General features: G+C 56.9%; 51 protein-coding genes and 1 riboswitch (2 of these 52 cut by a window edge). Of the genes, 36 read left to right on the top strand and 15 right to left on the bottom strand.

Translation table 11 applies throughout. The features are described 5' to 3' along the window. The 7 genes from addA to MCG44_RS07510 form a co-directional block, all read left to right on the top strand. Positions 1-2,497, top strand: the 3' portion of a protein-coding gene (addA, locus tag MCG44_RS07480; RefSeq protein ID WP_240287546.1) for a helicase-exonuclease AddAB subunit AddA. It extends 1,127 nt beyond the left edge of the window; only the last 2,497 of its 3,624 coding nucleotides appear in the window; its start codon lies beyond the left edge, outside the window; its stop codon occupies positions 2,495-2,497. Positions 2,498-2,671: 174 nt separating this feature from the next. Further along, positions 2,672-3,577 carry a replication initiator protein A gene (locus tag MCG44_RS07485; RefSeq protein WP_240287548.1) on the top strand — a complete coding sequence of 302 codons (906 nt, stop codon included), beginning with the start codon at positions 2,672-2,674 and terminating at the stop codon, positions 3,575-3,577. After that, positions 3,574-3,882: a plasmid mobilization protein gene (locus tag MCG44_RS07490; protein ID WP_240287549.1), complete on the top strand. Its 309-nt coding sequence runs from the start codon at positions 3,574-3,576 to the stop codon at positions 3,880-3,882. Before MCG44_RS07485 ends, MCG44_RS07490 begins: the two co-directional genes overlap by 4 nt. Before the next feature lie 398 nt (positions 3,883-4,280). Further along, the gene (locus tag MCG44_RS07495; protein ID WP_412531137.1) at positions 4,281-4,880 is read left to right on the top strand and encodes a recombinase family protein; all 600 of its coding nucleotides are present in this window, start codon (positions 4,281-4,283) and stop codon (positions 4,878-4,880) included. A gap of 220 nt (positions 4,881-5,100) precedes the next feature. Beyond that, positions 5,101-9,096, top strand: a complete 3,996-nt coding sequence (locus MCG44_RS07500) for a Cna B-type domain-containing protein (protein ID WP_240287551.1) — start codon at positions 5,101-5,103, stop codon at positions 9,094-9,096. Further along, positions 9,096-9,698, top strand: coding sequence for a sortase (locus MCG44_RS07505; RefSeq protein ID WP_240287553.1), 603 nt, complete (start codon positions 9,096-9,098; stop codon positions 9,696-9,698). The genes MCG44_RS07500 and MCG44_RS07505 overlap by 1 nt, the downstream gene beginning before the upstream one ends. Positions 9,699-10,331: 633 nt before the next feature. Continuing rightward, on the top strand, positions 10,332-11,978 hold the full coding sequence (locus tag MCG44_RS07510) for a recombinase family protein (protein WP_240288895.1): 1,647 nt from the start codon (positions 10,332-10,334) through the stop codon (positions 11,976-11,978). Positions 11,979-12,098: 120 nt separating this feature from the next. Here the strand turns inward: MCG44_RS07510 and MCG44_RS07515 are convergent, their stop codons facing one another. From MCG44_RS07515 to MCG44_RS07530, 4 genes are all read right to left on the bottom strand, one after another. Next, complete coding sequence (locus MCG44_RS07515) at positions 12,099-12,362, bottom strand: YlmC/YmxH family sporulation protein (protein ID WP_147571938.1); 264 nt, start codon at positions 12,360-12,362, stop codon at positions 12,099-12,101. A 110-nt stretch (positions 12,363-12,472) separates the two neighbouring features. Beyond that, positions 12,473-14,005, bottom strand: a complete 1,533-nt coding sequence (locus MCG44_RS07520) for a glycine betaine ABC transporter substrate-binding protein (protein WP_186853273.1) — start codon at positions 14,003-14,005, stop codon at positions 12,473-12,475. Beyond that, the gene (locus tag MCG44_RS07525) at positions 14,002-14,634 is read right to left on the bottom strand and encodes an ABC transporter permease (protein ID WP_147571936.1); all 633 of its coding nucleotides are present in this window, start codon (positions 14,632-14,634) and stop codon (positions 14,002-14,004) included. The genes MCG44_RS07520 and MCG44_RS07525 overlap by 4 nt, the downstream gene beginning before the upstream one ends. A gap of 6 nt (positions 14,635-14,640) precedes the next feature. Continuing rightward, on the bottom strand, positions 14,641-15,753 hold the full coding sequence (locus tag MCG44_RS07530; protein WP_186853274.1) for an ABC transporter ATP-binding protein: 1,113 nt from the start codon (positions 15,751-15,753) through the stop codon (positions 14,641-14,643). A gap of 357 nt (positions 15,754-16,110) precedes the next feature. Between MCG44_RS07530 and MCG44_RS07535 the strand changes: the two genes are divergently transcribed. Then, positions 16,111-17,358, top strand: coding sequence for a glycosyltransferase family 2 protein (locus MCG44_RS07535; RefSeq protein WP_240287555.1), 1,248 nt, complete (start codon positions 16,111-16,113; stop codon positions 17,356-17,358). 39 nt (positions 17,359-17,397) lie between these two features. On the opposite strand, the gene MCG44_RS07540 is transcribed toward MCG44_RS07535, so the two are convergent. Both MCG44_RS07540 and MCG44_RS07545 read right to left on the bottom strand, forming a co-directional pair. Further along, positions 17,398-17,517 (bottom strand): rubredoxin, encoded by a 120-nt coding sequence (locus tag MCG44_RS07540; protein WP_374740223.1) that lies wholly within the window; start codon positions 17,515-17,517, stop codon positions 17,398-17,400. 102 nt (positions 17,518-17,619) lie between these two features. Beyond that, positions 17,620-18,972, bottom strand: a complete 1,353-nt coding sequence (locus MCG44_RS07545) for an MBL fold metallo-hydrolase (protein ID WP_147571932.1) — start codon at positions 18,970-18,972, stop codon at positions 17,620-17,622. A 186-nt stretch (positions 18,973-19,158) separates the two neighbouring features. On the opposite strand from MCG44_RS07545, the gene trmD reads away from it, so the two are divergent. The 5 genes from trmD to MCG44_RS07570 all read left to right on the top strand — a co-directional run bounded on the left by trmD (position 19,159) and on the right by MCG44_RS07570 (position 23,076). Continuing rightward, complete coding sequence (trmD, locus tag MCG44_RS07550; protein WP_240287557.1) at positions 19,159-19,938, top strand: tRNA (guanosine(37)-N1)-methyltransferase TrmD; 780 nt, start codon at positions 19,159-19,161, stop codon at positions 19,936-19,938. Positions 19,939-20,019: 81 nt separating this feature from the next. After that, on the top strand, positions 20,020-20,856 hold the full coding sequence (locus MCG44_RS07555) for a DegV family protein (protein ID WP_147571930.1): 837 nt from the start codon (positions 20,020-20,022) through the stop codon (positions 20,854-20,856). An 81-nt stretch (positions 20,857-20,937) separates the two neighbouring features. After that, complete coding sequence (locus MCG44_RS07560; protein WP_207721983.1) at positions 20,938-21,528, top strand: hydrolase; 591 nt, start codon at positions 20,938-20,940, stop codon at positions 21,526-21,528. A gap of 246 nt (positions 21,529-21,774) precedes the next feature. Further along, complete coding sequence (locus MCG44_RS07565) at positions 21,775-22,926, top strand: sodium ion-translocating decarboxylase subunit beta (RefSeq protein WP_186853278.1); 1,152 nt, start codon at positions 21,775-21,777, stop codon at positions 22,924-22,926. 24 nt (positions 22,927-22,950) lie between these two features. After that, positions 22,951-23,076, top strand: coding sequence for a sodium pump decarboxylase gamma subunit (locus tag MCG44_RS07570; RefSeq protein ID WP_147571927.1), 126 nt, complete (start codon positions 22,951-22,953; stop codon positions 23,074-23,076). Positions 23,077-23,114: 38 nt separating this feature from the next. Here the strand turns inward: MCG44_RS07570 and MCG44_RS07575 are convergent, their stop codons facing one another. From MCG44_RS07575 to MCG44_RS07585, 3 genes are all read right to left on the bottom strand, one after another. Further along, the gene (locus tag MCG44_RS07575; RefSeq protein ID WP_240287559.1) at positions 23,115-23,375 is read right to left on the bottom strand and encodes a DUF6514 family protein; all 261 of its coding nucleotides are present in this window, start codon (positions 23,373-23,375) and stop codon (positions 23,115-23,117) included. 224 nt (positions 23,376-23,599) lie between these two features. Then, a complete protein-coding gene (locus MCG44_RS07580; protein WP_240287560.1) occupies positions 23,600-25,375 on the bottom strand; it encodes an NFACT family protein in 1,776 nt (591 codons plus the stop codon). 41 nt (positions 25,376-25,416) lie between these two features. Then, positions 25,417-25,821: a Mini-ribonuclease 3 gene (locus tag MCG44_RS07585; protein WP_147571924.1), complete on the bottom strand. Its 405-nt coding sequence runs from the start codon at positions 25,819-25,821 to the stop codon at positions 25,417-25,419. A gap of 207 nt (positions 25,822-26,028) precedes the next feature. Between MCG44_RS07585 and MCG44_RS07590 the strand changes: the two genes are divergently transcribed. The 7 genes from MCG44_RS07590 to MCG44_RS07620 all read left to right on the top strand — a co-directional run bounded on the left by MCG44_RS07590 (position 26,029) and on the right by MCG44_RS07620 (position 36,777). Next, positions 26,029-26,325 (top strand): hypothetical protein, encoded by a 297-nt coding sequence (locus MCG44_RS07590; protein WP_240287563.1) that lies wholly within the window; start codon positions 26,029-26,031, stop codon positions 26,323-26,325. Positions 26,326-26,327: 2 nt separating this feature from the next. Then, positions 26,328-26,519 carry a helix-turn-helix transcriptional regulator gene (locus MCG44_RS07595; RefSeq protein WP_147571923.1) on the top strand — a complete coding sequence of 64 codons (192 nt, stop codon included), beginning with the start codon at positions 26,328-26,330 and terminating at the stop codon, positions 26,517-26,519. A 313-nt stretch (positions 26,520-26,832) separates the two neighbouring features. Further along, on the top strand, positions 26,833-31,737 hold the full coding sequence (locus MCG44_RS07600) for a M20/M25/M40 family metallo-hydrolase (RefSeq protein WP_240287565.1): 4,905 nt from the start codon (positions 26,833-26,835) through the stop codon (positions 31,735-31,737). Between the two features lie 171 nt (positions 31,738-31,908). Next, positions 31,909-32,038: riboswitch (THF riboswitch) on the top strand. Between the two features lie 76 nt (positions 32,039-32,114). Continuing rightward, on the top strand, positions 32,115-32,738 hold the full coding sequence (locus MCG44_RS07605; RefSeq protein WP_147571921.1) for a folate family ECF transporter S component: 624 nt from the start codon (positions 32,115-32,117) through the stop codon (positions 32,736-32,738). Positions 32,739-32,774: 36 nt separating this feature from the next. Further along, positions 32,775-35,093 carry a DNA internalization-related competence protein ComEC/Rec2 gene (locus tag MCG44_RS07610; RefSeq protein ID WP_240287569.1) on the top strand — a complete coding sequence of 773 codons (2,319 nt, stop codon included), beginning with the start codon at positions 32,775-32,777 and terminating at the stop codon, positions 35,091-35,093. Between the two features lie 28 nt (positions 35,094-35,121). Continuing rightward, on the top strand, positions 35,122-36,159 hold the full coding sequence (holA, locus tag MCG44_RS07615; RefSeq protein ID WP_240287571.1) for a DNA polymerase III subunit delta: 1,038 nt from the start codon (positions 35,122-35,124) through the stop codon (positions 36,157-36,159). A gap of 21 nt (positions 36,160-36,180) precedes the next feature. Beyond that, the gene (locus tag MCG44_RS07620) at positions 36,181-36,777 is read left to right on the top strand and encodes a toprim domain-containing protein (protein ID WP_240287573.1); all 597 of its coding nucleotides are present in this window, start codon (positions 36,181-36,183) and stop codon (positions 36,775-36,777) included. 40 nt (positions 36,778-36,817) lie between these two features. Here the strand turns inward: MCG44_RS07620 and MCG44_RS07625 are convergent, their stop codons facing one another. From MCG44_RS07625 to MCG44_RS07645, 5 genes are all read right to left on the bottom strand, one after another. Beyond that, positions 36,818-38,071: a DUF2812 domain-containing protein gene (locus MCG44_RS07625; protein WP_147571917.1), complete on the bottom strand. Its 1,254-nt coding sequence runs from the start codon at positions 38,069-38,071 to the stop codon at positions 36,818-36,820. 41 nt (positions 38,072-38,112) lie between these two features. Further along, a complete protein-coding gene (locus MCG44_RS07630; RefSeq protein WP_240287575.1) occupies positions 38,113-39,327 on the bottom strand; it encodes a DUF2812 domain-containing protein in 1,215 nt (404 codons plus the stop codon). Between the two features lie 24 nt (positions 39,328-39,351). Next, complete coding sequence (locus tag MCG44_RS07635) at positions 39,352-40,593, bottom strand: DUF2812 domain-containing protein (RefSeq protein WP_240287577.1); 1,242 nt, start codon at positions 40,591-40,593, stop codon at positions 39,352-39,354. A gap of 27 nt (positions 40,594-40,620) precedes the next feature. Continuing rightward, positions 40,621-41,763, bottom strand: coding sequence for a DUF2812 domain-containing protein (locus MCG44_RS07640; RefSeq protein ID WP_240287579.1), 1,143 nt, complete (start codon positions 41,761-41,763; stop codon positions 40,621-40,623). Positions 41,764-41,902: 139 nt separating this feature from the next. Then, positions 41,903-42,214: a PadR family transcriptional regulator gene (locus tag MCG44_RS07645; RefSeq protein ID WP_412531138.1), complete on the bottom strand. Its 312-nt coding sequence runs from the start codon at positions 42,212-42,214 to the stop codon at positions 41,903-41,905. Positions 42,215-42,425: 211 nt separating this feature from the next. Between MCG44_RS07645 and MCG44_RS07650 the strand changes: the two genes are divergently transcribed. From MCG44_RS07650 to MCG44_RS07705, 12 genes are all read left to right on the top strand, one after another. After that, a complete protein-coding gene (locus tag MCG44_RS07650) occupies positions 42,426-43,307 on the top strand; it encodes a sigma-E processing peptidase SpoIIGA (protein WP_240287581.1) in 882 nt (293 codons plus the stop codon). Further along, positions 43,304-44,032 (top strand): RNA polymerase sporulation sigma factor SigE, encoded by a 729-nt coding sequence (gene sigE / locus MCG44_RS07655; RefSeq protein WP_207721928.1) that lies wholly within the window; start codon positions 43,304-43,306, stop codon positions 44,030-44,032. The genes MCG44_RS07650 and sigE overlap by 4 nt, the downstream gene beginning before the upstream one ends. Positions 44,033-44,233: 201 nt before the next feature. After that, positions 44,234-45,688, top strand: a complete 1,455-nt coding sequence (locus MCG44_RS07660) for an alanine/glycine:cation symporter family protein (RefSeq protein ID WP_147571912.1) — start codon at positions 44,234-44,236, stop codon at positions 45,686-45,688. Positions 45,689-45,859: 171 nt separating this feature from the next. Continuing rightward, entirely contained in the window at positions 45,860-46,528 is a 669-nt protein-coding gene (locus MCG44_RS07665) for a redox-sensing transcriptional repressor Rex (RefSeq protein WP_147571911.1), read from the top strand. Further along, positions 46,525-47,631, top strand: coding sequence for an S-layer homology domain-containing protein (locus tag MCG44_RS07670; RefSeq protein WP_186852630.1), 1,107 nt, complete (start codon positions 46,525-46,527; stop codon positions 47,629-47,631). Before MCG44_RS07665 ends, MCG44_RS07670 begins: the two co-directional genes overlap by 4 nt. Positions 47,632-47,723: 92 nt before the next feature. Continuing rightward, positions 47,724-47,879 carry a hypothetical protein gene (locus MCG44_RS07675; protein WP_186852629.1) on the top strand — a complete coding sequence of 52 codons (156 nt, stop codon included), beginning with the start codon at positions 47,724-47,726 and terminating at the stop codon, positions 47,877-47,879. A gap of 440 nt (positions 47,880-48,319) precedes the next feature. Next, entirely contained in the window at positions 48,320-49,630 is a 1,311-nt protein-coding gene (gene rsxC / locus MCG44_RS07680) for an electron transport complex subunit RsxC (RefSeq protein WP_147571909.1), read from the top strand. Then, positions 49,630-50,574: an RnfABCDGE type electron transport complex subunit D gene (locus MCG44_RS07685; RefSeq protein WP_147571908.1), complete on the top strand. Its 945-nt coding sequence runs from the start codon at positions 49,630-49,632 to the stop codon at positions 50,572-50,574. The genes rsxC and MCG44_RS07685 overlap by 1 nt, the downstream gene beginning before the upstream one ends. Further along, complete coding sequence (locus tag MCG44_RS07690) at positions 50,571-51,104, top strand: FMN-binding protein (protein ID WP_186852628.1); 534 nt, start codon at positions 50,571-50,573, stop codon at positions 51,102-51,104. The genes MCG44_RS07685 and MCG44_RS07690 overlap by 4 nt, the downstream gene beginning before the upstream one ends. 16 nt (positions 51,105-51,120) lie before the next feature. Further along, a complete protein-coding gene (gene rsxE / locus MCG44_RS07695) occupies positions 51,121-51,807 on the top strand; it encodes an electron transport complex subunit RsxE (RefSeq protein ID WP_147571906.1) in 687 nt (228 codons plus the stop codon). A 5-nt stretch (positions 51,808-51,812) separates the two neighbouring features. Beyond that, positions 51,813-52,421 carry an electron transport complex protein RnfA gene (locus MCG44_RS07700; RefSeq protein WP_147571905.1) on the top strand — a complete coding sequence of 203 codons (609 nt, stop codon included), beginning with the start codon at positions 51,813-51,815 and terminating at the stop codon, positions 52,419-52,421. 18 nt (positions 52,422-52,439) lie between these two features. Then, positions 52,440-53,240 (top strand): RnfABCDGE type electron transport complex subunit B, encoded by an 801-nt coding sequence (locus MCG44_RS07705; protein ID WP_147571904.1) that lies wholly within the window; start codon positions 52,440-52,442, stop codon positions 53,238-53,240. 38 nt (positions 53,241-53,278) lie between these two features. On the opposite strand, the gene MCG44_RS07710 is transcribed toward MCG44_RS07705, so the two are convergent. Next, positions 53,279-54,418, bottom strand: a complete 1,140-nt coding sequence (locus MCG44_RS07710) for an FtsW/RodA/SpoVE family cell cycle protein (protein ID WP_186852662.1) — start codon at positions 54,416-54,418, stop codon at positions 53,279-53,281. 175 nt (positions 54,419-54,593) lie between these two features. Between MCG44_RS07710 and tsaE the strand changes: the two genes are divergently transcribed. From tsaE to MCG44_RS07730, 4 genes are all read left to right on the top strand, one after another. Then, complete coding sequence (gene tsaE, locus MCG44_RS07715; protein ID WP_240287583.1) at positions 54,594-55,025, top strand: tRNA (adenosine(37)-N6)-threonylcarbamoyltransferase complex ATPase subunit type 1 TsaE; 432 nt, start codon at positions 54,594-54,596, stop codon at positions 55,023-55,025. Then, positions 55,022-55,735, top strand: coding sequence for a tRNA (adenosine(37)-N6)-threonylcarbamoyltransferase complex dimerization subunit type 1 TsaB (gene tsaB, locus MCG44_RS07720; protein ID WP_147571901.1), 714 nt, complete (start codon positions 55,022-55,024; stop codon positions 55,733-55,735). The genes tsaE and tsaB overlap by 4 nt, the downstream gene beginning before the upstream one ends. 19 nt (positions 55,736-55,754) lie before the next feature. Next, a complete protein-coding gene (upp, locus tag MCG44_RS07725; RefSeq protein ID WP_147571900.1) occupies positions 55,755-56,390 on the top strand; it encodes a uracil phosphoribosyltransferase in 636 nt (211 codons plus the stop codon). Between the two features lie 322 nt (positions 56,391-56,712). Continuing rightward, a protein-coding gene (locus tag MCG44_RS07730; protein WP_147571899.1) for a D-alanine--D-alanine ligase crosses the window boundary here: on the top strand, positions 56,713-57,671 show its 5' portion. The gene runs 94 nt beyond the window's last position; 959 of the gene's 1,053 nt are visible here — the first part of the coding sequence; its start codon is at positions 56,713-56,715; its stop codon lies off the right edge, out of view.

Here is a 57,671-nt window from a genome sequence, read left to right on the forward strand (position 1 = left end):
GGTGAAGCTGCTTGCCGATGGTGCCGGGGAGCCGACGGAGCTGGCCCGCTATTGGAGCACCCGTTTTGATGAGATATTGGTGGATGAGTATCAGGACACCAACCAGGTCCAGAACGCCATTTTCTATGCCCTCTCCAACGGGGGACGAAAGCTGTTCCAGGTGGGGGATGTAAAGCAGTCCATCTACCGTTTCCGGCTGGCCGACCCCACGATCTTCCTGAATAAGTATGAGCGATTCGCCCAGGGGGACGAGGCGGAGGAGGGACAGCCCCGCAAGCGGGTGATGAGCCGGAATTTCCGCTCTCGGCCCCAGGTCCTGGAGGGGTGTAACGACCTTTTTCGAGCCATTATGTCCGTGGAATTCGGTGAGTTGGACTACACGGAGGACCAGGCCCTGGTGCCTGGAGGGACGTTTTCGGAGCCAGAGGAGCAGACAGATGAGACTGGACCTTACGCTCTGGAGCTGGATGGGCTGGACCTGTCCTTCTTGGGGGACCAGGAGGGAGAGAAGGCAAATAAGGACCTGCTGGAGGCCCGGTTTGCCGCCCAGCGTATCAGAGAACTGTTGTCCAGGCCTCTTATGGTGACGGAGGGAGAGAAGATACGCCCACTGAGACCCTCGGATGTGATGCTTCTGCTTCGTAGTCCGGGGGCGGTGCTGCACCACTACATACAAGCGCTTGGGGAGGAGGGGATCCCCTGGTCCGCCGACGGCGGACAGGACTTTTTCCAAACCACCGAGGTCAACGTGGCGCTGTCCATCCTCCAGATCGTGGATAACCCCCGGCAGGATGTGGCCCTGCTGGCCGCCCTTCGCTCCCCGGTCTATGGATTTTCCAGCGACCGGCTGGCTCAACTGAGGTCCAGATCCAGGGGGGACTTCTACACCGCGTTGTCCCAAGGGGCGCTGGAGGGAGAGGAGGACTGCCGGGAATTTCTGGATCAGCTGTCCCAACTCCGATTTGGGGCGGGAGATAAGACCTGCCGGCAGCTGATCTGGCACATCTATGAGCAGACCAATATCCTGGGCCTGTTCGGTACCATGGAGCGGGGGGAGGAGCGGCGGAGCAATCTGCTGGCCCTGTATAATCTGGCCGGTCAGCTAGAGAACAGCGGCTGCCGCACTCTGTTCCAATTTTTACTTCGGCTGGAGCGGTTAAGAGAGTCTGGCGGGAAGCTCGCTTCTACGGCTCACGGTCATGAGGGGGAGGGCGTGTCCATCCTGTCGATCCACCGGTCCAAAGGCTTGGAAAGGCCTGTGGTGTTCGTATGTGGCCTGACCAGGCGGCTGAACAGGGACGACCTGATGCGTCCGGTGCTGTTCCACCCTGTCCTGGGCGTAGGGCCCAAGGGACTGGAGCGAGAGCGCATGGTGGAGTATCCCACTGTGGCCCGTCTGGCGGTAGCCCGGCAGTTGGAGCGGGAGATGATGTCGGAGGAGCTCCGGCTGCTCTATGTGGCCATGACCAGGGCAAAGGAGAAATTGATCCTGACCCTGGCGCTCACCGAGGGGGCCAGAGCTCTGGAGCGGCTGGGGGAGGATCTGTCCGTTCCTATTTCCCCTCTAGCTCTGGAGCGGCAGCAGAACGTAGGACAGTGGGTGCTGCTCCACGCCCTGACCCGCCCGGAGGCAGGGGGGGTGAGGGAACTGGCTGGTCTGCCCGATATCAGGGCGGAGGGGCTGGGACCAGCCTGGAACATCCGCTGGATTGATGGAGCCCCCCTGGCAGAGGACCGTAAAACGGAAGGACGTTACACTGACCTGCCGCAGTTGGTACAGAAAGATATGCCGGAGCTGGCGGCTCAACTAAGATGGACCTACCCGCAAATGGTTTGCGCCAATGTGCCTTCTAAGCTGACAGCGACCCAGATCAAGGGTCGTCCCCAGGATCAGGAGGCGGCGGAGGAGGCCGGGGAGCTGGTCGAGACTGTTGGGAGAGAGCGCGGAGTCATTTACCGCCCCCGGTTTATGACAGAAGAAAAGGGCCTGACTCCAGCCCAGCGGGGTACGGCCATCCACCAGGCGGTCCAATATATTCCCTTGGAGGGGGACCACAGCCAGGAGAGAATCGGTCAGTTGTTGGACCAACTGGAGGACAGGGGCTTTCTGACAGCCCTCCAGCGTGAAGCTGTATCCGCCCAGCGGTTGGCGGCTTTTTTCCAGAGCCCACTGGGAAAGGCCATGGCCCAGGCAAGAGAGTGCCGTAGAGAATTCAAATTTTCCATCTTGGTGCCGGCGGAGGAGTATTATCCCCGGACGGAGGGAGAGCATATCCTGCTCCAGGGCGTCATTGACGCCTGGTTTGAGGACGGGCAGGGGATCACAGTTCTGGACTTTAAGAGCGACAGGATAGTTCCGGGGGAGGAACTGGCCCGCGCTGAACAGTACCGGGCCCAGTTGGATGCCTACGCGCGGGCACTCTCCACCATACTGGACAGACCCGTGGCAAGAAAGGCGCTATGGTTTTTTGCCACGGATACCGCTGTGGAGCTGTAAGAGAACAGGTAAAAAGGCCGCCCTAAGCCGATGCCGGATAAAGACCAAGAACAAAAATGACAAAAACACAGGAAGTCACCGCAAAAAGCGGCCTCATTGACAAGAAAATGTAAGAAGAAAAGACCAGTTCAAAATTGAACTGGTCTTTTCTTATGCTCAGAAGGAGGAGCGAATATGACTAACAATACTCATTTTGACTATTTCCGAGGCGAGGAGAGCACACAGTATCAATTCTATTCCATGCCTAAAGCCCTGATGAAAGACCCCCGCTTCAAGGGCCTGTCCAATGACGCCAAGCTGCTCTATACCCTCATGCTGGACCGCATGAGCCTGTCCGCCCGGAACGGCTGGTACGACCAGGGCCGGGTGTTCATCTATTTCACCCTGAATGAGGTCCAGGAGACGCTGAACTGCGGGAGCGAAAAGGGTATGAAGCTGCTGGCCGAACTGGATACCACCAGGGGCGTAGGCCTGATCGAGCGTGTCAAGCAGGGCCAGGGTAAGCCCACAAAGATATTCGTCAAGCGGTTTATCTCCCAGGAAACTCCCGAGCCAGACCACAACAGTTCAGAACTGGACAAAGCCCCTGACACCGGCTCTGTCCGGAGTGAGCAAGTCCACTATTCCGCCCCGGGACTAACGGAATATGCCGGTACAGACTGCGGAAAACCGAATTGTAATAAGACTGATAGAAATAAAACTGATTTTATCCAGACTTATCAATCCATCTATCAATCCTGTCAGAGACCAGAGAAACAGAGGGCAGACAGGAACACACCGTCATCTTCCGAACAACCACCCTCCGCAAAGGTGGAGCCGCGCACAGTTCCACGAGCTATCCACCCAACGCCCAAACCAGAGGCAGATAAAAATAAATCGCACCGTGCGATATATTTTCTTGACAAACAGGACCAGAAAACAGTCCTCCACCCAGGCAGCGGCGCATCTTGCGCCGCTGCTTCTGCAAGTATGTCATTTGTTACACAAACGACCCTTGTTGGTGGCAAAGCCCCCAACCCCCCGAAATGCGTCCCATGGGACGCATTTTCCACGGCGCACAGGACGGAGGCCCGTCCATGAAGAGCCGCCCGTATTATGTCAGCTTTTGGCTGGATGAACAGGAGCACGACCATCTGCTCCAGTTGTGCGCCGACACTGGATTGACTGCCAGCGCCCTGCTCCGGCACCTGATAGCTGGAACAGAGGTGCGCCCAAAGCCGCCCCAGGAATACGCCGCCCTGCTCCGGGAGCTGTCCGCCATTGGCCGGAATGTCAACCAGATCGCCCGGTGGGCCAATACCCAGGAGGCCATTTCCGAAGAGGAACTGTCCCGTGTTCTCGACCTGGTCGGCCAGGCATGGCGGCTGGTCAAGGATACCCTTTAACCGGGGCCAGGGCATCCCCCCCCTTTGCGGGAGAGAGGATACGCCGCCAGCCCCCACCCGTCAAGGCCGGACGATTGCTGACGCAATCGCCGCGAGCCGCCCCGGTGGGGCGGGCCTTGACCGCCGGGGCCCGGCGGTGTTTTCAGTATCCAAGGGGGGATATGCCCCAAAAGCCGCCCAAGGGCGGCTTTTGCCGTTTCCGGGGCCGGGATGGTTTTACCCGCCCTGAAATTCGTCCCACGGTGCGATCCATTTTTCGACAGGAAATTCGTCCCACCGTGGGATTTATTTCGACCCTTTCCGCGCAGGGAGCGAACATGAAAAAGCAGCGGTCCCGCCGCTGTTATAAACTGAAAGATCGGAGTATTGCCTATGGACCAAATATGGAGGATTTAACATTGACGAGTTACGGATATGTCCGGGTCAGCACCAAAGACCAGAACGAGGACCGCCAGCTTCTTGCCCTGCGGGAGCTGAACATCCCGGAGAAGAATATCTTTACCGATAAACAGTCCGGTAAGGACTTTGAGCGCCCCCAGTACAAGAAGCTGGTACGGCGCATGAAGCGGGACGATCTGCTGTATATCAAAAGCATCGACCGCCTGGGCCGCAACTACAAGGAGATTTTGGAGCAATGGCGGCTGCTCACCAAGGACAGGGGCGTGGACATCGTGGTGCTGGATATGCCCCTGCTGGATACCCGCCGGGGCAAGGACCTGATGGGCACATTCCTCAGCGATATTGTGTTGCAAGTGCTCTCTTTTGTGGCGGAAAATGAACGCACAAACATCCGCCAGCGGCAAGCCGAGGGGATCGCCGCCGCCAAGGCCCGGGGCGTGAAGTTCGGCAGGCCGCCCCGGCCTCTGCCCGAAAACTTCCACGAGGTGCACAGAGAGTGGAGAAACAAGCGGCTGACCTTGAAGCAAGCGGCAAATGCCTGTGAAATGCCAGTAGGCACCTTCTACGCCAAGGCGGTCAAATTTGAAAAGTCCGACTAAAATAAACTGGCCTAAAATTTGAAAAAGTGTACCTTTGCAAATCACTGCAAAACCATCCGATTTGTCAAGGTGTACCTTTACAAATTTTCAGACAGCTTACCGCTTACTTGTATGGTACACGAAAAACACTGCTTTTTCAATGCTTTTTTGCACACAAACTTTAAAAATGTTCCAATTTGCAAAGGTACAATTTTTCAAAACAGGAGAGGTGCATCATTTTATGAAAAAACGAATATTGGCTGGAGTGCTGGCGTTGTGCCTTTTAGCGGGGCTGCCTTCGGTCGCTTTTGCTGATGGTAATACAGAGGGCGGACAGAGTGCGGACTATACGCAGCGGGACCAGCAGCCCGATGGCAACAGGAACACGGACAACAACATGAACGAACCCGGTGAACCGGATGACCCGGACAATCCGAAGAATACGGACGAGCCGGAGGACACGCCTGACAACAGCGGTACGCCGGAATGGGATGCTGATACGGTTGCGGTCATTGGGTCAGAACAGTATAAAACGCTGGAAGCGGCCGTCGAAGGGGTTGGGCAGAACCAAGAGGGTGCGACCACGATTCAGATCGTGCGCGACACGACGATCACAGAGCAGATCAACATCGAGCGCAAGAACGTTATTCTGACGGCGGACGAGGAATGCACAATCACTTTTTCCGACCTTGCTGAAACATCGAATTGCTTTCGGGTCGGAAACTGGAGCGACAGCGCAGCCTCGCTGACCATATCAGGCCAACTGACCATCACAACCACAAACGAGTCCCTGCGGTCCATCGTAAATGTTGTTAAAAGTGGTTCTCTTTCTTTGCAGGGCGGCACATTGACCTCTGGAGATGCCAATTTATCAAAAGCCATCATCTGCGTTGACAACGGTGGAAGCATGACCATGACCGACGGCACGATTGAAGGCAACCAAGAGCAAAACAGCTGCGGCGTGATGCTGCAGGACACGAGCGATCCCTCTGTACCGATGTCGTTTACCATGACCGGCGGGATGATTACCAACTGCTCCTCAACGGGACGCGGCGGTGGTGTCTGGATAATCGGCGCTGCTGAGTTTACCATGAGCAATGGCACAATTTCTAACTGCTCAGGGCAGGACGGCGGTGGTGTGGCGGTCACCGGAACAGGAAAATTCACCATGACCGGCGGGACGATTATCGACTGCTTCGCAACAGGCCGCGGCGGCGGTGTGGCGATTTTTGACACCGCAGCTTTTATCATGAATGACGGAACGATAAAAAGCTGTTCTTCGGGAAGCGGCAATTATGTATATCAGAACCAAGATGCTACCTTTGATAAGAATGGAGGCACCGTCGAAGACATTGATAGAGAAGTTGTGGCAAAGATTGACGAGGTCGAATACGGTTCTCTCCAGGAGGCCATCAATGCGGTTAACCAAAATCAGGAAGAGACCACCAAGGTCCAGATTGTGAATGACATAACAATCACAGAGCAGATCACGATAGACAAGCGAAACGTTGAACTGACCGCCGATGGAAAGCATACAATCACATTTTCGCTGAAAGCAGGTGGGAATTGTTTCCGGCTATCCGGAGCCGGTTCCCTGACCATCGCTTCCAACGATCTGACGGTGACCACGTCGGCCGACGTCCGAACCCTTGTAAGTGTCCCCGCGAACTGTCTGTTCTCTCTCAAGGGCGGCACCTTGTCCTCCGGAAACGCCGATTTATCGCACGCCATCGTTTGCGTGGACAACGGCGGCAGCATGACCATGTCTGGCGGTACGATTCAGGGCAATCCAGAGCACAACAGCCGGGGCGTGCTGCTGCAAAGCACGGACAGCCAGCCAATGTCCTTTGAAATGACCGGCGGCATGATCCAAAATTGCTTTGCGGACGAAAATCATCATTACGGCGATGGGGCCGGCGTCTACGTAGGCGGTTCCGCCCAATTTATCATGAGCGGCGAGAGCGAGATCAGGAATTGCACCGCAGAGAAATTCGGCGGCGGCGTCTATCTGCATAAGACGACGGATGAGACCGGAACCCCCGCTTTTTACATGAGGGGCGGCACCATCTTCAACTGTACTGCGGAGAAATCCGGCGGCGGCGGGATTTATACAGAGAAGGACAACACCTTCGAGATGAGCGGCGGCACTGTCACCGGGAACACCGCCCACGCGGGCGGCGCTGGTATCTTTATCCGAACAACACACGCAGTAATCTCTGGCGGCAGTATTACGGATAATACATCGGAGTGTAATGTCAGCTTCGGCGGCGGAATTTATGTGGAAAAGGATGCGACCCTCCAGCTCTACAACACTGTCATTACAGACAATTCCGCCGATGTCCTAGGCGGCGGCCTGTGGACCTGCAGCACAGGGGATATTAAGATTTATGTCACAGATGGCGGCGCTGTCTATGATAACCATGCCCAAGCCGCTGATGGAATACGGGACAGTAATCAGGCCGGAGACGATATTTCAAACTTTATGGGCGAGAATACCCTGACGTTGTACGCCCACATGCTGGGCGGCGGACTGAACCAATATTATCGGGACGGCGGCGTAACTTTGTATTTACAAAATCCTAAGCCTGACTGCGACGCAGACCGAAGCTTTGGCACGGGCGCGCCTGCAACGAGATCCATGCGGTATGGGGAGACTTTCCAGAAACTTTACACAGACACCGTTGACCAGAGCGCATCCGTTGCCCTGAAAAATGTAGTGTCCGCTGACGACGCAGCGGCGGCGATGGCGATTGCGGAGAAGGAAGGCGTCGTCATCACCGGCAACCACGCCTCCCGGGGCGGCGGTATCGGCACTAACGGCAACCTGATCATCGGCACGCCGGCGGAAAAGGCCTACTCTGTCACCGTGGAGAAAAAGTGGGAAAATACGCCGGAGGATGAACAGGTCGAAGTCAGCGTTTATCTGCTCATCAACGGCGAAGAGCTTGGCCCGGTGAAACTGAACAAAACAAATGACTGGACGGCCACCTTCTCCGGCCTGACGGATGACCCCAGCACAACGGAATACTCCGTCCGGGAGGAGGCCGTTCCCGGGTTTACGACGTCAATCAGCAAATCGGAAATGGTCGGGAATACCATTCGTTTCACCATCACGAACACCTATGACCCCGACGAGCCGCCGGTGGAACCGAACAAAACCGGCGGGCTGACTGTATCGAAGACGGTCACCGGCGCCGGCGGCGAGCAGGACAAAGCGTTTACCTTTACCGTAACCCTGATTTCCGATGAGCCTATCAACGGCACATACGGCGACATGACGTTTACAAATGGCGTTACCACCTTTACCCTAAAGCACGGGGAGAGCAAAACAGCCACTGGTCTTCCCGTGGGAATTACCTATACCGTCACAGAAGCGGAAGCGAACCAGGACGGCTATACGACCACGGTGCCGGGCAATGCACAGGGCACGATCACGACGGATGAAACGCTGTCCGTCACCTTTAACAACCATAAGGACGGCGGCAACCCCGGCACCGACACCACCAGCGTAACGGTGAAAAAGGTCTGGAAGCTGGACGATGACGGCATAGCTCCAAAATCCGTTACCGTCGCCCTGCTGAAAGACGGCGTGCAGCAGGAGACTATCCAACTGAGTGACAGCAACGGATGGACGTACACCTGGACCGGCCTCCCGGACGGTCACCGATGGACAGTCCAGGAGGTAGATGTGCCGGATGGCTTCACTGTAACTGTGGAGCAGAACGGAACCGAGTTCACCATCACAAATACTGCTAAACCCGATGACCCGGACGAACCGGAGGACCCGGACGAGCCGGACGAACCCGACGAGCCCGACGAACCGGAGGACCCGGACGAGCCCGACGAGCCGGACAAACCCGACGAACCGGACAAACCCGACGAACCGGACAAACCCGACGAACCGGACGGACCCGACGAACCGGACGGACCCGACGAACCCGACGGACCGGAGGACCCTGACGAGCCGGACGGACCCGACGAACCGGAGGACCCTGACGAGCCGGACGGACCCGACGAACCCGACGAACCGGATGACCCTGACGAGCCGGACGAACCCGATGAACCCGACGAGCCGGGAACCCCTGACGAGCCAAAAGAGACCAGTGAACCGGGCCTGCCCCAGACCGGACAGCCTTGGGCGTTGGTGCTGGCGCTGCTTCTGGCCGGTATGGGGCTGGTAATTGGCGGGATCAGCCTCAACCCGCCTTATCAGGGCAAGCGCAAAGCACGGAAGTGATGGCGCGAAGGATTTTGATTCTTGGGGGGCTGCTGCTGATCGCGGCAGCCCTCTGCCTTACCGCCTACAACCTTTGGGACGACCAGCGGGCCGGGCGGGCCGCCCAGCAGACCCTGGAACAGATGGCTCGGGCTCCGGAGCCCGACGCCGAGCCGGCTGTATCGGCCCCTCAGCCAGAGCTGCCAGGCTATATCCTGGACCCGGAGATGGAGATGCCCACCGTGGACATCAACGGAACAGCGTATATCGGCACGCTGGAGATACCGGCCCTAGAGCTGACGCTGCCCGTCGTCAGCCAATGGAGCGACCAGGCCCTGAAGCTGGCACCCTGCCGGTACACCGGTTCCGCCTATCTGGATGACTTGATTATCGCAGGGCACAACTACAAGCGGCATTTCGCCCGCCTGGGTGAACTGAATGTGGGGGACAAAGTCCTGTTCACGGACGCAGATAGCAATCTGTTCTCCTACCAGGTGTCCAAACTGGAACAGCTTGCCGGAACCGCTGTGGAGGAGATGGAGGCCGGAGACTGGGACCTGACCTTGTTCACCTGTACCATCGGCGGCAAGGCCAGGGTCACAGTGCGGTGTGAGCGAGTATAGAAATTGAGGAAAAAGGACACCCTCTACCCCGTCTGAGCAAAAAGTACAGGAAATAAATCTCACGGTGGGACGCATTTCGCCTTATTTTGTAGCGGTGCTGTTGTAAACTGATAAGGGAGGATATACCGTACTCCTGCTTGACGGAGTACCGTCTCCTTACATACGGACAAGCGAATACAGGCAGCAGGTACGAGAACTGTCTGCGGAGCCGGGCGGCGGGTGCGCCAGGACAGGAGCGAACAACACCAGCGCCGTAAAGCGGGCGGGCCGGCCCGCAGGCCAGGAGGCAGACAGCGGGCCAATGATACTTGCGTCGGCTATGCGTCACAGCGTAGGACGCCCCGCCCATGGGAATGGGGGGAGGCACGGAAACCCTATGGAGCGGCCCGGCCAGCCGCCGCCTGCTCCGCCTTTGAAAAATCAGCGTGAATAGCATAAGACCGCGCCGGGCAGTCCGGCGCGGTTTTTGTCTGACAGCGGCGAAATAAATCGCACCGTGCGATTTATTTTACAAAAGAGGCGGTGATTGCTTGACAAGACCCAGCGCCGCAAAATTTGACGCCGTTCCCCATTTCAAGTACGATAAAAGGGTCAAATGAGACCCATGCGGCGACTGCCGGAATGGAGGAAATGATGAACAGGCGGTCCAACAACAGAAAAGAGACCTGGGCGGCGCTCTATGTCCGCCTCTCCCGGGATGATGACAACGCCGGGGACAGCGACAGCATCACCCATCAGATCGAACTGCTCACCAAATACGCCGGAGAGCACGGTATGACCCAGTATAAAATTTACAAAGATGATGGTTATACCGGGACGAATTTCAACCGCCCGGGCTTCCAGGAAATGCTGGCCGACATCGAGGCCGGTATGGTCGACACCGTGATCGTCAAGGATATGTCCCGATTTGGTCGGAACTATCTGGAGGTGGGGCTTTATACGGAAATGCGCTTTCCCGAACTGGGTGTGCGCTTCATCGCCATCAGCAACGGCATTGACAGCGCCAACCAGCAGGACAATGACTTCACCCCGTTCCTCAATATCATCAACGAATGGTATTGCCGAGACACCAGCAAGAAGATACGCGCCGTGTTCCGCACCAAAGGACTATCCGGCAAGCGGCTGTCTACCAACGCCCCCTACGGCTATATCCGGGACCAGGACGGCACTTTGCTCGTGGATGAGGAAACGGCCCCGGTGGTGGAGCTGATCTATCAGCTCTGCCAGGAAGGTAACGGCCCCGGCAAAATCGCCCGTATGTTGAAAGAGCGGGATATCCCCACACCGGGGACGATAGAATTTCGGCGGACAGGCCGCACCCGGAATTACCACCCGGAGGACCCCTGCCGCTGGACCTCTGATACAGTGGCAAACATCCTTGACCAGGACGCCTACCTGGGCAGGACCACCAACTTCAAAACAACCAGGCTGTCCTACAAGCTGAAAAAAACGGTCTGCAATCCCCCGGAGAAGTGGGCGGTATTCGAGAACACCCACGAGGCTATCATAGACCATGAGAGCTGGGAGCGGGTGCGGAAGATACGCGCCCAGCGCCGCCGCCCCACGAAGATGGGAGAAATGGGTATGTTCTCCGGGCTGGCCTACTGCGCCGACTGCGGAGCAAAACTCTACCATTGCCGTACCGGTTCATGGACCTATGAACAGGAGTGCTACACCTGTTCCAGCTACCGCACCAGGAAACAGTGCAGCGCCCACTACATACGGGCGGTGGTCCTGGAGCAGCTTGTGCTCCAGAATATCCAGCGGGTGCTTGCCTATGTCCAGGAGGACGAGGAAACATTTGTGAGGCAGGCCACGGAGAACAGCGAGAGGGCCAGAAAATCGGAATGGGAAAAGACAAGGCGTGAGCTGGAGAAGAAGCAGAAGCGCATCCAGGAGTTGGACGGCATCATCCAAAGGCTGTATGAGGACAAGGTGATGGGACGGCTCACAGAGGCCCGGTTTGACAAGCTGGCCTGCGCCTATGAAGAGGAGCAGGCGGGGCTTGCGGAGGCCGTGGCGGGCCTCCAGAAGGCTTTGGAGGCCACGGAGGAGCAGGCGGCCAACATGGAGAACTTCCTGAAGGTGGTACGGAAATACACCCAGCCTATGGAGCTGACCCCGGCTTTACTTCGGGAGTTTGTGGACAAAGTGGTAGTACACGCTCCAGACAAGTCCAGCGGACATAGGGTGCAGAGAATTGATGTTCACTATAATTTCATCGGGGAGATCAGCTTTTCTCCGGAATATGATAAGCGCACCAAAAGGACAACGGCGTAACGCCGAAGCGTTACGCCATTGTCCGGGGGATTAGACAATACTTCTTTATCGGGATTGCCCCTAGTGGGCGGCCTTTTCTGTGGATACGACGCATTTGTGCCATGGGAGGCGGATGAGCGTTCAACCACGCCTGGGCGTTCTCCGGCTTCCGTGGTCTTCCACCAGAATAATATCCTCTCCAAAGCGCCGAACGGCGCTCCAGGGGATGTATTTATCCTCCTCTCGGCCGAGCAGCCCAAAGAAGCGGCGGCGGCCGGGGACGACCAGGGCTCGTACCTGCCCAGTGTCCATATCTACTTCCATATCTCCTACGTAACCAAATCGGCTGCCATCCTCAACGCTGATGACTTCCTTATAGCGCAGTTCTGCGATACGAGTTTCCATCCTCATTCCTCCCGAATTCTGTGTTGATACAGGGTATGAGGGGAGAGATTGTCCCTATACATAAAATGGGAAAGGCCCCCTCGGACTATTCTGAGGGGGCCGGATCATATTTACTGTGCCAGCAGGTCCTTGCTTACTAGAAACTCTCGGGCGACTTCCTGTACGGAACGACCGTCGACATCCACGGCATAGGTCAACTCCACCATATCCTCACTGGATACCTGGTTGGTAAGCAACTCCAAAACCTGCTCCAGATTGGGCGCGGCCTCATAAAAATCATCAAACAGGTCGTTGCGTACCAGAAATGCCCCATAGTACTCCGGGAAGAAGCCCTGGTCGTCCTCCAGAATGGTCAGGCCGGCACGCTTGTTCAGGCCGTCAGTGGCGTAGACCACCATGACGTCAAAGGCGCCCTCTTCTACGGCGTTGTACTTCAGAACCACGTCCACCGGCTTGGCGGACTGGAATGTGAGTCCATAGTAATCTACAAAGGGCTGATACTTCATGCTGCCCTCTTCGGTATAGAACTCATGCTCCGCGCCGAAGCGAAGCTCACCCGCGATGGGGATAAGATCAGAGATCTTGGAGACACCATAGCGGTCAATGATGTTTTGGGTCACGCCGATGGCATAGGTGTTATTCAGACCGACCTTGCCCAACATATGCAGGCCTTCTAGTTCACTCACTGTCTGGTTGACGAAGTCATAGAGCGTCATTCCCTCTGGAATGTCGGTGGTGTCCATCCCAAGGAAGGTGGTGAGGATGGTCCCGTCATAGCTGAACATCAAGTCACAGCTTGGATTGCTGCCCTTTAATTCATTGTGGTTGTTCACCTGAGTCATCTGGTCCAGGATCACCACTTCCAAATCGGTCTTATCCTCCACCAATTGCTCCACCATGGAATGCATCAGCTTCACCTCAGAGTAGTCCCCATCATAGAGGGTGAGCTGGCCTCCCGTATCAGCGGGGAGAAACATAGATACCACCAGAGCAACACCGGCTACGGCTAAGACCGTGCTGCCCACGGCCTTGACAGGGGTGGGCAGCTTCTTCCGACTGTGGCTGGACAGCCTGTGTTCCATATAGCTCAGTCCAGCATCCAAGACAAAGGCCATGACCATGAGTACCAGTGTGCCCACGAAGATCATGCCCATATTTTCCTGACGGATGGCGGTGTAGAACAGGCCGCCCAGACCTCCTCCACCCACGAAGGAGGCAAACACGGCGGTGCCGATGGCGTTGACTGCGGCGATGCGGATGCCTGTGACCAGCATGGGGACCGCAAGAGGGACTTCCACATGGAGCAGCCGATAGGTCCCACTCATTCCCATGCCAGTGGCCGCCTCCTTCAGGTGTTCAGGCACCTGGGACAGGCCGAGAGAGGTATTGCGTACGATGGGAAGCAGGGAATATAGAGTCAAACCGATGACGGCGGTAGGGGAGCCGGGGTCCATTACCACCATGATGATGCCCAGCAGGGCCAGGGCGGGGACGGTCTGGATCAGGTCTACCACCCAGAGAATGGCTTTTCCAAACCGGGGAAACAGGTAGGCCAGCAGGCCCAGGGGAACACCGACGCCCACAGCCAGGATGAGGGCGGAGAGGACCAGAGAGAGATGGTCCCATATCAAAGCAACGTTCATTTCCCCACCCCGCCTTTCCGCAGGCCCCGGGGGACCACATGACGCTGGAGCAGATCCACCAGAGCGCCAAGTGTGAGGGCCAGAACAGCCGCCGGAATGGCCCCTTGGAGGATGAGCTCGTTGTTGTTACTGCTGACGCCCTTATAGACAAAGTCGCCCAGTCCGCCTTCTCCGATCATGGCGGCTAGTACGGCCCAACTGACGGTATAAACGGTGGACAGCCGAAGCCCACCGATGATGGTGGGCATGGCCAGAGGCAGTTCCACCAGATACAGCCTCTGGAAATGGCTCATGCCGCAGCCTCGGGCTGCCTCTTTATATTGGGGGTCCACGCCATTCAGTCCGGTGACCGTGTTTTTCAGTACAGGGAACATGGCGTAAATGGACAGCGCAATGATGACGGTGGCCGGAGTCATGCCGATTAGAATGAACAGCACACCAATAAAGACAATACCGGGTACCGTGTTCAAGATAGATAACAGGGGAAGCAGATACTTAGCCAGGGTAGGCAAGCGGGAAAGGCCAATACCCAGGGAGAGGCCCAGTACAAAGCCGATGGCCACGCTGATGAGGGTATAACCAGTATGTTCGGCGGTCTTTTGCAAAATGGACAGCAATACTTCGGACATACGCTATCACCCCCACAGCTGTTCAGCCATGGCGGAGGCCATGCTGGTCTTTGTGATGATGCCGGCCACCGTCTGATCGTCATTCAGGACGACCAGATAGGGGAAGCCGCTGGATACCAGCTGGTCGAAGCACTCCTTGGCGTTGTCGCCCCTGTGGACCGTGGGCGTGCTGTTCCGCACCAGAGGGCCTATGGTCTTGACTACATGGCCGGTGAGGCGGATGTCGGCGATGGAGACAGTGCCCTGATAGTGACGGTACTCATCCACCACCAGCAGGGTGTCCACGTTGTGGTGCTGCATCCGGCTGACACACTCGTTGACACCACGGTTCTGGTTGACCGTAATGATTCCGGTACGCATGAAGTGGTCCACCGTCAGCTGTTCAGGGGAGGGCCCGGCGTGATGCTTACCCAGGAAATCCCGGATCTGGTCGGTGGCGGGATTTTCCAGCATCTCCTCCGGCGGGGCCATCTGCACAATATTGCCGTGGTCCATAAAGATGATGACGTCGGCCAGATCCAGAGCCTCCTCCATGTCGTGGGTGACAAAAATAATGGTCTTGTTCAGCTTTTGCTGCAGATTCTTGACTTCAATCTGGAGGGAGCGCCTGGTCATGGGGTCCAAAGCACTGAAGGGCTCATCCATCAGGACAACGGGAGGGGAGGCGGCCAGCGCCCGGAGGATGCCGATGCGCTGCTGCTGCCCACCAGACATCTCCGAGGGATACTTGTGGGCATACTGGTCAAAGGGCATATTGACCATTTCCAGCAGGTCATGGACTACCTGATCACACTTCTCCTTGGGCCATTTCAGCAGTTTGGGCACCACACAGATGTTCTGTGCGACGGTCATGTTGGGGAACAGACCGATCTGTTGTATGACATAGCCTGTGTGACGGCGGAGTTCTACCCGGTCCACGGCACTGATATCCTGGTCATTTAGATAGATATGTCCGCTGTTGGGCTGGATGAGCCGGTTTATCATCTTCAGCGTGGTGGTTTTACCGCAGCCGGAGGGGCCGATGAGAACGGCAAACTGTCCCTCCTGTATTTCAAAGGATAGATTATTTAATATGGTTTGACTGCCGTAAGAGAGAGAAACATGGTCGAATCGAAGCAATATAGACCTCCTTTTCCGTTGGCCGCAAGAGACGGCCGGGCCATAAGGAAAAAATCACCCCACATCAGAACAGAAAAACGCCAGTGGGGAAAATAGCGATTGGTATCCGCAGACAGAAATCTTGGGTGACTTTAAATGAGTGAAAAAGGGCATAATTCACAAAACTAGTATATCAAAAATTGGAAAAGCTGTCAAATTAATAAAATGTAAATTTTAGTCGATGAAAAATAAGGCAGTATTAAGAGCGTGAGGAGGGAGAGATTAAGAATAGCTTTACCAAATCTTAATGAATCCAGCAGTCTATCCTTAATATTTTCCTGTTAGGATCAGAAGCAACAAGACAGGGAGGCGAACAATATGGAAAGACTGCTGCTATCAGCCATTCTGACACTGGCGGGCATATCAGGCCTGGCCGTAGCCCTGTGGGGAGGATATTACCTGCTCACCGGATTCATGTCCTGGAGAAAGCCAGTGGACTGTGGCTGGCACCCGGCCAGGACACGTTTCGCCATTCTGGTTGCCGCACGAAACGAAGAACTGGTCATCGGCCCCCTCATTAATAGTCTTTTAATGCAAGACTATCCCCAGGAACTGTACGATATCTGGGTCATTCCAAACAACTGTGTGGACAACACGGCACTGGCCGCTCGAAACTTCGGGGCCCGGGTGCTGGAGTGTCCCTTTCCGGTGCGCAGCAAAGGCGAGGTCCTTCGCTTTGCCTATAACCGCCTCCGGGGCCGGGAGTACGATGCGTGGTGCGTCTTTGACGCGGATAACGTGGTAGACAGTCGGTTTCTGACTGAGATGAATAACGCCTATATGTCCGGAGCCCGTGCCGCACAGGGCTATCGGGACAGCAAAAACCCTTACGATACCCTGATATCCGGCTGCTGTTCCATCTACTACTGGATGATGGACCGGTTTCACAACGGGGGCAAAGCGGGGATGGACCTTTCGGCCATGATCGGAGGGACCGGCTTCATGATTTCCTCAAAAGCGCTGGAGGAACTGGGCGGTTGGAACTCCTCCACCATTAGTGAGGATCTGGAACTCACTGCCCAGTGCGTTCTGGCTGGAGAAAAGGTATGGTGGGTGCCAAAGGCTGTCACCTATGACGAGCAGCCACTTACCTATGAGGAGTCCGTCAAGCAGCGCCGGCGGTGGTCCAGCGGCACGCTCCAGGTAGCCCAGGCCTATCTCTCCCGCGTTGGTTCCTCCGTCTGCCGGGAGGGAGGAGGCCGGCTGGCGGATCTGGGCTTTACTCTGATGATCCCAGCCTATCAGGTGGCAGCGGTAGCCAATCTCCTGCTGTCCTCTCTGGCGGCCGCTCTGTTCGGACAGACGGTCGGACAGGCTCTGGCGGCCTTTTTGGGAGCTCTGGTGTTCAATCTGGGCCTGACCGCCCTTGGCTCCACCCTGGCGGCCGGACTGGTGCTGGCTGTGGAGGGAAAATGGGACAGGCGTCTGTGGAAGGCGCTGGCCCTGTACTGGCTGTTCCTCCTGTCCTGGATCCCAATCACCTTTGGCAGCTTTGTGAAAAAGACCACCGTATGGGAGGAGATCCGCCATACCCGTGCCACCATCCCGGAGGCATTGACCCGGTAAAAAAGCCCCCGGACATCCACAAGATGTCCGGGGCTTTTTTTATTCGGGCTGGAAGTGGCTCTTGTCAGCCCCACACAGTGGGCAGGTATAGTCGTCAGGCATGGGGCCCTCGGTGGCCTCATCATAAATAAAACCACACAGATCGCAGATATACTTCACCAGGCATCCTCCTTTCTTCCTTGGTGGTCAGGGGCTATCAAAAGACCGATATCTTTACCGGCCGGCCCTAGAATAGAAGGCTCGCGTCAGCCGCCAGAAAAGTCAGGTGACAGGCTCAAAGTCACTGGCAGGCCGGCGGCAGATTGGGCAGACGAAATCAGGGGGCAGGGTGTCACTCTCATAGATAAAGCCGCAGATCTTACATACAAAGCCCTTGGGCTTGTCCGCCGCGGGCTCCTGGACAGGAGTAGATGCCTCACCTTTGACAGAGGCGGCCAATACCTGGGCCAATTCCTCCAACTCTTTCTCCTGACCTGGGGCAAGAGCGGACTTCAGAGTGATGGGCTCCTGAAGCAACTCCATATTTTTCATCTCACACAGTACCTGGGTCATCAGCTTCCCGCTGGCGGGGGCCCAGGAGCCGTTCTGGATCAGGGCTACCTTCCGGTTTTGCAGGTTGTGATGGAGCAGGTCACGGAGCAGGTGCTCCATAGGGTCGAAGATACCATTATTGAAGGTGGGGGAGGCAAAGACGATGTGACTGTACTTGAAGCAGTCGGACAGCACATAGGAGTAGTGAGTTACCGACACATCATACATTTCCGTCCGGATGCCCAACTCAGACAGCCGGCAGGCCAGGATAGCGGCCGCAGTCTCGGTCCCTCCGTAAATGGAGGCAAAGGCGATGAGGACGCCCTGCTCCTCGGGCTCGTAAGCAGCCCACTTGGAGTATTTGTCCAGAATATAGCCCAGGTCCTTACGCCAGACGGGGCCGTGGAGGGGACAAATCATTTGGATATCCAGCCCGGCAGCCTTTTTCAGCAGGGCGGCCACCTGGGGGCCATACTTGCCCACGATGTTGGTGTAGTACCGCCGGGCCTCATCCAGCCAATCCCGGTCAAAGTCCAACTCATCGGCGAAGAGGACGCCGTTCAATGCGCCAAAGGTGCCGAAGGCGTCGGCGGAAAACAGGATCTTGTCGGTGCTGTCGTAGCTGACCATCACCTCGGGCCAGTGGACCATGGGAGCGTTGGCAAAGGTAAAGGTGTGCCGGCCAGTGGAGATCGTATCCCCTTCATTGACCAAAATGGCGTGGTTCGGATCTGCGCAGTGGAACTGACGGATCATGTTCACCGACTTGCCATTACATACGATGCGAGCCTCGGGATACCGGATCATCAGGTCGCCCAGGGTGGCGGCGTGGTCGGGCTCCATGTGGTGGACAAAGACATAGTCCAGCTTGCGTCCATGGAGGGCCTGCTCCAGATTTTCAAAGAACTGGGTCTGAACGGCCCGATCCACCGTGTCAAAGAGGACGGTTTTCTCATCCAAAAGGAGATAGGAGTTATAGGACATCCCTCTGGGAACGGGGTGGGCGGCCTCGAACTTGGGAGTCTGCCGATCATTTCCGCCAATCCACAGCAAGTCATTTGTCACTTTGCGGATACAGTACATATCTGGACCTCACTTTCTAAAAGGAGATTTTTACCACCGCTATTATACCACATTTTCTTCCAAAAAGATAGTAGGAATAGTTCTTTTTTATTAGAAGCTTTTGATTTCGGAAAAGTACATTGAAAAAGAGGAAAAGATACCGTATAATAAGACAAAATAGCTGCGATAGGAGGGAGTGGCCGTTCCATGTATCACATTGATATTATGACATTATTTCCAGACGTGGTGGGAGATATGCTATGCGAGTCTATTTTAGGGCGGGGACAGGAGCGGGGCTATATCCGCATCGACTGTCACCAGATCCGGGATTATACAAAAAATAAGCAGAAACAGGTGGACGATTACCCCTACGGCGGCGGAAGAGGTGCTGTCATGCAGGCCGATCCCCTCTATCAATGCTGGAAGCATATTTGTGATGAAGCGGGGGAAAGAATCCACACTATCTATATGTCTCCGGCGGGCAGGACCTTCCGGCAGGCCGACGCCAGACGCCTGAAGGACGACTATCAGCGCATTATCCTGGTCTGTGGGCACTATGAAGGGATCGACCAGCGGTTTATCGACGAGTGTGTGGATGAAGAGATCTCTATTGGAGATTTTGTGATGACCGGAGGCGAGATCCCCGCCATGGCGGTGGCCGACGCTGTGTGCCGTCTGGTGCCCGGCGTGCTGTCTGACCCATCGTGCTATGAGAACGAAAGCCATTGGAACGGTATGCTGGAGGCGCCTCAGTATTCCAGACCGGAGGTATGGCACGACCGAACAGTGCCCCCGATTCTTTTGTCCGGCAATCACGCCAAAGTGGAACAGTGGCGGAGAAAGCAGTCCATCCTCCGGACTAGGGAGCGTCGGCCGGACCTGTATGAGAAGCTGGACCTCTCATCCAAAGAGGACAGAAAGCTGTTAAAGGAGCTGGACGAGGAGCTGAGAGATGAGAGGCCCTATGCGGAGAATACCACTGACTGATTTTTCTTTACTTTCCACGAAGGGTGTGGTAAACTATTTTGCACAATCTAATTTTAAAGACTATGTTTGGAGATGGGATACATGAGTTTTAAAATCGTTGTGGACAGCTGCTGCGACCTATCCCCCCAGATGCTGAAGGACCCCTGCTTTGTTAAGGTGCCATTGACCATCCGCTCAAATGGCAGTACCTTTGTGGACGACGAGGGCTTCGATCAGGCTGATCTGCTCTGGTCCATGCGACAGAGCGAAGACGCTCCCTCTACCTCATGTCCATCGCCTCAGTCCTATCTGGATGCCTACCGTGGAGGAGCGGAAGATGTCTATGTAGTTACCCTGTCCGCTCTACTCAGTGGGTCCCATAACAGTGCGGTCCAGGGTAAGCTCCTACTGGAGGAAGAGGAGCCCCAAGTCAATGTCCATGTGTTCAACTCCTGCTCCGCCTCCTCCGGTGAGGTGCTTACCGCCCTGAAAATACGGGAGCTGGCCTCCAGTGGTATGGCCTTTAAGCATGTGGTGCGGGAGGTGGAGCAGTTCATCTACCAGATGCAGACCCTTTTCGTATTGGAATCCCTGGAGAATTTGAGAAAGAACGGTCGCCTAACTAGACTCCAGGCAGTGGTCACCGGAGCGCTGAAGATTAAGCTGCTTATGGCCGCAACCCCAGAGGGGGAGATATGCAAGCTGGGTCAGGCCCTCACCACCAGACAGGCTCTGGTCAAGATGGTGGATAAAATGGCCGGCGATCCGGGGCACCAGGGCAAGACATTGGCCATCACCCACTGCAACTGTCTGGAGCGGGCCTTTCAGGTTAAGGATATGGTAGAAGCCAAATGTAAGTTTGCCCAGACCATTATTTTGGAAGCCGGAGGTATCACCTCTGTCTATGCCAACGACGGCGGTATTGTGACCGCCTATTAAAGTTTCTGTAGGTCTGGACTGTGGGGAAGCGTCCTTTACAGAAAAAGGGCTATAGGAAAGAAAAAATAGGAAGTGGATATGATGTCTATCACTAGACAGCAGGCGTGGGACCTGCTGACCAAATACAATGAGGAGCCCTTCCATCTGCGCCACGCCATTACCGTGGAGCACGTCATGGGATGGTTCTCCCAGGAGCTGGGCTATGGTCAAGAGAAGGAGTTTTGGTCCCTGGTGGGCCTTCTCCACGACCTGGATTTTGAACGCTGGCCGGAGGAGCACTGCGTCAAAAGCCAGGAGCTGATGCGGGAGGCTGGAGTAGAGGAGCCCATCATCCACGCGACAGCGAGCCACGGCTGGGGAATGCGGGTGGAGATCAAACCTGAACATGAGATGGAGAAGGTACTCTATGCCGCGGATGAGCTTACCGGACTGATTGGGGCGGCCGCCCTGATGCGTCCCTCCAGAAGTGTGGCGGATATGGAGCTCAAATCGCTGAAAAAGAAATTTAAGGACAAGAAGTTCGCCGCTGGCTGCTCCAGGGATGTAATCGCCAGAGGGGCAGAGCTGCTGGGATGGGACCTTGATAAGCTGTTAGATATGACCCTGCGAGCCATGCGGCAGGAGGAAGCAGCGATTGAACAGGCCATGACAGACCTCGTTAAGAAAGATTAAAAAATCCTGCCCGGTCCTTGACAATGGCAGGAAGTATGTGATACGATGTGTGCTGTTAAGGGGAGTAGTCGGCGCGGCCCTCCGCGCGGCAAGCCAACAAGCATGAAGGTGCCAGCCGCCTTCTGGTTTTGCCTGAAATGACCAGACCTGCGTTCCAAATATGGGAACGCAGGTCTTTTTTTACGGATATCGGGCAAACTTCCCACACAAAGATATTGAAGCTGGAAGAGAAAGGAAGTCGGAAGAATGGGACTTGAGTTTTTGTGGCAGGGTGTGCTGTCCATTACGCCACAGCAGGTTGTCATGTATGTGGTGGGCGGACTGCTTATTTGGCTGGCTATTGAAAAGGGGTTTGAGCCGGCACTGCTGATGCCCATGGGCTTTGGCGCGATTTTGGTAAACCTGCCCCTGTCCGGAGTTATCAACCAAGTCAGCGAGGGCATCGGAGAGACCCACGGTATCATCCAGTGGCTCTTTGAGGTGGGCATTGAGGCCAGCGAGGCCATGCCGATCCTGCTCTTTATCGGTATTGGCGCCATGATAGACTTCGGCCCCCTGCTGGCCAATCCCAAGCTGTTCCTGTGTGGCGCGGCTGCCCAGGCGGGCATCTTCCTGACCATCCTGTTTGCGGCTGGACTGGGCTTTGACTTGAAGGATGCCGCTTCTATCGGTATCATCGGCGCCGCTGATGGGCCCACCTCTATCCTGGTGTCCCAGATACTAAAATCCGACTATGTGGGTGCCATCGCCGTGGCGGCCTACTCCTACATGGCCCTTGTACCCATTATCCAGCCCTTTGCCATCAAGCTGGTCACCACAAAAAAGGACCGGGCTATGCGGATGCCCTATCGGGCCCAGGGAGTGTCTAAGCGGCTGCGCATCCTGTTCCCCATCGTGGTTACCGCCATCGCTGGTCTGGTGGCCCCCTCCTCGGTGGCACTGGTGGGCTTCCTTATGTTCGGCAACTTGATTCGGGAGTGCGGCGTGCTGACCAGCCTGTCCCAGACGGCTCAAAACGAGCTGGCAAACTTGATCACCCTGCTGCTGGGCATCACGATTTCCTTCTCCATGCGGGCAGAGCAGTTCGTTCAGTGGCAGACCCTGATGATCATGGGGCTGGGCCTGGTGGCCTTTGTGCTGGACTCGGTGGTGGGTGTTCTCTTTGTCAAGGTGCTCAACCTGATCACCCCAAAGAATAAGATCAACCCCATGGTGGGCGCCGCGGGCATCTCTGCCTTCCCCATGTCCTCACGGGTCATTGAGAAGCTGGGGCAGGAGGCTGACTCCCAGAACCACCTGCTGATGCACGCGGTGGCCGCCAACGTGTCCGGACAGATCGCCTCTGTGGTGGCCGGCGGCGTGGTACTGCAGTATTTCGCTAATAATCCTATCCTGTAACAGTGGAACAAGGAGGAAAAGAATATGAATGAGAATATAATCCATGCCCTTGGAATGATGGGGCAGGGGATGCTGGGCATCTTTGTTGTGCTGGGATTGATTGCCGGGCTGGTAGCCCTGATGCAGAAGTTTGAAAACCGAAAGAAGTAACAGATGTGCCGGGCCCACCTAAGTGGGCCCGGCACGATTTATTTCCAGTCATCTATTACGTCCTCCAGACTGACAGGTCCCACAAGGTTGTCCACTAAAAGGGTCATCAGCTCATCAATGCGGACAGGGCTTGTGGTAATGGACGGCACCGAGGCGGAATCCCCATCTTCCTCGTCAATCCGTACACCATAGTCCTCACAGCAGAACTGACCAACGGGTATCTGATCCACTGTGAGATAGTAGTGAAATGTACGCTGTCTTCCTAGGTCGTCCGCGCAGCTTCTTGATGCGATTTTCATTTCCATCATCTTGTGCTTCATCTCCCGGATTTTCGTTGTAAATACATTATATAGTGGGTAATGGGAGAATGAAAAGAAAAAGATATCGCAAAAGAAAGCCCAATTCGCTGCTATTCGACACTCTTTTTTAGCCAGAGAGAGGAGAAAAGGAAAAACGGGTCGAAAAAAGAGACGTTAAGGGGAAAAGAAATCCCCTCCGCCAGAACCGGCGGAGGGGAGAGGGGTCATTTGACGCGGAGGCGCTTGGATAGCTCACCATCAGGGGTCACCCAGGCGGTTTCATAAGTGGTGTATACCACCATGCCGGGGCGGGCACCAGCGGGCTTTTTCACATACTTTACCGGCGTATAGTCCACTGGGACCTTGCCGCTGTCCCGGCCCTGGGAGAACCAGGCGGCCAGACCCGCGGCCTCGGTCAGGCTCTGGGCGTCGGGCTGCCTCCCCTCGGTCCACAGGATGACATGGGAGCCATGTATCTTCTGGGTATGGAACCAAATGTCGCTCTTGAAGGCTTGTTTACAGGTGAGCAGGTCGTTCTGTATATTATTTTTACCTACCGAGATGCGCAGCCCGGCGGAGGAACGGAACTCCATAGGCTTGGAGGACACCCGCCTCCCTCGGTCACGCGCCTTGGCTTGGCGGCGCAGGTATCCGGTGTCGGTGAGCTCCTGACGGATCTCCTGAAGGTCACGCTCCCCCTCTGCCAGAGTGATATTCTCCAGAACGCTGTTCAGGTAATCTAACTCCTTGCGCCCCTTCTCAAGCTGGATGGTCAGCATCTCCTCCGCCTTTTTGGCCTTGTTATAATCCTTATAATACTTTGCGGCGTTCTGCTGGGGAGTCAGGAGGGGATCTAGCTTGATGTCTACTTCCTTGCCATCCGGGTCATAGAAATCTACCGTCCGAAGTCGGGACATCCCCTTTTTCATCAAATGGAGACTGCTGGTCAGGATGTCACCCAGCTCACGAAGTCGGTCGCGGTCCAGCGTGGCGGCCAGCTCCTTTTCCTGATTGCCAATTTTCCGGGCGGTGCGGTCCCTGGCGTTGGTGACAGAGCGGATCAAATCCTGCCCCTTCTGTTTGATCCGTTCCAGACTTTCTTTCTGCTCGTAGAACTGGTCCAGCATAGCGGAGAAAGTGGGCCAGTTCTCCAGCTTCGCCGCTCCACCATACTGAGTAACCGGAAGAAATGTGAAATCCTTTGCCTTCCCATCGAGGTAGATAAGCGTCGGATGAAAGTGGTTTTCCTTCACGGAACGAATGAGCCGTTCCAGTTGGTCCAACAGCCTGGTCCGGCCCGCCGGGCCCAGGACATTCAGACGAATGTCGGTGCTGCCGCCCGCCTGCTGGGCCAGTTCCCGGCAGACTAGGGGAGAGAGTCCTCCAAAAGTGTCCAACAGCCATTTGTCGGCCTGGGCCTCGTCTGGGGCGGTGGACAGCAGTTCCTCCAGCCGCTGCCTGTCCGCATGTAGCGGATCCTCCTTGCTCTGGGCGGGGGGGAGGCGGTAGAACATCCCAGGCTGGAGGAGCCGTCCGCTCCCGGTGCCGTCAGACAGGCCGGAGTCCACCCGGCGGATACAGTCCAGGATGCGGCCCTCGCCATCCAGCAGGACCAGATTGGCCCGGTGGCTGATAACCTCCAGCATCAGCCGGCGTTCCACCCGGTCGCCCAGCTCGTCCAGGGCCTCCAGACGAAATTCTACCACCCGCTCCAGCGGAGGCTGAGTGACTTCCAGAATCCGTCCAGAGGTGAGGTGCTTGCGGAGCAGCATACAGAACATAGGGGGGGTATCGGGGTTTTCACGGGGCAGCTGAGTGAGCTGGGGCCGGGGGTGGCTGGGATTGGCGGACAGCAGCAGCTTTGCGTTGCCCCCTTGGGTCCGGAGAGCCAAGAGGATCTCATCCCGGCCGGGCTGATAGATCTTATCAATCTTGGAGCCTGCCAGCGCTGTATTCAATTCATGGACGATGCCGGAAAGGCAGAGTGCGTCTAAGGGCATAGATATCCACCTCGCAAAAGAACTGGGGAGGGATGGGGCGCTTATTCCTCTCCCATCATCACTTCAAACAGCTGATTGAGCCGCTCTGTCCTCCCTTGGAGATACAGCCATCCAAACAGGGCCTCCAGTCCGGTGGCAGCCTGGTATTCTCCCCGGCTGGCCGCCTTGGGGACCGAGTGGGGCGCGGTATTTCGTCCACGCCGAAAGACATCCTCCTCCTCCTGGGTAAGCAGGGGCAGGATTCGCTCCAGCCGCCGGGCCTGAGCGGGCGCGGCCACATAGGTTACGGTCGCCCGGTGGAGGTCCTTTACCTTGGCCTTGCCATGGAGGCAGAGCCAGGAGCGTACCATCACCTCAAATACGCTGTCCCCCAAGTGGGCCAGCCCGAGGCTGGACAGGGCCAAAAGCTGATCCCGGCCCATATCAAGATGGAAATAGTCAGTCATCAAAATAGACCTCCCTGCGGATTTTGGCCCCTTATGATACCATGTCTGAGGGGAAAATACAAGGGTGTGTGAGGAGCGGGTTGCGACAGTTACAGCATCCACAGAATCGAAATGTAAAAAACTCTTGACATATTTTGAAGTCTATGATATCTTAAAAATGTCAAAAGAGTTTGACATATATCAATATGGAGTAGGAGGAACCTGGTTATGACTATGACGGAGATCGGCCTGCTGGCCTTTGGCGTATTTCTGCTGCTTCTGATTGTGCTGGATGTGGGGATGATCGTCTCTCTGGTGCGCCAGGGGGATGAGCGGAGGCAGATGATCGTCTGGAAGACCAGTACCTATACATTATTGGGGGCCTCTGGTGCCCTGGTGCTGGATATCATTGAAAATCTGGTGCGGAGCCAGCCCATGGCCGTCAATCCCTTTATTCATTTGGCTTCGACAGCGACGATTTACTTTGTTGTGCTGATGATTTATAGAAAGAAATATGGTGATTGACCGTGGAGAATAGGATCCGTGAGCTGCGAAAAGAGCGGGGCATCTCACAGGAGGAGCTGGCAAAGCTCTGCCATGTATCCCGGCAGACGGTCAACGCCATCGAGAACAATAAGTATGACCCGACGCTGGCCTTGGCGTTCTGCCTGGCCCGGGTGCTGGGCACTACGGTGGATGCCCTGTTTCGATGTGAATGAAAAAGAAACTCCCCCTGCCCTTATGAGGGCAGGGGGAGTTTTTATAGGAAGAATCTGGATAATTTATAAAAGTGTACTTTTATAAATTTGGAGATTAGAATAAAAACAAAATTAAATTGTTGCTTTTTTCTGGCGTTAATGCTATATTTGATATTAGAAAGATGTACTGTCCAAAATTTGGAAAAGTACACTTTTTCAGGATGCCGATAGCAGATTATTAAAATGAATAAGGAGGTAAATGGGAAGTCGTCCTATACTGCAAGCTCTGCTTCGGCATCCTGATGCACAGCACATTAAAAAAGGAGGTCAAAAAATGAACGTTCCCAGCAAGCGCACATCCCGGATGATCAGTATGCTCTTGGTACTCACCATGCTTATGGGGCTACTGACGGTGAGCGTTTCTGCACAGCCCGCCGCACAGGGCTCGAAAGTGGAAGATGCCATTCTTTACACGATCAATGCAGATAATGAGCTAGAGTACAACGTAGTTTATTCCTCCGCAATGACAGAGGCAACTCATGTGTCAGGAGAGGGCATTAGTTCCATTGACGAATTGAAAACCGCCCTCGGCACGCCTGATGACCTCGGCGATGCAATTACCGCAAATCTAACCATTACAGACGGTTCAGTTACAGAGATCGTGGTACAATCCATTGCCGAACGCCCCATTATCGGAATTTCCTGGAAGAAAGATTCCATTGGAAGTGATTACAGTGGCTTCGCTGAGGCGTTTGAGCGCAACGGCGCAATTTCCGTTTTTCTGCCACAGGTGAAAACGGAAGAAGAGGCCGCAGATGTCCTTTCCTCTATTGACGGTATTTTCTTTACTGGCGGAGAGGACTGGAATCCTGACCTCTATCATGAAATACAAACTCCCCACGGGTCTTCCGGCTGGAACGACACCCGTGATACCTCAGATATTTACCTGATGCGTAAGGCTGTTGAACTAGACGTGCCTCTGCTGGCCGTCTGCCGGGGTGAGCAGGGTTTCAACGTCGCCCTCGGCGGCAAACTGATCCAGGACGTACCTTATTATCTGGGGCAGCAGGTGCTCAAAGGAAAGATCTCTCCTGCCCGCGTCACTGGCGTGCTTTCCGGCCCCTCTGAGTCGGAAATGGCCCAGCTTGAAACCGTCTGTGAAGAGTTCGGCCTTGAAGGAATCCCCGAAATCCTGGCTGAGTCCGTACAGGACACTGGCTACACCAAGTATGACGAGGACGGAGAAAAACTTGGCAGCACCTACGACAAAGGGACTGGAACTTACACCGAATTTGGTGAAGACTGTAAAGCTGGTCACCTGCGCGTGCAGATTGACGGGCTGGTCCACAGCGGCGGTAAGGGTTATCATAAACTGGACGCCGGCACAGACGGCGATGGCATAGGTATTGCGACGGATTCCAAGTGGCTGTATGACATTATCGGCTCTGATGAGATCGAACTGATTGCCACTGCCCACCACCAGTCCATCGATCCTGAAAATCTGGCCGAGGGACTGACCGTAGTGGCAAAGTCCTCCGACGGCATCATCGAGGCTGTGGAGTATCAAAATGCTACATTCGCTCTGGCACTTCAGTGGCATCCTGAGCGTGACGCTCTGGAGGATACCAGGGGTACTGATGTGGACCAGGACTTGTCCAACGCCCCTCTGCGGGCTCTGGTTGAGTATGCCAGACTCAAGATTGAGGAAGAAGAGGAAGAGATCCCAGGTGGCGGTGATGAAGGAGATGATGAGCCGTTCCAGCCCGCAGTTACCTATGAGGTCACTGTTACTGACGAGGAGCGCGCCGCAATTCACGAGGCTGTAGATAACCTGGCCGGTTACGTTGGTGACATGGTGGTCGGAGACGAAACATATAATCCTTATACATTGGTAGGGGCTCTGGCTGAGGGCTCTAGCTATGACTCTATCTCCTATGGCGCAACTGCATCTGGTGACGCGCCAACGGAGTATCCATTCTATGTGCCCAACACCGAGGCCAATAAAAATGAGCATGATCGCAAGGTAGCCAAGCTAGCTTGGGTCAAGGAACTGGGTGAGGCATTAGGGCTAGAAGTGGTCCAGCGCCAGGAGGATAAGTACGTTTATGTAGAAATTGGCGATCCCGACGCCCCCGAAATGGTCATGGCCCTTAGTCATTTGGACTCGCCTACCGGCTCAATTTCTGATGCCCAGCTGAAACGCTGGAGAGATCCAACCGGGAAGCTGGGTGCAGAAGGCGGTGACCCAGCAGCCTACCACACCCCCTATGTAAAGGACGGTTGGCTGTACGGCGCTGGCGTCCAGGACGACAGCGGTCCCACCCTGGCTACCCTCTTTGCGGCTAAGGCCCTTCAGGACTCCGGTGTGGAGTTCGACCGCCGCATCCGCATAGTCATGGGCTGCTATGAGGATGGAAGTCCTGCAAAACCGAGTGCGGACGACACTTTGAACTATATCGATATTCCATATTACAGCGCCCCTAGCTTCTATGACAACTGGACCTATAAGACGCTGAACCGGGAAGAAATCCCCATCGCTGCCTATACCTCTGATTCCCGGTTTCCTGTGGTGGTAGGCAATACAAAAGCGTGGACTCCCACGCTTACTATGAACCTCTCAGGGGACCTAGGTAAGCCCTTCGCCTTAGTAAGCACCGGCGCCGGCGTGACCCTGCGCGAAGGCGACCCCACTCTGAAGGACATCGTGTACGGTAGTGCCAACCAAATTGCCTCCCGTGCTATTTTCGTGTTGGACACCTCCAATGCGGAGAAGGCCGCTGTGGAGGAATTCTGTCGGAAGGTAGAACAGGCCGCCGAGGAGTGCGGCTGGCTGCCCAAGGAAGATGGCAAGACCCAGAAAGTCCAACTGACCGAAGATAACAGCACTTTAACCATGGAGATCAACACCGATGTGCCCATGGAGTATCCTATGCCCATGTACAGCAAAAACGCCGTGGTCTGGGGGATGTACCTCCTGTCCCAGGCGCTCCCTGAGGACATGGAGCTGAAAAAGGCCGCCGATGGCATCTCCAACCTGTTCTTCCAGAACTGCGTTGAGGGCGAAGCCTATATTGGCAAATACATGGACATCCCCGAAGATCTGTTGCGTAACCCCAATGACGGAACAGCCAATCTGACCATCGCACCCATGGGCACGATTAACGACGAGGACCCCTCGAAGTTCCCATTTTATGACCAGGAAAGCAAGACTTTGGAAATTCCCCTGGTCATCAGAAGCATCCACTCTAATGAATCCGACTATAAGACAGCAACCCAGGCGGTAGTAAGTGCTTGTGAGAAGAATGGCTTTGCTCTCTCTGGAAACGTACCGTCTTTCTCCGCACCCAGTCTGTACCTGACCCATGATAATCCCCTGACCGCTCTCCAGTATGCCAGCTATAAGGCAACTATTAGGTTTGCTCCCGATGAGTTCAGCGGTCCCAATGAACTGCTGGACATCAGCTATCCCGTTGGTACCACAGGCGGTACTCTGGCCAGTGACTATCAGAATAAGATGACCGCCTTTGGCGCTGTCATCCCTGGTAACGAGCGTTGGTGGCACTCCGCCAACGAGCGCATCAGCGTTGAGTCCATTGTGCAAATGACCAAGATGATGGCTGACGGAATGCTGGAGATGGCCCGCTACTCTGGCTCTGCGGGCGCACAGTTTATGTGGGCGGATCTGGAAGGCCTTAATGCTGACCGGGCTGACTTGGACCTGCTGGACGTAACCATTTACACCTACCAGGACGCATCCGATAAAATCAGCACAACCATTCTGGACGGAGATGAATTGATCGGTGCCACTGACTTTGAGATTCATATGTGGGCCAAACGGGGGAACGGCACCAAGAGCCAGATTGCATATGATCTGGGGCACGAATCAGGTGGCGTGTACCTGTCTCTGGACGATCAAGACTTCCAGGAGAACGACTTTGTTCTGCCCATGCGCCTTGAATTTAAGTATGAACGTCCCAGCGACATGAGTTCTGCTGACTGGAACGCTCTCCGCAGCGGAGAACTGGATATGGTCAGTTTTAGTCTGTTGAAGGATGGTACTTCCGTCGCACTGACCGTTCCTGACGATCAGAAGGCTGAGGACTACTTCTCTATCCGTGTGGATGAGAATAATGAAGACGCAGTCTATGTGGCGGTCAATGTGGCTATCATCGACGGCGAGTATACCGGTGTCGAGCCCGTGATGGCCGACTCCAAGACCGACCTGTTTAAGCTGAATGAAGATTGGCTGGCTGCCGGAAACGAGAATCCTTTCCCTGAGCGAGGACAAATCGAGAAGCGCGGTTTCTTCCTATTCGGCGACGATGGGAAGGACGCTTGCTTCCAGTCCCCGGATGCAATCTATGCTGTGCTCAACACGGACCAGATTACAGGTGGCGGTAGTAGCGGCGGCGGCGGCTCCAGCAGCTACTCCATCAGCGTGGACAAGAACATTGACAACGGCAGCGTGACCGTGTCCCCCAAGAGCGCCTCCAGCGGCCGGACGGTGACCATCACCGTCAAGCCCGACGAGGGCTATGAGCTGGACGAGCTGACCGTCACCGACAAGAACGGGGACGAGATCAAGCTGACCGACAAGGGCGATGGCAAGTATACCTTCAAGATGCCCCGGTCCAAGGTGACCATTGAGGCCTCCTTCGTGGAGATCGACCACCAGGATACCTGCCCCGCCGCCGGCTTCCGGGATGTGGACGAGGACGCCTGGTACCATGAGGCGGTGGACTACGCCCTGGACAACGGCCTGATGTCCGGTGTGTCCGACCGGGAGTTCGCCCCCGGCAGCACCCTGACCCGCGCCATGGTGGCCCAGATGCTGTACAGCCTGGAGGGCAAGCCCGCGGCCGGCAGCGCTGACTTCGCTGACGTGGCGGAGGGCGCTTGGTACGCCGACGCCATTTCCTGGGCGGCCGGTGAGGGCATCGTGTCCGGCTACGGCGACACCTTCGGCCCCAACGATCCCATTACACGGGAACAGCTGGCGGCCATCCTGTACCGCTACGCCCAGAACGAGGGGTACAAGACCAGCCAGAGCGGCAAGGGGACAGAGGGCTATCTGGACGCCTCCTCCATCTCCAGCTATGCCGTGAAGGCCATGGACTGGGCGGTAAACGCCGGTCTGCTGTCCGGCAAGGGGAACAACACCCTGGCGCCTACCGCCGGGGCCACCCGTGCCGAGGTGGCGCAGATCTTTATGAACTTCTGTGAGAATATCGCAAAGTAAATATAGGTACTGCAAGCGGGGCGCCCTATGAGGCGCCCCGCTCCTGTTCTTGCTAGATATGCCTTTTCCAACATTCAGTGGGGAAAAGGCCCGGAGGAAGGGCAAAAACAGGTGACCGGAACAATAGATTGGACTTGCTTTTTTCGGCCAGACGTTATAAACTACTTTCATGGCAGAGTAGGATCACACGTGCTGGCCGGGTTCCGGCCTTTAGTGTCGGCGGGACGGGGAGTTGTCCGCCGGACGAACAGCGGTACCGCGCAAGCGGCCCGCGGCAGTGGGTGGTCCGCATCCCGCTGCCGCATATCGGGGTAAAATTGCTTCCTTTGTGCGGCGTTCCCTTCCGGGGCTGCCGAAAAACAAAAGGAGGTATTTTTATGCCACAGACACAAAGTGTTGACCAACTCTACCGTACCCCCCTTACCCCGTCCTATTGGCGGCAGGCGAGGGCGGCTCTGTCCAGCCCTAAAATGCTGGTCTTTGCCGCGCTGATGGTGGCCCTGACCCGGGCCCTGTCCATTCCACCCAGCATCCCTATCGGGCACACCAGTCTGTCCTTCGGATTTTTGGCCCGGTCCCTCTGCGCCTTGGTATGCGGCCCTGTGCTGGGGCTGGCCTTTGGGTTTGTGGAGGATATTCTGGGCTTTATCCTAAAGCCGACCGGCGAGTTCTTTTTCGGTTATACCCTATCCACCATGCTGGGGGTGCTCGCATACGCTCTGTGCTTTTACCGGGCAAGGATCACGGTGTGGCGGCTGGTGCTGGCCAATCTGCTGGTCAATCTGCTGGTCAACGCCGCGCTGGGGTCGGTGTGGACGATGATGGTCCGGGGCGGAGGCTACTGGGGCTGGTTTGTCCCCAGTCTGGGGAAAAATCTGCTGACTATCGTTCCGAAGGCGATTCTGCTCTATATCCTGTATCAGGCCCTGCTGCCCATTCTGCGCCAGATGAGGATCATCCCGAACCAGTTGGGGCCGAAGGGATTGATCTCCTTCTTCTGACCCCGAGCTGATTCAAACGAAAGGGAGGGCCGGACCATGCGGAAATTGGCGATTCTGGCCTTTTCCTTTTCCGGGGCTGTTTTTGCGGCCGCCCGGCTCCTGCCAGAGAATTGGCTTCCTGCCGGTGCTGTGGCTGCGGGATTCCTGTTCCTTGCCCTGCTGGTTTTTCGTCGTGGGCTGGGGGATAGTGGACTGGCCCTCCGCCTGGTCTGCGCGGGCTGCGCCTTGGGGCTGGCCTGGACAGCCGCTTATATTCAGATATTTTTCCAGCCAGCCAGAGAACTGGATGGGCAGACTGTCCTTCTTTGCGCCGAGGCGGCCGATTGGCCCCAGGAGGGGGACTACGGCTGGTCCGTGCTGGTAAAGCTGAAAACGGACAGGGGGATATCCCTGTCCACCGTTCTCTACCTGGATGAGCAGGGAAGCCAGGTCAAACCCGGAGACCGGCTCTCTACGGTGGCCCACTGCACCCTTGGGGACCGGACTCTGACAGGGGAGGAGATCACCTACTATACCGCCAAAGGCATCTTTCTCCGGGCACATGCATATGGACGGCTGGACATTCAACGTCCGGAGCGAGTCCCCATCCGGTACTGGTCCGCCCTCCTGTCGAAGGAGCTGAAGGCGGGGATCAGCGCCGCCTTTCCGAAGGATACCGCTCCCTTGATCCAGGCTCTGGTCACCGGAAACCGGGATGGGCTGACCGATCAGTTTACCACATCCCTCCAGCGCACCGGGCTAAGTCATACGGTGGCGGTCTCTGGAATGCATCTGGCCTTTTTGTCCGGCCTTTTGACGCTCCTACTGGGCAGGGGAAAGCGGTCCACCGCTGTTGCAAACCTCGTCTGGGCGGTGCTGTTCTGTGGGATCGCGGGCAATACGCCCTCGGTGCTCCGGGCAGCGGTGATGATATCGATGCTCCAGTTGGCCCCTCTGTTCCGCCGGGAGAGGGACGGGGCCACCGCACTGGGATTGGCCCTGATGGGTCTGCTGGCCTGGAACCCTTTTTCCGCCGCCCATCTCGGCCTTCAACTGTCCTTTGGCGCGGTGGCCGGGATATTACTGGTATCTGATCGTATCCAGAATGGAATGCGGAGGCTGCTTCGATTGGAGGGCCCTCGAAAGAGTCCTGTGACCAGGTTGCTTCTTGTGGTCCCGGATTTCCTGGTGTCCACCTTATCCGCCACACTGGGCGCGTCCCTGTTGACGGTACCTCTGGTAGCCGTCTATTTTGGTTATCTCTCCCTGATCGCGCCCCTGGCGAATCTGCTGACCCTTTGGGCGGTAGCCGTCCTCTTTGTGGCGGGGTTGTGGCTTGGCGTTTTTGGAGTTATCCTTCCGGGGGCGGCGGCTGTTATGGCAATACCCTTTACAGCATTGGCTCGCTATTTGGATTGGGTGGTGGATGGACTGTCCTCTCTTTCCCTGGCCGCCCTGCCTATGGATTCTTTTTATTATCGGGCCTGGGTCGTCTTTCTCTACCTGATGCTGGGAGCGGCGCTGCTGATCCGGGGGAAGAAGCGGATACTGGTCCCGCTGTGCGCCGGAGCGGCCACGCTGGCCTTCTGCCTGCTTTGTTCCGCGCTTGCCTTTCGGGCGGGGGAGCTGACTGCCGCCGTTCTTGACGTGGGCCAGGGGCAGAGCGTGCTCCTTCGGACCGGGGACTATCTAACGCTGGTGGACTGCGGCGGAGAGGGACAGCGAGACCCAGGGGATGTGGCCGCCGACTACATCCAGGCCCAGGGAATGGCCCGGCTGGATCTGCTGGTAGTGTCCCATTACCACACCGACCACGCTAACGGCATCCCCCAGCTGCTGCGCCGGATCCCCGTAGGGACAATTGCCCTGCCCGACGTGGAAGAGGGCGATCCGCTGCGGGAGGAGATCATCTCTCTGGCCCAGGAGCGGGGAATCGAGCTGTATTTTGTCCGCCAGGATACCAATTTTGACCTGGGTGAGGGGCGCTCCATAGAGATCTTTCCACCTGTGGGCCAGGGTGGGCAGACAAACGAGCTGGGACTGACTGTGCTGGCCTCCTCCGGCGGCTTTGCGGCCCTCATCACCGGGGATATGAGCGGGGAGTCGGAGAAAGAGCTGCTGGCCCACGCGGACCTTCCAGACATTGACCTGCTGGTGGCGGGGCACCACGGCTCACGGGATTCCACTACAGGAGAGCTGCTGGAGCGGGTGCGGCCAGAGCTGGCTGTCATCTCTGCGGGGAAGGGGAACAGCTACGGACATCCCGCCCCGGAAACGCTGGAGCGTCTGGACGGGGTGGGAGCCCTGATTTACCGCACGGACCTCCAGGGGACTGTGGTGGTCCGGGCAGATGGGCACGCTCCCGCCGAGGGGTGAACCAAACAGAAGAACAGGAGGGTGCGCCATGCCGCCCAAGGGAAAGCCGGATACTGCCGGCTACGAGAAATTTTTAAAAGATCTGGAGAGCGGAATTTTCGGTCAGCTCTATCTCTTTCACGGGGAGGAGACATATCTTCGGGACCACTATTTGGGCCAGTTGAAGGACAAACTTCTGGCTGGTGGGATGGGGGCCTTTAACCTCCATGAAATCGCCCCCAAGGATATCTCCCCTCACGCCATGGAGGAGGCGGTGGACTGCCTGCCCATGATGGGGGAGCGGACTGTCGTGCTGGTGACGGATTTTGACCTGTCAAAAACAGGTGAGAAGGACCGGGAGGACTATATCCGCATTTTTTCGCAGCTGCCGGAATACTGCTGTGTCGTGCTGGTCTATGACTTAATTCCTTACAAGCTGGACGCCCGGACCAAGCTCGCCTCGGCCATAAAGGAGCACGGTACTGTGGTAAACTTTGTCCGGCAGGAGGAAAATGAGCTGGTAAAGTGGGTGACCCGCCGATTCCGTGCCCTGGGCAAGCGGATCGACAGCCGTCTGGCGTCGGAGCTTATCTTTCTGTGCGGCGATCTGATGCACAACCTGGTGGGCGAGATCGAGAAGGTCGGGGCCTATGCCAAGGGGGAGCAGATTACCCGGCAGGACATTGAGGCGGTGGCCACTCCCCAGTTGGATACCGTGGTCTTTCGCATGACCGATGCCATTGGGGAGAAGAATTTTGACCGGGCTGCGGGTGTGCTGGGGGAGCTGTACCAGATGCAGGAGACGCCCTATGTCATTATGGCCTCTCTGGGCAGACAGATGCGGCAGCTGTACTCGGCCAGGCTGGCTCTGGAGCAGGGGAAAGGGGCCTCCTATGTGGCGGACCTGTGGAAGCTGAAGCGGTACCCGGCCGACAAGCTGATGACAAGCGCCAGGCGGTTTTCCCTAAAGTGGTGCCGGAAGGCCGTGGTCCGCTGCGGTCAGACCGATCTGGCGATGAAGTCCACTGGACAGGACGGCAAGGAGCTGCTGACTACCCTTCTGTTGGAACTGGCCGATCCGGCCTGAGAAACGGGGGCAGAGAGATCCATGCTTCGTATCAGAGAGGCCATCGTGGTAGAGGGCCGGTATGACAAGAATACGCTTTCCCAGGTGGTGGATACCCTGATTTTGGAGACCGGCGGCTTCCGGATCTTCAAGGACCCGGACCAACTGGCTCTGCTTAGGCGGGCTGCGGAAAAACGGGGGCTTGTCGTCCTCACCGATTCCGACGGGGCGGGATTTGTCATTCGAAACCACATCAAAAGCGTGATTCCGGGCTCTCTGCTGAAGCACGCCTATATCCCGGATGTGTATGGCAAGGAGCGGCGGAAGCGCCAGCGAGGGAAAGAGGGCAAGCTGGGAGTGGAAGGGATGCCGCCCGAGGTTCTGGAACAGGTCCTCCGCCGAGCGGGGGCGACCTTTCTGGATGAGGGAGCGCGTTCGGAGGAGGCGGGGCCGCCGCTGACTAAAGCGGATCTGTTCGCTGCCGGGCTGTCCGGAGGGGCAGACAGCGGAGCCCGGCGGCTGGCCCTGCTGAAAAGGCTGGAGTTGCCGGAGCATATGTCCGCCAACGGACTGCTGGCCGTCCTCAACGGCTGTTACAGCCGGGGGGAGGCGCTGGAACTGTTGAATCAGAAGGAGTGACAAGGCTGTGACCTTTATAGGTCACAGCCTTGCTTTTTCTTTATTGCACCATCTCCGCCAGCAGGTCCAAGTGGTCGGACAGCTTCTCCACCCCGGCGTAGCAGAACACCGCCACCCGGCCGCCACGGCCCACCGCCGCCATCTGCCAGGGGTCGTCCTCCACGGTGGCCAGGATGACAAAATCGGTGCCCGGCCAGTCCACCTCCTCATAGCTCCAGTACAGGTTGACCAGACGGTAGAGATCCATCTGGGCCCGTGCCACCGGCTTGGCCAGAGGGGGGAGGGTGTGGAAATAGGTCATGTCCAGGTTGGGGGAGTAGGTGTACTCGCCACCGTGGGGATCGGGGGAAAAGGTGGACGGTTTTCTCCCCGGCTGGAGGGCGTCCAGATCCTGGCTGACCTCGTACCACACCGGGGACAGCAGAGAGAAGTACCGCTGGGCTACATTCTCACTGCTCAACCCGGAGTTTTTCCGGTATACGGTCTCATAGGGGCCCAGTGGGACCTGTTCCAGATCGTACAGGGAGATATAGGGGGCTGTAAACTCCTCCACCGGTCGGAGGGTCAGCCGGCTGTCGCCAAACTGATTGTACAGAACAAGGGCCACTAAAATAGGGCCCAGCACCAGCGCGGCGATGTTTTCCCGGACGATCCGCCTGCTGGGCCCCGGTGACGGAGGCGGCGGAAGCCCATCCTTCAGGGCGTTGTAGGTGGAGAACAGGGCCTTGCGGTCCCGGCGGTCGATAGGGCGGGAGTAGAAAAATATACCGGCCAGAAAGAGCAGGAGAATCGGATCGAAGGCGTAAAGCAGGATCAGGGGCAGGCGGACGAAGTTGTCCGGCTGTACATCGTATTGATGGCCCAGGAACAGGGCGGCCAGGAACAGGATACCCAGCAGGCTCCACAGCACGATCTTCCGTCTGTGGTAGGAGCGAAGGCTGTTGGCCAGCCGGTCCAGGGAGAGCCCCTGGCTCTGGTAATCGGAAAACAGCTCGGGTGTATGGGGGTCCGTAGTGTAAAACAGGAAATAGGCCCGGCCCACCCGGAAGGCATATTCCCACCCGGCCTGCCGGTACAGCTCCAGCTTTTCCTGGGTAGGCTCCAGCCCCTCGCCGGCCCGGTTGGCGAAGGGGTCCAGCCGGAAGCGGGTGCCGGGTACGCCCCGGTCCTCGAAGGTGGCCCAGGAGCCCAGGTGGGTGGGGAACAGCCCCTGGTTTGCCTGGCCCTCCAGCCACTGCTCCAGTCCGGGGATATCATAAAGGGAAAAGGGGATGATTTTTCTGATGGTTGACATAAAATTCACTCCCGATCAGTTATATTATATCAGACGGACGGTCAGGGCCCTTTGCCCTCTGCCATTTTGATGATATCCTCCAGATGGCCGGACAACTCTCCGTGTCCGGTGTAGCGGACCAGGACGACCTTATCCCCTATGGCCACAGCGGCGGTTTGGAACAGGGTCCTCTCCTTGAGGGCCGTGGACAAAAAATTCACACGGGAATCAGAGTGTTTTGATATCTGCCAGGTCCCGCCCTCCGGATCGGTCCACCAGATATCTTCATCTAACCGCATAGCTTTGGACAGCAGTTCGTTGGCCAGGGGGACGGAGAGGAAGGACAGGGGGGCGGGGATGTCATACCAGTCGATCTGCATCCAGTTCAGCTTTCCAGCCAGATCCGGCTGTCCGGCCTGAAATACCTCCCACTGGTTCCAGCACAGCAGATAGTGGTTCTTTCGGCTGTAATTGAAGTAGTCCGATTGGTCGTGATTCTCCGTTTCATAAGGGCGGTAGCCCTTCCCCTCCACCTGCGCCAGAGAGAGGGGAGAGAAGTCCGACACCTGGCTGACGGGCCTCATGTCGCCCCCCAGGAAGGGCAGGATGTAACGGGGAAGGATCAGCAGGACGATCAGAAGGATGCATAGAGTGAAGGACAGCAGAGGGACGAGCCGCCGCCGGGAATAGGGGGAGTGGTGGTCCATCGGCTCACCCGCCTCCAGGCGGCGCGCCAGTCTGGACAGGTTCCGCACATCGGCCCAGGCGGCGGGCAGGGCGCACAGCTGGTACAGCGCAAAGAGGAGCAGGGGGACGGCGGAGGTGGTCAATAGATTGAGAATGGGGGTGTCGTTCAGCAGAAGGGCGGTCAAAACAACTGCCAGGACAAGAAATGCCACATTCCCCACAAAGCCCCGGCGGGCGGAACGGTACAGCCTTTTCCACCGCTGGCTCTGGAGCTTCGGATCAGTGTGGAGCTCCGGGGCGTCCAGGTCCTGAGTGGAAAAAATCAGCATGGAGTTGTCCACCGTGTCTATATAGTCCCAGCCGAAGTCCTGGTACAGCTCCAGCATAGAGCGGGGCAGGTCGTCATCCAGGCGGAGCCGAAAAGGCTCCAGGCGGTAGCGGGTCTTTTTTGCCGGGCCGGGGGTAAAGGTGCAGAACAGGGGGCGGAACTTCTTGAGATAGAGCCCCTGCAGGGCCATGTCCTCCAGCCAGCTCTCCAATCCCTCCCCGTCCGCGGAAGACACCGGGGTGATCTTTCTGACATATTTCATAACAGGGCGCCTCCTTTGGTGCTTTCAGGGGTCCAGCTGGGCCAGGAACAGCTCCAGACATTCCGCTTGGTCGGGGACGCCCCGGCAGAGTAGGCGAAAGACCTGATTGCCCCGGCGGCCCAGGTAGATGTGGTTGGGGGGATCGTCGTCGTATTGCAGGATTGTGTATTCCAGACTGTCCAGGCTGGGGAGAGCCACCGCCTGGAGGGGCTGGTGAACCGTGAGGACAGTGGGGTGGATGAACTGCTCCTGATTTTTCCGGAACTGCTCCGGCTCATGGGCCTCCTCCGTTCGCAGGGAGGAAAACAGCCACTCTGCCGCCCAGTCTGTCCTGGTTCGATAGAAGTCCACGGCGACGATGGCATTACCGCTGTATCCATCGGAGCGGACCTCTCCGGAACTCCACCAGTCGTACTGCTCCGGGCACAGGAGGGAGGCGGTTCTGGTGTTATACCGGGTCATCATCTGGGGAGTGTCCAGGGTGATGTCCGCCTCCCCGTGGAAGGCTTGCTCCAGGGTGACATGAGGGAAGGTCCACTCCTCCGGGCTGGACAGCTTATGGACGGATTGGGCGCTGACCACAGCCACCAGAATGGGAAGTACCAGAAATAGAGGGGTAGCACACCAGCTCGTCACCACCCAGGGGACCCGGTTCCGGCGGCCCTCCTTCAGAGGAATACCGTCAGCCAGCTGCCGGCGCATCTGCTTCCAACGCTTTATCATATTTGTCTGAGGCAGCAGGGAGAGAATGGCCCAGCCGGCCAGCAGGATCATCAGGGTGAGAAACAGTCCCGTTTTCAGTACAAGGTACTGCCCCAGCATCCAGGGCTGGGTGGCGATTTTTACCAGAGTCTTGCGAAAGCAGAAAAGAAGCCATAGCACCAGCAGGAAACGGCGGCGCCGGATTCGGCGGATCAGGGGGGTGAGGGTTTCGCCCTGGGTCACCGGGTCGGTGTGGAGGGGCGGGGCGTCCGCTCGCTCTGTCCGGTAGACATAATACAGATTGGAGAGGGTGGTCACGTAGGTCCAGCCCGCCTCTCCATAGGCCGCATTGCGCTCCGGATCGATGCCGTAGAAGCCGGCGATTTCCAGACCAAAGCGGGCGCCGGGGGTTGGTTCTCCCCGTCGGAACCGGGCGGTTTCCGAGGACAGCTTTACCAGATGGAGCCCCTGGGCCGCCATGTCGGCCAGCCAGCGCTCCAGACCGGCCATGTCATAAATCTCCACAGGGATGATCTTCCGGACCAGCTTTTCTCTCTGTTTCATATGGATGACCTCCTTTGGAACAAGACGTCAAAGAGCTTCCAGCATTTCCGCAAACCGAGGGAGAAATTGGGTCAGATCCTTGGAGCCCTCGTACTCTACCCGCATGACGAGGCCGCCTTTGCGGAGGACGAGGTAATAGAAGTCGGGGTTTCGTTCGCTCTGATAGTACCAGATTTCCTCCAGGCCGTGAGCGGGCTCCAGAGCCCGATAGTTCTCATGTCCGCCCCAGGACCTCCACTCCCAGGCCCGCCGCTCCGCCACGGCGGGGAGGAGATAACGGGTAATGTTGATTTCCAGATGGGGGATGTCAGCCAGAGAGCCGCCGGAGCCAAAGACCCGGTTTGACTCCCACTGCCAGAAGAACCATTCCTCCGGTGTGAGGGGGGTGTCGCCGTGGGAGATGTAATCCATGTTGTACATGGTATCCCCAGTGGGGCGGAACTCCGGCCCCTCGATCTCACTCATGGTGACAAAGTTGGAGTCGGCCAGGTCATAGGGGAAATAGCCGTGGGTAAAAAAGACGAATACGATCTCCACCGCCACCAGCGCCAGGGGCAGGATGGAGAGGGAGGTCAAAACACCGCCCAAGCGATGGCCGGGGGCAGGGGAGAGAGGCAGACCCTTTTGACTCCGCCGGTGGAGCCGCCAGAGGGTGAACAGGCCGAGCAGATAGGCCAGGTCCACCAGCAGAAGGCCCAGCAGGGCCAGCAGCCAGGGGAGGGGGCCGTCCGCCAGCGCCTCCGCCCAGAAGTAGCGGAGATCGGACAGAGAAAAGGCGTTGGAAAAAGGATATAGGAATTTGTATAACAGAAAATTGACGATTGCCAAACCTATGCCGCCCAACAGCTTCTGCTTGAAAAAGCGGCGGATGGCGTAGTCCAGCACATCGGGGTCTGTGTGGGCCTGGGCCGACCGGTCGGCGGTGGCGAACACAAAGAAGTTTTTACGGAAGATGCCCAGATAGCTCCAGCCCGCCGCCCGGAACAGGTCAGTCAACTCCGGGTCCTCCTGGTCTGTCTTGTTGTGGGCGGGCTCCAGATGGAAGCGGAGGGGAGCGGGCTCCTGTCGGGCAAAAAGGGTCAGAGGGCCCGCCGTACAGTCAAACACCAGACCCTTGCCAGCCATTTTTTCCAGCCAGATTTCCAGCGCCGGGATATCATATCCACCCACGGGGCAAAGGCGAAAGACAGTGCCGCTCATGTTCTTCTCCTTTCTGATTCAACCAATATGTCTGCGTACAGGTCCAGCCAGCGCTCCAGCCCTTTGAAGTCGTACAGGCCGCAGGGAAGATGCTTCTTGATGCGCTTATTCATCGTTCTTCCTCCTCTCCGTCCAGAACACAGGCCCGAAGCCGGTCCAATTCCTCACGATAGGCCTGCCTGCCCTTGTCCGTTAGACGGTAGGTGCGCTTCCGGCCGTCTACCTCAGTTTCCTGAATGAATCCCTCGTCCTGAAATTTGGCCAGCAGGGTATAAAGAGTTCCGGGCCCCAGCTTGACTCGTCCGCGTGTTCGCCGTTCCACAAACTCCGTGATCTCTGTGCCGCACATATCCTGGCGCAAAAAGGACATGAGGACATAGAACATGGGCTCGGTCAGCGGGCCTCTGTCTTTTGTGCCCAAAGCAGTCCCCTCCCCTCAATATTGCATTACGATATCGGATATCGATATTATAGGGCAAGGGAATAGAAAAGTCAATACCAGGCAGGGAGAAAAGGCGGTTTTCCACAAATTCTTCCAACCGAAATCTGACCGGTTTTTTCCGGCCAAGCTCCTATAATAGGGTCTGCCCGACTTTAGACAGGCGGAACTGAAGAGAGGGGAGCGGTTCGGCATGACGGTCATCTATGTGGATACCCTGTTTCTGCTCAATGGGATCATTGACTATCTACTGCTGCTGGCCGCCGCCCGCCTAGCGGGGGAGCCACTGCGTCGGCTGCGCTTCGGAGCGGCGGCCGCTCTGGGTGGAGCCTATGCTGTGGCCATCTTTCTGCCAGGCATGTCGTTTCTGGCAGGTCCCTGGTGTAAGTTGGCCTCCTGCGTTTTGATGCTGGTGGTGGCCTACGGCGGGAGCCGGAGGCTGCTCCGCCAGGGGCTCATCTTTGTGGCTCTGGCCTGCGCGTTGGGAGGTGGAGTAGTGGCCATCGGGCTGCTGGACGGCAAGAGCCTGAGTTTGGGGAGCGGAGTGTTTTATTCCTCCCTGGACCTGAAGATGGTGCTCCTCTCTGCTGCGGTCTGCTATGTGGTCCTCACGGCTGTCTTTCAACGAATTGGCAGGCATAATTCCTTGACAGGAGAGCTCCTTCAGGCGAAACTGCGGCTTGGGAAACGGACGGCGGAGTTCACCGCCCTGGTGGATACTGGGAATACCCTGACAGACCCGGTGTCGGGACGGCCTGTGATGGTGGCGGAGGGAGACAGTGTGTCCGGCCTGTTTCCAGAGTGCCGCAGGCCGCGGGCGGCCGACCTTATGGATCCAGCCGGTGCCATGGCCAGGCTCGGAACCGGGGAGTGGAAGGGTCGTTTTCGCCTGTTGCCCTACCGTGCGGTAGGGGTGGACAGAGGACTGCTGTTGGCCTTGAAGGTGGACAGCCTGAATCTGGGTGGAAAGGAGCGTGGGCCGCTTCTGGTGGCCCTGTCCCCAACTCCTGTGTCAGACGGAGGAGGGTACCGGGCTTTGATCGGGCCCCTGGATGGAAAGGACGAGTGCACATGAGTATGAGAGAGATTATTTGGAAACTGCGGGACCGTTTGGAAAGCCTGCTGACTAGTCTGGGGCTGTCCCTGCCCGGCAAGGTGATGTATATAGGGGGGAGCGACACCCTGCCCGCCCCCTTGGAAAGAGAGGCGGAGGCGGAGCTCATCGCCCGGCTGGAGCGGGGAGACCGGGGGGCGAGAGACCTGCTCATTGAGCACAATCTCCGGCTGGTGGCCTATATCGCCCGCCGGTTTGAGAATACCGGCATCAATATTGAGGACCTCATCTCCATTGGGACCATTGGGCTCATTAAGGCGGTGGGCACCTACCAGCCGGCCAAAAGCATCAAATTGGCAACTTATGCCAGCCGCTGCATTGAAAATGAAATCCTGATGTATTTGAGAAAGACAGCGAATCAGAAGACAGAGCTGTCCTTTGACGAGCCCTTGAATACCGACTGGGACGGAAACGAGCTGCTGCTGTCCGACATTCTGGGGACCGATGGGGACCTGGTCATGCGGCCCATCGAGGCGGACGTGGACCGCCAGCTGCTGCGCCAGGCCATGGACCGGCTGGAGCCCCGGGAGAGGCAGATTATTACCATGCGCTTTGGGCTGGACGGCCGCCCAGAGCGGACACAGAAGGAGGTGGCGGACCAGCTGGGCATCTCACAGTCCTATATCTCACGGCTGGAGAAGCGGATCATCGCCCGGCTGAAGAAGGAGATCGTCCGCATGATGTGAGGGCAAACTGTACAGAAGCTGGCTGCTTATCGTTGACCATTTTTATAAATTGTGAAAAACCTCTGGTAAAAGTCGGAGAGATGTGGTATAGTAAGGCCGAGAAATATCCCAGGAGATCTGAGGGGCGGAAGACTTTGATTTCCTGGGATATGTTCTGCTTCGCGCAAATTATGACAGGAAGAGAGAAAGGGAGATGTCGTTATGTATGATGCGTTCGCGGGCTTAATCAGTCAGATCAGCGGTTTCATGTACAGTTACCTGTTGATCGTCATGCTGCTGGGCGTAGGCCTGTACTTCACCTTCCGGAGCAAGTTTGTCCAGCTGCGCCTGCTGCCGGAGTCGATTCGCGTGGTAGGAGAAAAGACGGGGGATCAGCACTCGGTTTCCGCATTTGAGGCGCTGATGGTATCCACAGCCAGCCGCGTGGGTACCGGAAATATTGTAGGTGTGGCCAATGCCATCGCCATCGGCGGCTATGGCGCCGTGTTCTGGATGTGGCTGATCGCCATTGTGGGAGGCGCGACTGCCTTTGTAGAGAGCACGCTGGCCCAGATCTATAAGAAAAAGGACCCGGAGGGCGGCAGCTATGGTGGTCCGTCCTACTACATTCAGGCGGCTCTTAAGAGCCGGGTGCTGGGCGTTGTCTTCGCCATCGCCCTCATCGCCACCTATGCCGGTGGTTTCAATATGCTGGCCTCCTACAACCTGATTAGCAGCTTTACCAGCTATGACTTCTACGCCAGTGCCGGCACCTTTACCCTGGGCGGCAAAGAGTACAGCGTTGTGGCCGTAGTGGGCGGCGTGATCCTGGCCATCCTGGTGGCCATCTGTGTACTGGGCGGCGGCAAGCGGATCGTCAAGGTTACCGGCGTTTTGGTCCCTGTCATGGGTGTGTTGTATATCCTGATGGCCCTGGTGGTCATGGTGATGAATCTGAATATGATCCCCAGTGTCCTGGGCCGCATTTTCAGCGAGGCATTTGATTTCGGAGCCATGTTCGGCGGTGCCGTGGGCTTTGGTTCCTCGGCCATCATGCAGGGCATTAAGCGTGGCCTGTACTCCAACGAGGCCGGTGTGGGTTCCGCCCCCAACGCCGCCGCGGCCGCTGACGTATCCCACCCCGTCAAGCAGGGACTGGTCCAGATGCTGTCCGTCTTTATTGACACCATCCTGGTCTGTACCGCCACGGCCATGATGTGCCTGTGTACCGGCATCGATATCAAGGGCGGACTGGAGGGCGCGCCCCTGGTCCAGGCGTCTCTGGCTACTACCTTCGGCGCGGTAGGCCCCTACTTTATCACCTTTGCGCTGCTGCTCTTCGCTTTCACTACCCTGCTGGGCAACTTGTTCTACTGTGAGGGCTGTTTGAACTACATCGCTAACCGCAAGCTGGGAAGCGTGCCGATGACTGTGTTCCGGCTTATCGCTTGCGGGCTGGTCTTTGTAGGGGCCCAGTTGTCCTTTGGCTTGGTCTGGGACCTGGCCGATGTGCTCATGGGCATTATGGCCATCATCAACCTGCCGGTCATTGTCATTTTGGGCCGTACAGCTATGCGGGCCCTTCAGGACTACATGGAACAGCGCAGGGCGGGCAAGAACCCTGTATTCAAAGCCTCCAGCATCGGCCTGAAGGAAAAAACTGATTTTTGGAACTGAATCTGGCAGGCTTTCTGCCAATAAAAGGCCCAGGGACGACGAATCGTCCCTGGGCCTTTTGAGTCGTAAAAGGATTTGACACAAGGGGGGGCAATCAGGTAAACTATATAAAAACATCATATCCAGTGGCCTCCGCTGTATAGGGGAGGTTGTGCAGATGAGGCGAAAGCTATGAAACGAAATACCCGAGTATCAACGGCGGTGATACGCCGCCTGCCCAGATACTACCGACAGCTCTCAGAGCTTCAGGAGTCCGGCGTTGTCCGGATATCCTCCAATGCCTTAGGGAAATCTATGGGACTGACCGCTTCTCAAATCCGCCAAGATTTGTTCTGCTTCGGTGGTTTTGGGCAGCAGGGCTATGGATATAAGGTGGACAGCCTGAAAGAGGAGATCGGTGATATTTTGGGCATTAATCAGGGCCATACCATTGTGGTGCTGGGGACCGGCAACCTAGGCCGGGCTATCATAGAAAATTTTAAATTTTCCAGTAACGGCTTTCAGCTTTTGGCCGCTTTTGACGTAAATGAGCGGGTGGTGGGGACCAGAATCGCTGGGGTGCCTGTGTATCATGCGGATTCCCTGGAGGCCTTTTTGGGGGAAAACCAAGTGAGCGTAGGCCTGCTGACAGTGCCCATCGCCGCTGCCCAGGAGATGGGGGACCGGCTGGTGGCCGCCGGAGTTCGCGGCATCTGGAATTTTACAAACTATGAGATATCCTGTGTTCGGGATGATGTGGTGGTGGAATCGGTCCATTTTTCTGACAGCCTTTTGGCTCTGAGCTACATGATTACCCAGCGGGAGGATCGGGAGGAAGAGAAGAAGGGGGAGCCACAATGAGAAGGCCTGTGATCGGCCTGCTGTGCGGTGTGATGCTGCTGGGTATGCTGGCCTGCGGCGCTTATGCCCTTTCGGGGGGCGACAGCCTGATCAGCCTCAGCTATCTGACCGGGACTTTTGTGCCCAAGGCTGTGTCTACTGGAAACGAAGCTGCGGAAAAAGCCTTACAGGGCACTTACGAGGAGAGCAAAAAAGGCCTCGATAACCTGCATCAGGGCTATCTGGCGCAACTGGCCGGCGAAGAGAGCGGCGCATACAGCGCCACGCTCCAGGCCAGAGATTGGTCGGATGGCGATGAGATGACACTGACCACTGGGGCTGGAGTCATGTTGATGAACGGAGCCGCCTCCGTTTCTCACGACGGGGCTTTCATAGATGTGACAGACGGAATAGAGCTGGCCTCCGGGGCCCGCCTGACCTCCGGACACCGATACCTGGTGGGAGAGAATACTGTGGCCAGTGTAACGGTCCTGTCCGGGGCGGCCCAGTTGGGGCTCCAGGGCGTCTATGCCCTGGAAGACGGCAGAGAGGATCCGACGCCCTTCTATGATGTATGCCAGACGGATTGGTACTACGCTCCCGTAGATTATGTGTACCGAAACACACTGTTTTCGGGGATGGACGAGCACCACTTTGGACCGAGTTCAGCTATGAACCGAGCTATGCTGATGACGGTGCTCTACCAGATGGCTGGAGCGCCGAAAGAGGAACTGGAGCGCGCCAGTGTCACCTTTGCCGACGTGCCGGAGAGTGCCTGGTATGCCCCTTATGTGAAGTGGGGCGCGGAGCAGGGAATTACAGCTGGAACAGGAGCAGACACCTTCAGCCCGGAGCAGCAAGTGACCCGCCAGCAGGTGGCGGCGCTGCTGTACAGCTTCACCACGAGTTACCTTGGGCTGGAAGCGGCTGAGGGGGCCGACCTGTCCGGGTATCAGGACCTGGGGCAGGCCAGCGACTGGGCTCATAATGCCCTGTCCTGGGCTGTGGCGGAGGGAATCATCAGCAGTTCTTCTGCCGACAGCCTGACGCTCAGTCCACAAAAGAGCGCTAACCGGGCTGAAGTGGCCACGATGCTGCGTGCCTTCGCGGAAAAAATTATCTGACATAGGCAGAACCCATCCGCCCCCTCCGCATATGATGAGATTGAGAGCGGCAAACAGCCCCTCTCAGAACTTCATATCAGGAGGTACTTCAAATGGGGTGCTGCAATAACGGTTGGGGCGGCGGAGGCTGCCTGTGGATCATCATTCTGATCATCATCCTGTTCTGCTGCGGCGGCTGGGGCAATAGCTGTGGCTGCAACAATGGCTGTGGCTGTAACAATAACAACGGCTGCGGCTGTGGCTGCTGACCAGGCGATCCAGATTGATTGGGAGGCGCGGACCTGAGAGGGCCCGCGCCTTTTTTATGGTCAACGCGGACAAGCCTGTGCCTGGGGTGCGGCTATGGAAGAGAAGGAAATGCCGGTGGGGTGAAATCCTTTGGGAGAGGGGGAAGAATGCTCGGGAAACAGGTCGTTTTTTTCGAAATCAATCTTGCAATTTTTCCATAAAAGGTGTATGATAAAGCCCGCAAGCAGAACCGACGGACTTGTTTTACAGGAGAAACGGGGTCCGGCGGGTTTTGTCGTGCGTCCGCTGAACTCGGACGCCGCGGGGCATGGGTATGATAGAGGGGCGGGGTCCCCCAGTGGTTTCCAGTTCCTGTCAGGAGGGAAGAGGGGGACCGTATAAAATGCGTGTCCAGGCTCCACAGTTCCAGCGATTGCAGTATAGGGAGGTCGAAATCTGAATGAGTAAATTTCTCAAACGTTCCGCGCAAGGTGCGGGAGTCCCTCATGAAAAAAGGACTTCCAACCTTGAAACGGTAGTGATGCCGCTGCCGTCTAAGATCGTTCTGTCCATGGGACAGCACATTGGCGCTCCGGCTGCCCCCGCCGTGGCCAAGGGCGATCAGGTGTATGTAGGTACCGTGGTAGGCAAGGCCGGAGGCTTCGTGTCCAGCGACATCCACTCCGGCGTATCCGGCACCGTGGACAGCATCGTCACCATTACCGCTCCCAATGGCGCGGCCCAGACCGCCGTGGTCATCATTCCAGACGGGGAGCAGAAGGTGGACCCCGCCGTGGCGCCCCCGGTGGTGACAGACCTAAAGTCTTTCCAGGATGCCATCCGGGCCAGTGGCCTGGTTGGACTGGGCGGAGCCGGCTTCCCCACTGCGGTCAAGCTGGCGCCTAAGAATCTGGATGAGATCGACACTCTGGTGATCAATGGCGCTGAGTGTGAGCCGTACATCACTTCTGACAACCGCTGCCTGATCGAGGACACCCACTTCATCCTGGGCGGTATCAAGGCAGTCATGAAGTATCTGGACATCAAAAAGTGCGTCATCGGCATCGAGGGAAATAAGCCCCAGGCAATCGCCAAGATGAAGGATGCCATTGATATGCCCGGTGTCGAGGTCAAGGAGCTGCCCTGCCGCTATCCCCAGGGCGCTGAGAAAGTCCTGATTGAGAATTGCACCGGACGGGAAGTTCCCTTCCCCGGCCTGCCCTCTGACGTGGGGGTTATCGTCATGAACGTTACCTCTGTGGCCTTTGTGGGCAAGTATCTGGAGACCGGCATGCCTCTGGTCACCAAGCGCCTCACGGTGGACGGCGACATCGTCAAAGAGCCCAAGAACGTCGAGGTCATCATCGGCACTCCTGTCCAGGAGCTGCTGGATTTCTGCGGCGGCTTTACCGACGAGCCCGGCAAGGTGCTCTATGGCGGCCCTATGATGGGCAACTGCATCGCTGACCTGTCCCAGCCGGTCCTGAAAAACAACAACGCTGTTCTGGCCTTCTCCAAGAAGTGGGCCCACATCCCCAAGGCCACAAACTGCATCCACTGTGGCCGGTGTACCAACGCCTGCCCTCTGGGCCTGTCCGCCAAGGAGATCGTCCAGGCCTATAACGACGGCAACGTGGAACTGCTCCAGCAGCTCAACGCCGACCTGTGCATGAGCTGCGGCACTTGTTCCTTTGTCTGCCCCGCAAAGCGGCCTCTGGCACCCTCCATCGCCCTGGCTAAGATCATGATGAAGAATGGAGGTAAGAAGTGATGGCCAACAAACTGATCGTCACCGCCGCGCCCCATATCACCAGCGCGGACTCCACCCAGAAGATCATGCAGCGGGTCTGTATTGCCCTGGTGCCCACGCTGATCGCTTCTGTGTTTATTTTTGGAATTAATTCCCTTATCCTTACCGCTATCACCGTAGCCGCCTGTGTTTTCTTTGAGTGGGGCTACTGCAAGATGGTGGGCCGTGAGGTACCCATCGCTGATTTCTCCGCCGTCGTGACTGGCCTCCTGCTGGCCTTTAACCTGCCCGCCAGCCTGCCCTGGTGGATGGCTATCGTGGGTGCCTTTATCGCCATCGTTATCGTGAAGCAGCTCTTCGGCGGCATGGGCTACAACTTCGCCAATCCCGCCATTGTGGCCCGTATCGCTCTTGCGGTTGGCTTTGCCAGCCGTATGGCCAGCTACCCCAAGCCTGAGAATGGGATTGACGCTCTGGCCTCCGCTACTCCGCTGGCCGTTTTTGACCAGCTGGGCTCCAGTGAGTATGTGACTTTGCTGCTGGGTAACCACGGCGGCGTCCTGGGCGAGACCTGCGCCATCACGATTCTGATCGGCGGCATCTATCTAATCGCTACCAAGGTCATTAGCCCGGTCATCCCGGTTACTTATCTGGCCACTGTGGCTGTCCTGTCCCTGGTCGCTGGCCGGGACCCCATCGTGCAGCTGCTCTCTGGCGGCCTGATGCTGGGCGCCTTCTTTATGGCCACTGACTATGTCACTTCCCCTACCACCAACAAGGGCAAGATAATCTTCGGCCTGGGCCTGGGCATCATCACCTGCGCGATCCGCTTCCTGGGTACGATGAATGAGGGCGTGTCCTTCGCCATCCTGCTGATGAATCTGCTGGTCCCCTATATCGAGGTCAACACCCGTCAGGATAAGCTGGGTATCGCCAAGGTGAAAAAGGGAGGTGCCGCGAAATGAGCAACTGGAATCGCGTATTTAAGCCCATCGTGGTGCTGGTGGTCATCTGTATCATCGTCACCGGGGCTCTGGCCGCTACGAACAAGGTAACAAAGCCCATCATTGACGAGGCCATCCGTGTGGCACAGGAGCAGGCCAGGAAGGAGCTGCTGCCTGACGCGGATAACTTCACCAAGGTGGAGGGTGTCGCGGTGGAGAACGTGTCTGACATCTACACCGCGGATAATGGAGTGGGCACTGTGATTACTTGCTCTGCCAAGGGCTACGGTGGGACGGTCACTGTCATGGTGGCCTTCAATCCCGATGACACCATCAAGCAGATCAAGGTCACCGAAGCCGCCGAGACCAAGGGTATTGGCAGCAATGTGACGGAAAACAGCGAGTATCAGGCCAATTACAGCGGCCTGCCTGCCACTCAGGCCCTGGTCCTGGGTACCGATGTGGACGCCTATTCCGGCGCCACTATTTCCAGTCGTGCGGTGAACAACGCTGTGAACTCCGCCATCGACGCCTATAACCAGATTCCTTGAAAGGCGGTGAGTCAAGATGAGTAGTAATAATAAACTTCATATTTTAACCAACGGTTTTTTGAATGAGAACCCTGTTCTCCGGTTGGTCTTGGGTACCTGCCCCACTTTGGCCACCTCTACTATGGCCTCCAATGGCATCGGTATGGGTCTGGCGGCTACCTTTGTGCTGCTGTGCTCCAACGTGGTTATTTCCGCTCTGCGGAAGGTCATCCCTGACCAGGTCCGTATCCCCTGCTATATTACTGTTATCGCCGGTTTCGTGTCTGTGGTGCAGATGTTGGTCAAGGCATTCGTGCCCGATTTGGATAAGGCGCTGGGTGTGTATCTGCCCCTGATCGTGGTCAACTGCATCATCCTGGGTCGTGCCGAGATGTTCGCCTCCAAGAACGGCATCGTGGACTCCGCTCTGGACGGTATCGGCATGGGCATTGGCTTTACCATTACCCTGACTATCATGGGCTCTATCCGTGAGATCCTGGGTTCCGGTACTTGGATGGCCGGCTTGGGCAGCCTGATTCCCGCTCTGGGCGCCGATTTTGCCATCCAGGTGATCCCGGAGTCCATCGATACCTTCTCTCTGATGACCAGCGCTCCCGGCGGCTTCTTCGTCTTTGGTGTCATGATGGCCGCCGCCACCTGGCTGACCACCCGTCCTAAGAAGGCCGCCGCGCCCGCTCAGGTCGAGGAAGGGGGTAATGCGTAATGGAAATGGCTCTGAAATTGGCCAGCATCTTCTTTACCATGATCCTGGTCGACAACTACGTTCTTGCTAAGTTCCTGGGTATCTGCCCCTTCCTGGGTGTCTCCAAGAAGCTGGACAGCGCCGTAGGCATGTCCCTGGCCGTTACCTTCGTCATGGTGGTGGCCACTGCCGCCACCTGGCCTATCCAGATGCTCCTGCTGACCCCTGACAGCGGGGCCTGGGACCTGGGTTATCTACAGACCATCGTGTTCATCCTGATCATCGCCATCCTGGTACAGCTGCTGGAGAACTTCCTGAAGAAGTTTGTCCCCGCTCTGTATAAGGCACTGGGCGTATATCTGCCCCTGATCACCACTAACTGCACCATCCTGGGCGTCACCATTTTGAACATTGACAACGGCTACAACTTCATTGAGTCCATCGTCTGCGCCGCCGGCGCCGGCATCGGCTTCCTGGTAGCCATGGTCTTGTTCTCCGGCGTCCGCCGCCGTGTGGAGCAGGCCGTGACTCCTGCCTGCTTTAAGGGCCTGCCCATCACTCTGGTGGCTGCTGCCATGACCTCCCTGTCCTTTATGGGCTTCGGCGGTATCGTGGAAGCCATCTTCCGTGTCTGATAGGAGGGGGAGAGTAATATGGATCCAATTATCCTTGCAATCATTGTCGTCACCGTGATCGGTTTGATCGGCGCGGTGATCCTGGTGGCCGCCTCTATCTTCATGTATGTCCCTGTGGACGAGCGTGTTGAAAAGATTACCGCCGTTTTGGCTGGTGCCAACTGCGGCGCTTGCGGCTGTGCCGGCTGTGCCGACTACGCCAAGAGCATCGTGGAGGACGGCAACGCCATCAATAAGTGTACCCCCGGCGGGGCGAAGTCCCTGGCCGCCATTGCGGAGATCATGGGTGTGGAGGCCAGCTCCGCCACTCCCATGAAAGCGGTGGTCGCCTGTTCCGGCACCTGTGAAAAGACCTCCAAACGCTACGAGTTCGAGGGCATCCACAGCTGCCAGGCCGTCAAGGGCCTCTATGGCGGCGATGGTATGTGTAAGTATGGCTGTCTGGGCTATGGGGACTGTACCCGTGCCTGCGCCTTTGACGCCATTCACATCGTGGACGGGATCGCTAAGGTGGACCGTGAGAAGTGTGTGGGCTGTGGCGCCTGTGCCGCTGTCTGCCCCAATGCGGTCATCTCTATCATCCCCGAGCATAAGCGTAAGCCCGTGGTCCTGTGCCAGAATAAGGATAAGGGCGCCGATACCCGGAAGGCCTGTACTGCCGGCTGTATCGGCTGCATGAAGTGTGCCAAGGCCTGCCCCAAGGAGGCTATCACTGTGGAGAACAACCTGGCGCGCATCGACCAGGACAAGTGTATTGGCTGTCAGCTGTGTGTCAAGGAGTGCCCTGTGGGCGTCATCCATGTCCCGGCTGCCGAGTAATCATAAGAAAAGAGCCATCCCGGACGGGATGGCTCTTTTTATAGGCTTCGGTCCTTTAACCAACTGGGCAGCGCCCTCGCTTTTACACTGGAAACAAGGCCCAGGGCGGCATACAGAGTGACAATGGAGGAACCGCCGTAGCTGATGAAGGGGAGCGTCAGTCCCATGACAGGCAGGACAAAGAGACACATTCCCACATTTAATATGATTTGGACCAGCAGCATCCCGGCGACACCGATACAGACATAGGCGTCAAAGGGAGAGCTGGCGTGGCGTCCCACCCAGAGGCACCGGAAGACCACGGCGCCTAAGATCAGCAGCAGGAGCAGACAGCCTGCCATCCCCAGTTCCTCACCGCACACAGCGAAGATGAAGTCGTTGTACCGCTCGGGGAGGGCATCGCTGTTGGAGGCGTGGGTCTGGATGCCCTGGAGATAGCCCTGACCGAAGAGTTGACCCGAACCAATGGCCAGGATAGAGCGGCTCTGTTGATAGCCCTTTCCTAACGGGTCCAGGTCGTGGTCCAAGACCACCCGGAAGCGCATAATCCGGTAGTCGGTCCATAGGCTGGTCTCGGGCAGGACAAAGAGCCACAGAATGACTACCGCGGCCAGCAGGCCACCGCCCACAAGGAGAAACCACCGCAATTTGACGCCTGAGGCCCAGGCCATAAACACGAAGATCATCATATAGATGACGCACATTCCCATATCTCCACAGACAACGGCAATCAATCCCAGCATAAATACTGTGTGACCGCCGATTTGGATGAGAGAGGGGAGGGAACTAATGTCGCGGCCTTCCTCTTGAATCTGGGTGATCTGTAGCGAGAGGAGAAGGATGAAGGGCAGCTTGACGATTTCGTTTGGCTGAATATCCACCGGGAAACCGGGGATAGACAGCCAGTTTACATTTCCCATTCCATGGTCTGTCCCGAGGGGAGTGAGGAGCAGGAGGATAAACAGGACATTGAAGGCCAACAGCAGCCGCCAGTTTTTTTCGGTGAACAGCCGGAAATCCACAAGGGTTAGCAGCATATAGGCCACCACGCCCAGAAAAATAGCAGCTGTCTGCACCAGCATGAACCGTATAAACCGGTCATTGTCCAGATATTGAGTAGCTGAGTAGATCAGCAGCAGACCGTATCCGCTGGCTAAAAGGGCGAAAAACAGGAGCATCCGGTCTCCCTTTTTAAAAAATTCTCGAATAGGGGAAAAGAGAAGGGACAATGCCTCACCTCCTGCCAAATAATGTGACAATATATTCTAGCACATTTTAGTGGAAACGCAAACCATATCATGGTATAATCTTTTTTGTATGTGAAAATTTTTTGTGAACAGGGAGAGGTAAGCAATGGCAGAGCAGTTCGTGTCCAATTCAGAGGAGGAAACCGAGGCCCTGGGCCGTCGGCTGGGCGAGATACTGGACCAGAGCACTGTGGTGGCGTTTACCGGTGACCTGGGCGCGGGAAAGACCGCGTTTGCAAGAGGGCTGGCCAAAGGACTTGACATTCCGGACCGAGTGACCAGTCCTACCTTTACCATCGTAAACGAGTACGAGGGGGGGCGCCTTCCGTTGTTTCATTTTGATATGTACCGGTTGTCCTCTGCCGACGAGCTGTTCAACATCGGTTGGGAGGACTACCTGGCCCGAGGCGGCGTGTGTGCCGTGGAGTGGAGCGAGAATGTAAAAGAGGCTCTGGATCGTCACACCATATGGGTCGAGATCCGCCGGGGAGAGAGCCAGGACCAGCGTGTCATCCAGATCAAGGGGGTGGACCTTTGAATATCTTAGCGTTGGAATCCTCTGCCACGGCCTGTTCGGTGGCCCTGTGCAGAGATGGTGAGCTGGTGGCCCAGTCCTTCCAGAATAGCGGCCTCACCCACAGCAGGACGCTGCTGCCAATGGTACACGATCTGCTGAAGAACTGTGGAGAGAGTTTGGACAAGGTTGATGTGATCGCCGTAGCGGCCGGGCCTGGTTCATTCACGGGGCTTCGCATTGGGGTGGCTACGGCCAAAGGACTAGCCTGGGGCGAGGACAAGGACTGCGCTCCCTGCTCTACCCTGGAGTCTATGGCCTGGCCGCTGGCCCATATGGAGGGCGAGCTTATCGTCTGTGCCATGGATGCCCGGCGTGATCAGGTATACAACGCCCTATTTTTGGCGGAGGGAGACAAGCTGAGGCGGCTGTCTCCGGACCGGGCCATCTCCTTGGAGGAACTGGGAGAAGAACTGAAAAATTACAACAATTCGAAAATTGTCGTTGGAGATGGAGCCAAACTGTGCTATAATATCTTGACGGAAGCTGGTCTGACATTAAAATTGGCACCCCGGTATTTGAGAATGCAGTGCGCCTGGGGTGTGGCACGAGCGGCGGAGGAGTTAGCGGCTCAGGGCGCCCTGGTCAAGGGGCGGGAACTAGAGCCGGTATACCACCGACTTTCCCAAGCGGAACGGGAGCGTTTAGAGCGGGAACGTCAGACCAAAAAATAAAATGAAGGGGATCCTGCCAATGTTTAATGAGAAAGTACATATTCTAGACCACCCTCTGCTGCAGCACAAGGTAGCTATTCTCCGGGACGAAAAGACCGGCGTTAAGGAGTTCAGAGAGATCGTATCCGAGATCGCGGCTCTGGAATGCTACGAGGCCACAAGAGACCTGCCCCTGGAGGACGTGGAGATCAAGACGCCCATCGCTACCGGCACCTTTAAGCAACTGGCCGGGAAGAAGCTGGCCATCGTGCCTATTCTGCGGGCCGGTCTTGGAATGGTGGATGGTATCCTGGATTTGATCCCCTCCGCCAAGGTGGGCCACATCGGCCTGTACCGTGACCCTGAAACCCATCAGCCTGTGGAGTATTACTGCAAGATGCCCTCTGACATCGCGGAGCGTGACGTGATCATTCTCGACCCCATGCTGGCTACCGGCGGCTCTGCCTCTGCGGCGATCACATTTATCAAGGGATACGGCTGTAAGCATATCAAGCTAATGAACATTATCGCGGCGCCCGAGGGCATCGCGGTCATTCAGAAGGATCACCCTGACGTGGAGATCTATGTGGCCGCGGTAGACGAGAAGCTAAATGACCACGCCTATATCGTGCCAGGACTGGGCGATGCCGGCGACCGTATTTTTGGAACAAAATAAAGATAGTCCGTTAGATTCAGAATGAATGGGGATAACGGATATTTAACGGCTGATAAACAAGGCTTGACCTTGCTAAATTGCCGGAAACAGTAAGATCAACAAAGGACGCAAGCGGTGTTTCCGTTTGCGTCCTTTTGTCCCTCTATAAAGACAGATGGAAAAGAAACTTTGGAGAGAGAAGCGCAATATATGATCCTTTTCGCCAAGAGATACCACGCTTTTTTCAAGGCCTGTCTTGTGTATTTGGTCCAGGTGTGCTAAAATAATCCATTAGTGTATAAAATGTCATAAGTATGTCTACTGACCAAATGAGGTGTTTGATATGAAGATCGTGGTACTGGCCGGCGGCCTGAGTCCGGAGCGGAACGTATCCCTGTCCTCCGGTTCCAAGGTGTGCCAGGCCCTGCGGGACCGGGGACATCAGGTGGCCCTGGTGGACCTGTTTTTTGGGCTGGAGGATTGGAGCGGCAGTGAAGAAGAGCTGTACTCAGCCCCGATCCCGGAGAAATTCAAGAGGGTAGCTCGGCAGGCCCCTGACCTGAACCAGGTGCGGGCCAGCAGAAAGGATCAGGGCCCCTCCGCGATTGGCCGAGGTGTGCTGGAGCTATGCGCCCATGCGGATGTGGTCTATCTGGCCCTCCACGGGACCTGTGGCGAGGATGGTCGGATCCAGGCCGCTCTGGATCTGCTGGGAGTCCCCTATACCGGCTCCGGCTGTCTGGGCTCGGCTATTGCGATGGATAAGGATCTGACCAAGCGGCTGGTAGCCGATAGGGTAACCACGCCCAGTTGGAGGACCGTCACGGTCACGAAAGAGAATATTGGGGCACTGGTTGAGGAGACTTGCCTGCCTGTGGTGGTCAAACCCATCGCCAGCGGTTCCTCCATTGGCGTCTATATTGCCCATGACAGGGAAGAACTGGAGAAGGCGCTGTATGACAGCCTGAAACTGGGCGGCCGAACAGTTTTGGAACAGTACATTCAAGGCCGTGAGATCCAGGTGGCAGTATTGGATGGAAAGGCCCTGCCCTCCATTGAGATCATTCCCAAAGAAGGCTTTTACGACTATGAGAACAAATACCAGCCTGGTGCGGCAGAGGAGATCTGCCCCGCCCATATTCCAGAGGAGTGGGAGAAAAAAGTAGGAGAGGCGGCCCTGGCTGTGTTCCAGACTATCGGGCTGGCGGTATATGCTAGAGCCGATTTTATTGTCACGGAGGACGGTACTCCCTATTTTCTGGAGATCAATACACTTCCTGGCATGACGCCAACCAGTCTGGT

The sequence above is a fragment of the Lawsonibacter sp. OA9 genome, assembly GCF_022440585.1.

What these genes read in the sequence shown, in the direction of transcription:
- MCG44_RS07485 (WP_240287548.1), top strand. Translation starts at nt 2,672, where the DNA reads ATGACTAACAATACTCATTTTGACTATTTCCGAGGCGAGGAGAGCACA.
- MCG44_RS07490 (WP_240287549.1), top strand. Translation starts at nt 3,574, where the DNA reads ATGAAGAGCCGCCCGTATTATGTCAGCTTTTGGCTGGATGAACAGGAG.
- MCG44_RS07500 (WP_240287551.1), top strand. Translation starts at nt 5,101, where the DNA reads ATGAAAAAACGAATATTGGCTGGAGTGCTGGCGTTGTGCCTTTTAGCG.
- MCG44_RS07505 (WP_240287553.1), top strand. Translation starts at nt 9,096, where the DNA reads ATGGCGCGAAGGATTTTGATTCTTGGGGGGCTGCTGCTGATCGCGGCA.
- MCG44_RS07510 (WP_240288895.1), top strand. Translation starts at nt 10,332, where the DNA reads ATGAACAGGCGGTCCAACAACAGAAAAGAGACCTGGGCGGCGCTCTAT.
- MCG44_RS07515 (WP_147571938.1), bottom strand. Translation starts at nt 12,362, where the DNA reads ATGGAAACTCGTATCGCAGAACTGCGCTATAAGGAAGTCATCAGCGTT.
- MCG44_RS07520 (WP_186853273.1), bottom strand. Translation starts at nt 14,005, where the DNA reads ATGAACGTTGCTTTGATATGGGACCATCTCTCTCTGGTCCTCTCCGCC.
- MCG44_RS07525 (WP_147571936.1), bottom strand. Translation starts at nt 14,634, where the DNA reads ATGTCCGAAGTATTGCTGTCCATTTTGCAAAAGACCGCCGAACATACT.
- MCG44_RS07535 (WP_240287555.1), top strand. Translation starts at nt 16,111, where the DNA reads ATGGAAAGACTGCTGCTATCAGCCATTCTGACACTGGCGGGCATATCA.
- MCG44_RS07545 (WP_147571932.1), bottom strand. Translation starts at nt 18,972, where the DNA reads ATGTACTGTATCCGCAAAGTGACAAATGACTTGCTGTGGATTGGCGGA.
- trmD (WP_240287557.1), top strand. Translation starts at nt 19,159, where the DNA reads ATGTATCACATTGATATTATGACATTATTTCCAGACGTGGTGGGAGAT.
- MCG44_RS07555 (WP_147571930.1), top strand. Translation starts at nt 20,020, where the DNA reads ATGAGTTTTAAAATCGTTGTGGACAGCTGCTGCGACCTATCCCCCCAG.
- MCG44_RS07560 (WP_207721983.1), top strand. Translation starts at nt 20,938, where the DNA reads ATGTCTATCACTAGACAGCAGGCGTGGGACCTGCTGACCAAATACAAT.
- MCG44_RS07565 (WP_186853278.1), top strand. Translation starts at nt 21,775, where the DNA reads ATGGGACTTGAGTTTTTGTGGCAGGGTGTGCTGTCCATTACGCCACAG.
- MCG44_RS07570 (WP_147571927.1), top strand. Translation starts at nt 22,951, where the DNA reads ATGAATGAGAATATAATCCATGCCCTTGGAATGATGGGGCAGGGGATG.
- MCG44_RS07575 (WP_240287559.1), bottom strand. Translation starts at nt 23,375, where the DNA reads ATGAAAATCGCATCAAGAAGCTGCGCGGACGACCTAGGAAGACAGCGT.
- MCG44_RS07580 (WP_240287560.1), bottom strand. Translation starts at nt 25,375, where the DNA reads ATGCCCTTAGACGCACTCTGCCTTTCCGGCATCGTCCATGAATTGAAT.
- MCG44_RS07585 (WP_147571924.1), bottom strand. Translation starts at nt 25,821, where the DNA reads ATGACTGACTATTTCCATCTTGATATGGGCCGGGATCAGCTTTTGGCC.
- MCG44_RS07590 (WP_240287563.1), top strand. Translation starts at nt 26,029, where the DNA reads ATGACTATGACGGAGATCGGCCTGCTGGCCTTTGGCGTATTTCTGCTG.
- MCG44_RS07600 (WP_240287565.1), top strand. Translation starts at nt 26,833, where the DNA reads ATGAACGTTCCCAGCAAGCGCACATCCCGGATGATCAGTATGCTCTTG.
- MCG44_RS07605 (WP_147571921.1), top strand. Translation starts at nt 32,115, where the DNA reads ATGCCACAGACACAAAGTGTTGACCAACTCTACCGTACCCCCCTTACC.
- MCG44_RS07610 (WP_240287569.1), top strand. Translation starts at nt 32,775, where the DNA reads ATGCGGAAATTGGCGATTCTGGCCTTTTCCTTTTCCGGGGCTGTTTTT.
- holA (WP_240287571.1), top strand. Translation starts at nt 35,122, where the DNA reads ATGCCGCCCAAGGGAAAGCCGGATACTGCCGGCTACGAGAAATTTTTA.
- MCG44_RS07620 (WP_240287573.1), top strand. Translation starts at nt 36,181, where the DNA reads ATGCTTCGTATCAGAGAGGCCATCGTGGTAGAGGGCCGGTATGACAAG.
- MCG44_RS07625 (WP_147571917.1), bottom strand. Translation starts at nt 38,071, where the DNA reads ATGTCAACCATCAGAAAAATCATCCCCTTTTCCCTTTATGATATCCCC.
- MCG44_RS07630 (WP_240287575.1), bottom strand. Translation starts at nt 39,327, where the DNA reads ATGAAATATGTCAGAAAGATCACCCCGGTGTCTTCCGCGGACGGGGAG.
- MCG44_RS07635 (WP_240287577.1), bottom strand. Translation starts at nt 40,593, where the DNA reads ATGAAACAGAGAGAAAAGCTGGTCCGGAAGATCATCCCTGTGGAGATT.
- MCG44_RS07650 (WP_240287581.1), top strand. Translation starts at nt 42,426, where the DNA reads ATGACGGTCATCTATGTGGATACCCTGTTTCTGCTCAATGGGATCATT.
- sigE (WP_207721928.1), top strand. Translation starts at nt 43,304, where the DNA reads ATGAGTATGAGAGAGATTATTTGGAAACTGCGGGACCGTTTGGAAAGC.
- MCG44_RS07660 (WP_147571912.1), top strand. Translation starts at nt 44,234, where the DNA reads ATGTATGATGCGTTCGCGGGCTTAATCAGTCAGATCAGCGGTTTCATG.
- MCG44_RS07665 (WP_147571911.1), top strand. Translation starts at nt 45,860, where the DNA reads ATGAAACGAAATACCCGAGTATCAACGGCGGTGATACGCCGCCTGCCC.
- MCG44_RS07670 (WP_186852630.1), top strand. Translation starts at nt 46,525, where the DNA reads ATGAGAAGGCCTGTGATCGGCCTGCTGTGCGGTGTGATGCTGCTGGGT.
- MCG44_RS07675 (WP_186852629.1), top strand. Translation starts at nt 47,724, where the DNA reads ATGGGGTGCTGCAATAACGGTTGGGGCGGCGGAGGCTGCCTGTGGATC.
- rsxC (WP_147571909.1), top strand. Translation starts at nt 48,320, where the DNA reads ATGAGTAAATTTCTCAAACGTTCCGCGCAAGGTGCGGGAGTCCCTCAT.
- MCG44_RS07685 (WP_147571908.1), top strand. Translation starts at nt 49,630, where the DNA reads ATGGCCAACAAACTGATCGTCACCGCCGCGCCCCATATCACCAGCGCG.
- MCG44_RS07690 (WP_186852628.1), top strand. Translation starts at nt 50,571, where the DNA reads ATGAGCAACTGGAATCGCGTATTTAAGCCCATCGTGGTGCTGGTGGTC.
- rsxE (WP_147571906.1), top strand. Translation starts at nt 51,121, where the DNA reads ATGAGTAGTAATAATAAACTTCATATTTTAACCAACGGTTTTTTGAAT.
- MCG44_RS07700 (WP_147571905.1), top strand. Translation starts at nt 51,813, where the DNA reads ATGGCTCTGAAATTGGCCAGCATCTTCTTTACCATGATCCTGGTCGAC.
- MCG44_RS07705 (WP_147571904.1), top strand. Translation starts at nt 52,440, where the DNA reads ATGGATCCAATTATCCTTGCAATCATTGTCGTCACCGTGATCGGTTTG.
- MCG44_RS07710 (WP_186852662.1), bottom strand. Translation starts at nt 54,418, where the DNA reads ATGCTCCTGTTTTTCGCCCTTTTAGCCAGCGGATACGGTCTGCTGCTG.
- tsaE (WP_240287583.1), top strand. Translation starts at nt 54,594, where the DNA reads ATGGCAGAGCAGTTCGTGTCCAATTCAGAGGAGGAAACCGAGGCCCTG.
- upp (WP_147571900.1), top strand. Translation starts at nt 55,755, where the DNA reads ATGTTTAATGAGAAAGTACATATTCTAGACCACCCTCTGCTGCAGCAC.